This is a genomic window from Streptomyces sp. DH37 (assembly GCF_029813835.1).
Taxonomy (GTDB): domain Bacteria; phylum Actinomycetota; class Actinomycetes; order Streptomycetales; family Streptomycetaceae; genus Streptomyces.
In genome coordinates, this window is record NZ_JARVKV010000057.1 from 1 (window position 1) to 45,795 (window position 45,795).

A 45,795-nucleotide genomic window follows, 5' to 3' on the forward strand; every position below is an offset into this window, starting at 1 on the left:
CCCACCGCCCCGCGCGGGGCGGTGGGCGCCCTCACCCGTGTGGACCTGCCCGCGGGCACGTGGACAGACCGCGGGGTATGTGGGTATGTATCGCACAGGTCACGGCTTCACGTAGGCGATGCGCAAGCTCTTTCACGGTGAAGCCTTCCGTCCTAGGCTGACCACCCACTCGGTTGTTACTCGTGAGTCACCCAATACGCACAGGCCAGTACGTACAGCACGGAAGCGATCCACCCCTTCTCCACCCCTTCTCCACCCCCAGCACTCCCGGTAGACCGAGCCATGGAGCCACCCCCCTGCACCGTCGCGGGCCCCGGAGGATGTTGTGAGCGACCACCAGTCCCTGATCGAGAACCGTCCGCCCTCGGTGGCGAACCTCTTCCTGGAGCGCATCGAGGCGACACCGGAGGGCGAGGCGTACCGGTACCCCGTGCCCTCCGCCTCCGGTGAGGGACCCGATGAGTGGCGCTCCTACACCTGGGGGGAGGCGGCGCGGCGCGTCTTCTCGACCGCCGCGGGCCTGATGGACCTGGGGGTGAGGCCCGAGGAGCGGGTCGCCATCGCCTCCAACACCCGGGTCGACTGGATCCTGTGCGACCTGGGCGTGCTGTGCGCCGGGGCGGCCACCACGACCGTCTACCCCAGCACCAACGCCGAGGAGACCGCCTACATCCTCGCCGACTCCCAGAGCCGGGTGCTGATCGCCGAGGACGCCGAGCAGCTCGCCAAGGCGCGCGAGCGCCGTGCCGAACTGCCGGACCTCGCCCACGTCGTCGTCATCGAGGCGGAGGGCGCGGTGGCGGCCGAGGGCGACCCGGAGGGCTGGGTGCTCTCCCTGGACGAACTGCGCGAGCGCGGCGAGGCGTACCTGGAGCGGCACCCCGAGGTCGTCAAGGAGACCGTCGGGGCCCTGCGCTCGGACCAGCTCGCCACCCTGATCTACACCTCCGGCACCACCGGCCGCCCCAAGGGCGTACGGCTGCCGCACGACGCCTGGTCCTACATGGCCAAGGCCATCGCCGCGACCGAGCTGGTCCTGGCCGACGACGTGCAGTACCTGTGGCTGCCGCTGGCGCACGTCTTCGGCAAGGTGCTCACCGCGGCCCAGATCGAGGTGGGCCACGTCACGGCCGTGGACGGCCGGGTCGACAAGATCATCGAAAACCTCCCGGTCGTGCGGCCCACCTACATGGCCGCCGTGCCCCGGATCTTCGAGAAGGTCTACAACGGGGTCGCCGCCAAGGCGCGGGCCGGCGGCGGCGCCAAGTACAAGATCTTCAAGTGGGCCGCCGAGGTCGCGCGCGAGTACGCCAGGACCACCCAGGACAACTTCCGCCGCACCGGCACGGCCTCCGCGCCCACCGGCCTCAGGGTCAAGCACGCGATCGCCGACAAGCTCGTCTACGCCAAGCTGCGGGAGGCCTTCGGCGGCAGGCTGCGCGCCTGCGTCTCCGGCTCGGCGGCCCTGGCCCCGGAGATCGGCTACTTCTTCTCCGGCGCCGGCATCCACATCCTGGAGGGCTACGGCCTCACCGAGTCCAGCGCCGCCAGCTTCGTCAACCCCGGCGAGGCGTACCGCACCGGCACGGTCGGCAAGCCGCTGCCCGGCACCGAGGTGCGCATCGCCGAGGACGGCGAGATCCTGCTGCGCGGTCCCGGCATCATGCAGGGCTACCACAAGCTGCCGGAGAAGACCGAGGAGGTCCTGGAGTCCGACGGCTGGCTCCACACCGGCGACATCGGCGAGCTGTCGGAGGACGGCTACCTGCGGATCACCGACCGCAAGAAGGACCTGATCAAGACCTCGGGCGGCAAGTACATCGCCCCGGCCGAGGTGGAGGGCCAGTTCAAGGCGGTCTGCCCGTACGTCTCCAACATCCTGGTGCACGGCGCCGACCGCAACTACTGCACCGCGCTCATCGCGCTCGACGAGCCCACCATCATGGGCTGGGCCGAGGAGCACGGGCTGGGCGGGAGGAGCTACGCGGAGGTCGTCGGCTCCGACGAGGTGCACCGGCTCGTCGACGGCTACGTCCAGCGCCTCAACGCCGGCCTCCAGCGGTGGCAGACGATCAAGAAGTTCCGGATCCTGCCGCGCGACCTGGACATCGAGCACGGCGAGCTCACCCCGAGCCTGAAGCTGAAGCGGCCCGCGGTGGAGAGGGAGTTCGGCCACCTGATCGAGGAGATGTACGAGGGCGCCCGCGAGGTGTGAGGGCCGGGGCGGGGACGGCCCCGGCCCGCCCCCGCCCCGGCCGGCCCCCGCCGGGCACCACGGTGCGCGGCGGGGGCCGGCCGTCCGCGACGATGTGCCGGTGACCCGTCTCGTCGGCGTGCCGGTCCCGGCCTTCGGCGTCCCGGCCGCCCTGCCGATCCTCGCCGTGGCCGTCGGCGGTCGCCCTCCTCCTCGCGCCCCGCGCGGCGGGCGGGGCGGGGGCTGCGGCGGATCAGTCCACCAGGTCGCGGACCACCGCGTCGGCCAGCAGTCGGCCGCGCAGCGTCAGCGCCGCGCGCCCGCGCTCGTACGCCTCCGGACGCAGCAGCCCGTCCGCCAGCGCCCGCTCGGCGGCGCGCGCCCCGGCAGGGGCGAGGACGTCCAGCGGCACGCCGTCCACCAGCCGCAGCTCCAGCAGGATCCGCTCCACGCGCCGGTCCCCGGCGTCCAGCACCTCGCGGCCCACGCCCGGCGAGCGGCCCTCGGCGAGCGCCTGGGCGTACGCGCCGGGGTGCTTGGCGTTCCACCAGCGCACCCCGCCGACGTGGCTGTGCGCGCCCGGCCCGGCGCCCCACCAGTCGGCGCCGGTCCAGTACAGCTCGTTGTGGCGGCAGCGGGCGGCCTCCGAGACCGCCCAGTTCGACACCTCGTACCAGTCGAAGCCGGCGGCCGACAGCGTCTCCTCGGCGATCAGGTAGCGGTCGGCGTGCACGTCGTCGTCGGTCATCGGCACCTCGCCGCGCCGGATCCGGTGCGCGAGCCGCGTGCCGTCCTCCACGATCAGCGCGTACGCCGAGACGTGGTCGGGCCCGGCGCCGAGCGCGGCCTCCAGCGAGGCCCGCCAGTCGTCGTCGTCCTCGCCGGGCGTGCCGTAGATCAGGTCCAGGTTGACGTGCTCGAAGCCCGCCGCCCGGGCCTCGGCCACGCACGCCTCGGGCCGGCCGGGGGTGTGGGTGCGGTCCAGCACGGCCAGCACGTGCCGCCGGGCGCTCTGCATGCCGAAGGAGATCCGGTTGAAGCCCGCCTCGCGCAGCCGGGCCAGATAGGCCGGGTCGACGGACTCCGGGTTGGCCTCCGTGGTGATCTCCGCGCCGTCCGCCAGCCCGAACTCCTCGCGGACCGCGGCCAGCATCCGCCCCAGGTCGGCGGCGGGCAGCAGGGTCGGGGTGCCGCCGCCGACGAAGACCGTCTCCACCGGCCGCGGGTCGTCGCCGAGCACCTTGCGGGCCAGCCGCACCTCCTCGACCAGCGTCTCCGCGTAGTTCTCCCGCGAGGCGAGCGCACCGCCGGAGCCGCGCAGCTCGCTCGCGGTGTAGGTGTTGAAGTCGCAGTAGCCGCAGCGCGTCGCGCAGTACGGCACGTGCAGGTAGAAACCGAGCGGGCGCCGCGCCGCGTCCGCCAGGGCGTGCGCGGGCAGGGAACCGTCGGCGGGGACGGGCTCGCCGTCGGGCAGTGCGGAAGGCATGGGGTCCATTGTCCGGCATCGCGCCCCCGTCCGGCGGTGCACCCGGTGGCGCACCCAGCCGTGCACCCGGTGGCGCGCCCGGCGGCCCGTGCCCGGGCGGAGGGCTCACGGACCGGTGGGGCCGCCCACCGTGACGTGGTCGATCAGCCGCTCGACCGGACCGAGCAGTCCCGGTTCCAGATCCGTGTAGCTCCGCACGCTCCCCAGGATCCGCTTCCACGCCGCGCCGGTGTTCTCCGGCCAGCCCAGCGCCCGGCACACCCCCGTCTTCCAGTCCTGGCCGCGCGGCACCCGGGGCCATGCGCCGATGCCCAGCGCGGACGGCTTCACCGCCTCCCACACGTCGATGTACGGATGGCCGACCACCAGCACGTTCTCGTCGGTGACCCGGGCGGCGATCCGGGACTCCTTCGAACCGGGCACCAGGTGGTCCACCAGCACGCCCAGCCGGGCGTCCGGGGTGGGGCCGAAGGCCTCGACGACCGCCGGAAGGTCGTCCACGCCCTCCAGGTACTCCACGACCACGCCCTCGATCCGCAGGTCGTCGCCCCAGACCTTCTCCACCAGCTCCGCGTCGTGGCGTCCCTCCACGTAGATGCGCCCCGCCCGCGCCACCCGCGCGCGGGCGCCCGGCACGGCGACCGAGCCCGACGCCGTGCGCCGTGGCGCCCCGGGGGCGGGCGGCGCCACCGCCCGCGGCCGCACCAGGGTGACGACCTTCCCCTCCAGCAGGAAGCCGCGCGGCTCCATCGGGAAGACCCGGTGCCGGCCGAAGCGGTCCTCCAGGGTGACGGTGAAGCCCTGCGCCGTCTTCTCGCAGCGCACCACGGCCCCGCAGAAGCCGGTCGCGACCTCCTCCACCACCAGGTCCGGTTCGGCGGGCACCTCGGGCGCGGGCCTGTTCCGCTTCCAGGGAGGGGTCAGGTCGGGACCGTACTGTCTGCTGCGCATGCGGTCATTGTGTTACGCGAGCCCCGCCGCGAAACCCGCCGCGCCCCCCGCCGGGGAAGCCGCCGCGGCCGTCACACGACGCCGAAGCGCTCCGCCAGCGTGTCGCGCTGGGCGCGGACGAAGGCGGCGTCCACCACCGCGCCGTGGCCCGGCACGTACACCGCGTCCTCGCCGCCCAGGGCGAGCAGCCGGTCCAGCGCGGCGGGCCAGTGGACGGGATGGGAGTCCAGGCCCGCCTGCGGCTCGCCGGACTCCTCCACCAGATCGCCGCAGAAGACCACGTCCGGCCCGCCGGAGGCGCCGGGGACCACGACGGCCAGGTCGTGCGCGGTGTGCGCCGGGCCGACGTTGGCCAGGAGCACCTCCCGGCCGCCCAGCCGGACGGTCAGCTCGCCGGCCACCCGGTGGTGGGGGTGGACGAGCACGTCGACGGCCTCGGCCGCCTCGTCCGGGTCCATGCCGTGCCGTACGGCGTCCTCGCGCAGCCCGTCCCCGGAGTGCGCCAGCAGTTCCTCGATCCCCACCGCCCCGTAGACCTCCACCCCGGAGAAGGCCGCCGTCCCCAGGACGTGGTCGAAGTGCGGGTGGGTCAGCGCCACGTGGGTCACCGGCCGCCCGAAGCGCCCGAGCAGGTGCCGCCGGATCCGCGCGCCCTCGCCCAGCGTCGCTCCGGTGTCCACCACCAGCAGCCCCGTGTCGCCCGCGACGGCTCCGACCGTCTCGTCCCAGCCGGGCATGCGGCGGCGTACGACGCCAGGCGACAGCTCTTCCCAATCCGTCTCCATACCGCGACGCTAGCGCCATCGTGCGGGCGGTGCCCGCCGGGGATGTGGCGCGGATCGCCCCCCGGTCGGCCGCCGCCCTTGCCCTGGCCGTGGTCACCGGCCGTACACTGGCTCAGGGAAACTGGCACTCAAAGACCGAGAGTGCCAGGACAGAGGACCGGAGAGACGGCCGGACGGGAGGTGCGCCCAGGTGCTCAGCGAACGCAGACTCGAGGTCTTGCGCGCCATCGTCCAGGACTACGTCGGCACGCAGGAGCCCGTGGGCTCCAAGGCCCTGACCGAGAGGCACAACCTCCAGGTCTCCCCGGCCACCGTGCGCAACGACATGGCGGCCCTGGAGGACGAGGGGTACATCGCCCAGCCGCACACCAGCGCGGGCCGTATCCCCACCGACAAGGGGTACCGCCTGTTCGTCGACAAGCTGGCGGGCGTCAAGCCGCTCTCCAAGCCGGAGCGGCGGGCGATCCAGAACTTCCTGGAGGGCGCCGTCGACCTCGACGACGTCGTCAGCCGCACCGTGCGGCTGCTGGCCCAGCTCACCCGCCAGGTCGCCGTCGTCCAGTACCCCTCGCTGACCCGCTCGACCGTGCGCCACGTCGAGCTGCTCCTCCTCGCGCCCGCGCGTCTGATGCTCGTGCTGATCACGGACACCGGGCGGGTCGAGCAACGCGTGGTGGACTGCCCGGCCCCCATCTCCGAGTCGTCCCTGGCGGACCTGCGCGCCCGGCTCAACAGCCGGGTGGTGGGCGAGCGCTTCTCCGAGGTGCCCAAGCTGGTGCAGGACCTGCCGGAGTCCTTCGACCAGGACGACCGCGGCACGGTCTCGACCGTGCTCGCCACCCTCCTCGAGACACTGGTGGAGGAGACCGAGGAGCGGCTGATGATCGGCGGCACCGCCAATCTCACCCGCTTCGTGCACGACTTCCCGCTGACCATCCGGCCGGTGCTGGAGGCTCTGGAGGAGCAGGTCGTCCTGCTCAAGCTGCTGGGGGAGGCCAAGGACCCGGGCATGACGGTGCGAATCGGGCATGAGAATGTTCACGAAGGACTGACGTCCACATCGGTCGTCTCGGTCGGTTACGGTTCGGGCGACGAGGCGGTCGCCAAGCTCGGCGTGGTCGGGCCGACCCGCATGGACTACCCCGGAACGATGGGAGCGGTACGCGCAGTGGCACGTTACGTCGGACAGATCCTCGCGGAGTCGTAAGTGGCGACGGACTACTACGCGGTCCTGGGCGTGCAGCGCGATGCCTCGCAGGACGAGATCAAGAAGGCATTCCGCCGGCTCGCGCGCGAGCTGCACCCTGACGTCAATCCGGACCCGAAGACGCAGGAGCGGTTCAAGGAGATCAACACCGCCTACGAGGTGCTCTCCGATCCGCAGAAGAAGCAGATGTACGACCTCGGCGGCGACCCGATGGGCGGCGCGGGCCGGGGCGGCGGCTTCGGAGGGGGCTTCGGCAACTTCTCCGACATCATGGACGCCTTCTTCGGCACCGCCTCCCAGCGCGGGCCGAGGTCCCGCACGAGGCGCGGCCAGGACGCCATGATCCGGCTCGACATCGAGCTGAACGAGGCCGCCTTCGGCACCACCAAGGACATCCAGGTCGACACGGCGGTCGTCTGCACCACGTGCAGCGGCGAGGGAGCGGCCCCGGGCACCTCCGCGCAGACGTGCGACATGTGCCGCGGCCGGGGCGAGGTCTCGCAGGTCACCCGGTCCTTCCTGGGCCAGGTCATGACCTCGCGCCCCTGCCCGCAGTGCCAGGGCTTCGGCACGGTCGTGCCGACCCCGTGCCCGGAGTGCGCCGGGGACGGCCGGGTGCGGTCCCGGCGCAACCTGACGGTGAAGATCCCGGCCGGTGTCGACAACGGCACCCGCATCCAGCTCGCCGGCGAGGGCGAGGTCGGCCCGGGCGGCGGCCCGGCGGGCGACCTGTACGTCGAGATCCACGAGGTGCCGCACCCGGTCTTCCAGCGCCGCGGCGACGACCTGCACTGCACGGTCACCATCCCCATGACGGCGGCCGCGCTGGGCACCAAGGTCCCCCTGGAGACGCTGGACGGCCTGGAGGAGGTCGACATCCGGCCCGGCACCCAGTCCGGCCAGTCGGTCCCGCTCCACCAGCGCGGTGTGACGCACCTGCGCGGCGGCGGCCGGGGCGACCTGGTCGTCCACGTGGAGGTCCAGACGCCGAGCAAGCTGGACCCGGAGCAGGAGGAGCTGCTGCGCCGCCTGGCCAAGCTGCGGGGCGAGGAGCGGCCGCTGGGCCAGTTCCAGCCCGGGCAGCAGGGGCTGTTCTCGCGGCTGAAGGACGCGTTCAACGGGCGCTGAGGCGGGGCGGCCGGGGTCCGGAGGGCATGACAGGATGCCGTCATGTCCTCCGCGCTGACCACCCTGGCCTCCTGGTTGGAGCACCCCGTCGTACAGGCCCCCATGGCCGGGGGCGCGTCGTGCCCCGAGCTGGCCGCGGCCGTCTGCGAGTCCGGCGGGGTCGGCTTCCTCGCCGCCGGGCTCAACTCCCCCGCAGCGATGCGCCGGGAGATCGGGCGGCTGCGGGAGCTGACCGGCCGGCCCTTCGGCGTCAACCTCTTCGTGCCCCCGCCCGCCGGCGGCCCGGACACCGGGGCCGCCGTGGAGGCGTACCGCGAACGGCTCGCGGGCGAGGCCGCCCGGTACGGGACCGAACTCGGGGAGACGGAGACCGGCCGGAGCGGCCACGACGCGTACGAGGCCAAGCTGGCGGCCCTGCTGGACGATCCGGTGCCGCTCGTCTCCTTCACCTTCGGCTGCCCGCCGCGCGGGGTCCTGGCGGAGCTGGCCGGGGCGGGCACCCTCACCGCGGTCACCGTCACCTCCGCGGCCGAGGCGCGCGCCGCCGAGGAGGCGGGGGCCGGCGTCCTGTGCGTCCAGGGCGTCGAGGCCGGCGGCCACCAGGGCACGCACCGCGACGACCCCGCGGCCGACCGCCCGGGAGCCGGGACCGGCCTGCTGACGCTGCTGGCACAGGTCCGCGCCGGGGCGACCGCGCCGCTGATCGCCGCGGGCGGGCTGATGCGCGGTGAGCAGATCGCCGCCGTGCTGGCCGCCGGAGCGGTCGCCGCGCAGCTCGGCACGGCGTTCCTGGCGTGTCCGGAGTCCGGTGCGCACGAGCTGCACAAGCGGGCGCTCACCGACCCCGCGTTCACCCGCACCGAACTGACCCGCGCCTTCACCGGCCGCCCGGCGCGCGGTCTGGTCAACCGCTTCATGACCGAGCACGGGGCGCACGCCCCCGCCGCGTACCCCCAGGTGCAGCAGCTCACCGCGCCGCTGCGCCGGGCCGCCGCGGCGGCGGGCGATCCGCAGGCCCTGCCGCTGTGGGCCGGACAGGGCCACCGGCTGGCGCGCCCGCTGCCCGCCGCCGAACTGGTCGCCGCGCTGGCCGGGGAGCTGGCCGCGGCCCGCGCGGCGCTCACCGCCGGGAGGGCCCGGTGACCGCCCCCGTCTTCCTCGCCGAGACCGCCTCCCTCGCCTCGGCCGCGCCCGGCGCCGTGCTGACGCTGGAGGGGCCCGAGGGCCGGCACGCCGTGGCGGTACGGCGGCTGCGCGTGGGCGAGGAGATCGTCCTCACCGACGGCGCGGGCACCGGCGCCTTCGGCACCGTCGCGGCCGTCGGGGGCAGGGACCGGCTGAAGGTCTCCGTCCGGGAGGTGCGCACCGATCCGGAGCCGCGCCCGCGGATCACCGTCGTCCAGGCGCTGCCCAAGGGCGACCGCGGCGAGCTGGCCGTGGAGACGATGACCGAGACGGGCGTGGACGCGATCGTGCCCTGGTCGGCGGCGCGCTGCGTCACGCAGTGGCGGGGCGAGCGCGGCGAGAAGGCGCTGCGCAAGTGGCGCGCCACCGCGCGCGAGGCGGGCAAGCAGTCGCGCAGGCTGCGCTTCCCGGAGGTCGCCGGGCCGGCCACCACCCGGCAGCTCCTCCCGCTGCTGTCCTCGGCCGCCTTCGCCGCCGTCCTCCACGAGGAGGGCTCGGAGCCGCTGGCGACCGCCGACCTGCCCGCCGGGGGCGAACTGGTGCTCGTCGTCGGCCCGGAGGGCGGGGTGGCGCCGGAGGAGCTGGAGGCGTTCGCGGAGGCGGGCGCGCGCCCGTACCGGCTGGGCCCGAGCGTGCTGCGCACCTCCACGGCGGGTACGGCCGCGGCGGCACTGCTGCTGGGACGCACCGGCCGCTGGTCATGATCCCCGGCCCCCGGGCCGGGGTACGATCTGCGTCGCGTACCGACCGATCGAACCCATCCACAGCGGGAGGCGCCACCGTGGCGGAAGAACCGCAGGCGGACTGCCTGTTCTGCAAGATCGTCGCGGGGGACGTCCCGGCGACGGTCGTCCACGAGACCGACACCACGCTCGCCTTCCGGGACATCAACCCGCAGGCGCCCACTCATGTGCTGGTGATCCCCAAGGAGCACCACCCCGACGCCGCCGCGCTGGCCGCCGCCGCCCCCGAGCTGGCCGCCGACGTGCTGCGCGCGGCGGGCGAGGTCGCGGCACAGGAGAACATCGCCCCGCCCGGGGGCGCCACCGTCGGCTACCGGATCGTGTTCAACACCGGCGCGGGCGCCGGGCAGACCGTCTGGCACGCGCACGCCCACGTCCTGGGCGGACGCGGCCTCGACTGGCCTCCCGGATAAGTCCGTTGTCCGTACGCGAGCTGGTCGTGCTGGGCACCGCGAGCCAGGTGCCCACGCGCCGGCGCAACCACAACGGCTACGTCCTGCGCTGGGACGGCGAGGCGCTCCTGTTCGATCCCGGCGAGGGCACCCAGCGCCAGATGCTCCGCGCGGGCGTGGCCGCCCACGACCTCACCCGGCTGTGCGTCACCCACTTCCACGGCGACCACTGCCTGGGCCTGGCCGGGGTCGTCCAGCGCATCAACCTCGACCGGGTGCCGCACCCGGTCACGGCGCACTACCCGGGCAGCGGGCAGCGCTTCTTCGACCGCCTGCGGTACGCCACCGCCTACCGCGAGACGGTCGAGCTGCGCGAGGAGCCGGTCACCGGGGAGGGCACGCTGGCCGAGACCGGCGCGTACACCCTCCAGGCGCGGCGCCTGTCCCATCCGGTGGAGTCCTACGGCTACCGCCTGGTCGAGCCCGACGGGCGCCGGATGCTGCCCGAGCGGCTCGCCGCCCACGGCATCGCGGGCCCGGACGTCGGCCGCATCCAGCGCGAGGGCGGGCTGCGCGGCGTCACCCTCGACGAAGTGAGCGAGACCCGGCCCGGGCAGCGCTTCGCCTTCGTGATGGACACCCGGCTGTGCGACGGGGTGTACGCGCTCGCCGAGGGCTGCGACCTGCTGGTCATCGAGGCCACCTTCCTCGACGCGGAGGCGGCCCTGGCCGAGGAGTACGGCCACCTCACCGCCGGCCAGGCCGCCTCCGTCGCGGCGGAGGCGGGGGTGCGGCACCTGGTGCTGACGCACTTCTCGCAGCGCTACGACGACCCGGCCGAGTTCGCCCGGCAGGCCCGGGCGGCGGGGTTCGCCGGGGAGCTGACCGTGGCCGAGGACCTGATGCGGGTACCGGTGCCCCGGCGGCGCTGACCGCCGCCCTTCGCCCCCGCTCCGCAGCCCGCAGCACTCCCCGCCCTCGCGCGGGCGGGCCGGCGCGCGCCCTTCCGGAAACACGCGGGCACCCTTGACGCCCCTCCCCGCCGTACCTAGTCTCCGTCTCCGCACATGGACAGGGTTCACACACGAGAACGGACCGTCGGCGGGGCGGCATCGGCTCCCGCTCGCCCGCCGCCGTCGGCCCCGACCCGACAGGAGTCGCCCGATGAAGGACCTGACCGTCACCGAAGTGCGCCTGACCCCGATCCTCGTCGCCGACCCGCCCCTGCTCAACACCCAGGGCGTCCACCAGCCGTACACCCCGCGCCTGATCGTCGAGGTGGTCACGGCGGGCGGCGTCACCGGGCTGGGGGAGACCTACGGGGACACCGAGTACCTGGAGCCGGCGCGGTCCCTCGCCCGGCGGCTGCCCGGGCACCCGGTCAGCGACCTGAACGGGCTGTTCGCCCTCGCCGACGCCGTCCCCCTGGACGGCCACCGGACGGGCGGCTCGGTGGACGTCGGCGGGCTGCGCGGTGTCCGGACCGCCGACAAGCTGCGGCTGTCGGTCGTCTCCGGCTTCGAGGTGGCCTGCCTGGACGCCCTGGGCAAGGCGCTGGAGCTGCCCGTGCACGCCCTGCTCGGCGGGAAGGTGCGCGATCGGGTCGAGTACAGCGCCTACCTGTTCTACCGCTGGGCCGCGCACCCCGCCGGCGTGGCGGGCGAGGCGGACGACTGGGGCGCGGCCCTCGACCCGGACGGGATCGTCGCCCAGGCCCGCCGCTTCGTCCGCGACCACGGTTTCGGCTCCTTCAAGCTCAAGGGCGGCGTCCTGCCGCCCGAGGAGGAGGTCGCCGCCGTCCGGGCGCTCGCCGAGGCCTTCCCCGGCAGCCCCCTGCGCCTGGACCCCAACGGCGCCTGGTCGGTGGAGACCGCGCTGAGGGTCGCGGCCGAACTGCGCGACGTACTGGAGTACCTGGAGGACCCGGTCACCGGCACGCCCGCGATGGCCGAGGTCGCCGCGCGGGCCGGAGGTCTGCCGCTGGCCACCAACATGTGCGTGACCACCTTCCCGGAGATCGCCGAGGCGTTCACCGCCGGCGCCGTCCAGGTGCTGCTCAGCGACCACCACTACTGGGGAGGGCTGCGCAACACCCAGCAACTGGCCGCGGTCTGCCGCGCCTTCGGCGTCGGGGTGTCCATGCACTCCAACACCCACCTGGGCATCAGCCTCGCCGCCATGACCCACGTCGCCGCCACCGTCCCCGGCCTGGACCACGCGTGCGACACCCACTACCCCTGGCAGACCGAGGACGTGCTCACCGAGCGCATCGCGTTCTCCGAAGGCGCCGTCACCGTCCCCGACGCCCCCGGCCTGGGCGTCGCCCTGGACCGCGACCGCCTCGGCGCCCTCCACCGCCGCTGGCTGGAGGACGACGGCTCGATGCGCGACCGGGACGACGCCGCCGCCATGCGCCGGGCCGACCCGCACTGGACGGCCCCCTCCGTACCGCGCTGGTGACCCCGTCCGCAACCCGCCGGTGGCCTTCCGCGCCGATCGTGCACACTGGCCGCATGCTCGACCCGCTCGCCGCGCTCCGCACCCCCGACGACCCGCCCTGCGACGTCTACCTCACCGGGAACGTCTTCCTGGACATCATCTTCACGGGCCTGGACTCGGCGCCGGTGCGCGGCACCGAGTCCTGGGCGCGGGGCATGGGGTCGAGCCCCGGCGGCGTCGCCAACATGGCCACCGCCCTGGCCCGGCTCGGCCTGCGCACCTCGCTCGCCGCCGCCTTCGGGGACGACGTGTACGGCGAGTACTGCTGGGAGGCGCTGGAGCGCGGCGAGGGCATCGACCTGTCGCCGTCGCGCACCGTGCCCGGCTGGCACTCGCCCGTCACCGTCTCGATGGCCTACGAGGGAGAGCGGACGATGGTCTCCCACGGGCACGAGGCCCCGCCCTCCGGGGAGCCCGCGTCCGGCGACCCGCCCGCCGCCCGCGCCTGCGTCGCCTCCCTCCAGCCCGGCGCCCGCCAGGAGTGGATCGCCGGGGCGGCCCGGGCCGGCAGCCGGGTCTTCGCCGACGTCGGCTGGGACGAGACCGGCCGCTGGGACCCGGCCGACCTCGCCGACCTGGAGCACTGCGAGGCGTTCCTGCCCAACGCCGGGGAGGCGATGCGCTACACCCGCGCCGACTGCCCCCGCGCCGCGGCCCGCCGCCTCGCCGACCGCGTGCCGCTGGCCGTGGTCACCATGGGCGCGGAGGGGGCCGTCGCGGTGGACGGCTCCACCGGCGAGACCGCCGAGGTGCCGGCCATCGCCGTGGAGGCGCTGGACCCCACCGGCGCCGGGGACGTGTTCGTGGCGGGCTTCGTCACCGGCACCCTGGCGGGCTGGCCGCTGGCCGACCGGCTCGCCTTCGCCGGGCTGACCGCCGCCCTGTCGGTGCAGGAGTTCGGCGGCTCGCTGTCGGCGCCCGGCTGGGCCGAGATCGCCGCCTGGTGGCAGCACGTGCGCGACTTCGACGACCAGGACCCGGCCGCCCTGCGCCGCTACGCCTTCCTGGACGCCCTGCTGCCCGGCTGCGCCCGGCCCTGGCCGCTGCGCCGCGCCGTGCCGACCATCGGCTTCCGCCGCCCGTGAGCCCGCCGGGGCCCCGGCCGCAACCCCGCCGCACCCCCCGGCTGCAACCCCACCGCAACCCGGCTGCACCCCTGCCGTACCCCCCGCCGTACCCCCGGTGAGGCCCCCGGCGGCGATCCGGCGGACAAATCCCTACTGACCTGTCAGCGTCACGTCGTACCCTGGACGTCCAGGCGCACCGCAGCGACAGAGAGGGACGCGCAGGCCACAGAGCCGGCCCATGACTCAGACACAGACAGACCAGGCACGGTCCACCCCAGAGAGTGCCCGTTTCACCGTCCCGGCCAAGCACCCGATGGTGACGGTGCTGGGCTCCGGCGACTCCCTCCTCCGCGTTATCGAGAAGGCCTTCCCGGCCACGGACATCCACGTGCGCGGCAACGAGATCACCGCGACCGGCGAGGCGGCCGAGGTCGCCCTCGTCCAGCGGCTGTTCGACGAGATGATGCTGGTGCTGCGCACCGGCCAGCCACTGACGGAGGACGCGGTGGAACGATCGATCGCCATGCTCCGCGACGCCGAGGGCGGCGCCACGGAGACGCCGGCCGAGGTGCTCACGCAGAACATCCTGTCCAACCGAGGCCGCACGATCCGTCCCAAGACGCTCAACCAGAAGCGCTACGTGGACGCGATCGACCAGCACACCGTCGTCTTCGGCATCGGCCCGGCGGGCACCGGCAAGACCTACCTCGCCATGGCCAAGGCGGTGCAGGCCCTGCAGTCCAAGCAGGTCACCCGCATCATCCTGACCCGGCCCGCCGTCGAGGCGGGGGAGCGGCTGGGCTTCCTGCCCGGCACGCTCTACGAGAAGATCGACCCGTACCTGCGGCCGCTGTACGACGCGCTGCACGACATGCTCGACCCCGACTCGATCCCGCGCCTGATGGCCGCCGGGACGATCGAGGTCGCGCCGCTGGCGTACATGCGCGGCCGGACGCTCAACGACGCGTTCATCATCCTGGACGAGGCGCAGAACACGAACCCCGAGCAGATGAAGATGTTCCTCACCCGGCTCGGCTTCGACTCCAAGATCGTCATCACCGGTGACGTCACGCAGGTCGACCTGCCCGGCGGCACCAGGAGCGGTCTGCGCCAGGTGCAGGAGATCCTCGAGGGCGTGGAGGACGTCCACTTCTCGCGGCTCACCAGCACCGACGTCGTCCGGCACAAGCTGGTCGGCCGTATCGTCGACGCGTACGAGCGCTACGACGACCGCAACGGCACGACCAACGGCAGTGACCGCACGTAACGGAAAGCAACCGCCACCCACATGTCGATCGACGTCAACAACGAGTCCGGCCGCGAGATCGACGAGCGGGCGATCCTCGACATCGCCCGCTACGCCCTCGCCCGGATGCGCATCCACCCGCTGTCGGAGCTGTCGGTGATCGCCGTCGACACCGACGCCATGGAGCAGCTCCACCGGCAGTGGATGGACCTCCCCGGCCCGACCGATGTGATGTCCTTCCCCATGGACGAACTGCGGCCGCCCTCCAAGGACGACGACGAGCCGCCGCAGGGCCTCCTCGGCGACATCGTGCTCTGCCCCGAGGTCGCCGCGAAGCAGGGCGCCGAGGCCCCGACGGAGCACTCCATGGACGAGGAGCTGCAACTGCTCACCGTCCACGGAGTGCTCCACCTGCTCGGCTACGACCACGAGACGCCCGGCGAGCGGGCCGAGATGTTCGGCCTCCAGGCGGCGATCGTCGACGGCTGGCGCGCCGAGCGCGGCCTGACAGGGCCCTCCCCGGCCCCGACGATCACGTGAGCGCCCAGCTGATCGCCGCCGCGGTCCTGCTGGTCGGCCTCGCCTGGCTGGCCGCCTGCGCCGAGGCGGGCCTGGCCAGCACCACCAGCTACCGCGCCGAGGAGGCCGTGCGCTCCGGGCGGCGCGGCAGCGCCAGGCTGGCCGCCGTCGCCGCCGACCCCACCCGGTACCTCAACCTCGCCCTGCTGCTGCGCGTCACCGCCGAGATGTCGGCCGGGGTCCTGGTCACCTACGGTTTCCTGCACACCTTCGACACCACCTGGCAGGCGCTGGCCGCCGCCGGCGGCGTGATGGTGCTCGTCTCCTACGTCGCCGTCGGCGTCTCGCCGCGCACCATCGGCCGCCAGCACCCGCTGAACACCGCCACGGCCGCCGCGTACGTCCTGCTGCCGCTGGCCCGGGTGCTCGGCCCGCTGCCGCAGCTGCTGATCCTCCTGGGCAACGCGCTGACCCCGGGCAAGGGCTTCCGCAAGGGCCCGTTCGCCACCGAGGCCGAGCTGCGGGCCATGGTGGACCTGGCCGGGCAGGAGGCGCTGATCGAGGACGAGGAGCGCCGCATGGTGCACTCGGTCTTCGAGCTGGGCGACACCCTGGTGCGCGAGGTGATGGTGCCGCGCACCGAACTGGTCTCCATCGAGCGCTTCAAGACCGTCCGCCAGGCGCTCACCCTGGCCCTGCGCTCGGGCTTCTCCCGCATCCCGGTGACCGGGGAGAGCGAGGACGACGTCGTCGGCATCGTCTACCTCAAGGACCTCTCCCGGAAGGTCCACATCAACCGCGAGGCCGAGAACGACCTGGTCTCCACGGCCATGCGGCCGGCCGCCTTCGTCCCCGACACCAAGAACGCGGGCGACCTGCTGCGCGAGATGCAGAAGGACCGCAACCACGTCGCCGTCGTGATCGACGAGTACGGCGGCACCGCCGGGATCGTCACCATCGAGGACATCCTGGAGGAGATCGTCGGCGAGATCACCGACGAGTACGACCGGGAGCTGCCGCCCATCGAGGAGCTGGACGACGGCCGGCACCGGGTCACCGCCCGCCTCGACCTGGGCGACCTGGGGGAGCTGTACGACCTGGACCTGGAGGACGAGGACGTGGAGACGGTCGGCGGTCTGCTGGCCAAGCTCCTGGGCCGCGTCCCCATCGCGGGCGCCACGGCCGTGGTGGACGTCTCCGAGAGGCGCGGCGACCGCCCCGGCGGCCAGCACGGCGGCCACCACGGCGATCCCGCGCTGCGCGGCCTGCGCCTGACCGCCGAGTCCCCGGCGGGCCGCCGCAACCGCATCGTCACGGTCCTGGTCGAACCGGTCCGCGCCCCCGAGCCGGAGCCGGCGGACCGGGCGGCGGCCGAGACCGGCGGCTGACGGGCCCGTTCCGGCCGCGCGGACGGCGGGGCACGACGGGCGGCGGCGGGCAGCCCGTCACCGCCCCGGCACCAGGCGCCGGCGGCCTTCCGGAACCGCTCACTCCCGCCCCCTCCCGCGCTGCGAGCGCATATGCTCACCCATATGACCGAAGCCGCCGACCTGGCTCCCGAAGACCGCAAGATCGTCACCCTCGCGCGCAGCGCGCGGGCCCGCAACGCCGTGCCCGAGGGGGCGGCCGTACGCGACGAGACCGGCCGTACGTACGTGGCGGGGACGGTCGCGCTGAAGTCGCTCGGACTGAGCGCGCTGCAGACGGCCGTCGCCATGGCGGTGGCGTCCGGGGCCAAGTCCCTGGAGGCCGCGGCCGTGGTCTCCGAGGCGTCCGCCGTGCCCTCCGCCGACCTCGCCGCCGTCCACGACCTGGGCGGCCCGGCCACCCCCGTCCTGCTGGCGGGTCCCGACGGCACGGTGCGCTCCACCGTCACCGCGGGCTGAGAGGCGTCCGCCGGGGCGTTCACTCCGGGACCGGGGTGAACGCCCCCGCGGACTCCGCCGCATCCCGGCGCGGGCCGTCCGCGCGCCGGACGACCGCCGGCCCGGCACGGACCGGGCACGGGACGGCGCCGAGGCCCGCCCCTTCCCCGCCTCCCGCTCCTTCGGCGCGCTCGCGGTGACCGCCGAGCCGGGGCGCGCGGCCACGCCGGGCGGCCCCAGCGCGCCCCGGCCCGGGTGGGGGAGGCGCTGGAGGGCTTCGCCCCCGAGGGCGCGGGTCCGCTCCCCGCCCGAGGCCGCGGGCGGTGCGGGGGCACTCCGCCGATCGGGGAGAATGGCCACCATGAGCGACCGTTCCCCCTCCGCCCGACCCGAGACGCAGCCGGAGTCCGCGCCGCACCGCGCGGGTTTCGCCTGCTTCGTCGGCCGCCCCAACGCGGGCAAGTCGACCCTCACCAACGCCCTGGTGGGAACGAAGGTCGCGATCACCTCCAACCGCCCGCAGACCACCCGCCACACCGTGCGCGGCATCGTCCACCGGCCCGACGCGCAGCTCGTGCTCGTGGACACCCCCGGTCTGCACAAGCCGCGCACCCTGCTCGGCGAGCGCCTCAACGACGTGGTGCGCACCACCTGGGCCGAGGTCGACGTGATCGGCTTCTGCCTGCCGGCCGACCAGAAGATCGGCCCCGGCGACCGCTTCATCGCCAAGGAGCTGGCGACCCTGAAGCGCACCCCGAAGGTCGCGATCGTCACCAAGACCGACCTGGTGGACTCCAAGGCCCTGGCCGAGCAGCTCGTCGCCGTCGACCGGCTCGGCGGGGAACTGGGCGTCGAGTGGGCCGAGATCGTCCCCGTCTCGGCCACCGCGGGCGACCAGGTGGGCCTGCTGGCCGACCTGCTCGTCCCCCTCCTCCCCGAGGGACCGCAGCTCTACCCGGACGGCGACCTCACCGACGAGCCCGAGCAGGTCATGGTCGCCGAACTGATCCGCGAGGCCGCGCTGGAGGGCGTACGCGACGAGCTGCCGCACTCCATCGCCGTCGTGGTCGAGGAGATGGGCCCGCGCGAGGGCCGCCCGGCGGACCGGCCGCTGCTGGACATCCACGCCAACGTCTTCATCGAGCGGCCCAGCCAGAAGGGCATCGTCATCGGCCCCAAGGGCAGCCGGCTCAAGGAGGTCGGCACCAAGTCCCGCAAGCAGATCGAGGCGCTGCTGGGCACGCCCGTCTTCCTCGACCTGCACGTCAAGGTCGCCAAGGACTGGCAGCGCGACCCCAAGCAGCTGCGCAGGCTGGGCTTCTAGCACGAGGGCCGTACGGGGACGGGCGGGCCGGCGCGTGGGCGCCGGCCCGTGCTCACCCATGTGAGTTCTCGCATACTGATACACGCCGCCACGCACCGTCCGCCTCGGTTACGCTGACTCGCATCATGCGTTTTGGGCTGCTTCTCCTTAGCTGCCGCGGCGAGGGCCTGTAGTCATACGGCCGACCCCCTCCCCGCGGAGACCGGTGCTGCCGCCGTCGGCCCCTTCGGAAAGCTTCCGAAGCCCCTCGCCCTCCCCAGGAGCCCAGCCCACATGAGCAGTGATTCCTCCCGCGTCGGACGCCCCACGCCCATCACCGCCTCCACGGTGACCCAGAAGCCGTCCGGCATGCCGATCCACCGCTACCGCGGCTACGACGCCGTCGACCTGCCCGACCGCACCTGGCCCGAGAAGCGGATCACGAAGGCGCCCCGCTGGCTCTCCACCGACCTGCGCGACGGCAACCAGGCGCTGATCGACCCGATGTCGCCCGCCCGCAAGCGCGAGATGTTCGACCTGCTGGTACGCATGGGCTACAAGGAGATCGAGGTCGGCTTCCCCTCCTCCGGCCAGACCGACTTCGACTTCGTGCGCTCCATCATCGAGGAGGGCGCGATCCCCGAGGACGTGACGATCTCGGTGCTGACCCAGGCCCGCGAGGACCTGATCGAGCGCACCGTGCAGTCCCTGGTCGGCGCCCACCGCGCCACCGTCCACCTGTACAACGCCACCGCGCCGGTCTTCCGCCGCGTGGTCTTCCGCGGCTCCAGGGACGACGTCCGGCAGATCGCGGTGGACGGCACCCGGCTGGTGGTGGAGTACGCCGAGAAGCTGCTGGGCGACGAGACCGTCTTCGGCTACCAGTACAGCCCGGAGATCTTCACCGACACCGAGCTGGACTTCGCCCTGGAGGTCTGCGAGTCCGTCATGGACGTCTGGCAGCCCGAGGAGGGCCGCGAGATCATCCTGAACCTGCCGGCCACCGTCGAGCGTTCCACGCCCTCCACCCACGCCGACCGCTTCGAGTGGATGTCGCGGAACCTGTCGCGGCGGGAGTTCATCTGCCTGTCCACCCACCCGCACAACGACCGCGGCACCGCCGTCGCCGCCGCCGAGCTGGCCGTCATGGCCGGTGCGGACCGCGTGGAGGGCTGCCTGTTCGGGCAGGGCGAGCGCACCGGCAACGTCGACCTGGTCACCCTGGGCATGAACCTGTTCAGCCAGGGCATCGACCCGCAGATCGACTTCAGCCAGATCGACGAGATCCGCCGCACCGCCGAGTACTGCAACCAGATGGAGGTCCACCCGCGCCACCCGTACGCGGGCGACCTGGTCTACACCGCCTTCTCCGGCTCCCACCAGGACGCCATCAAGAAGGGCTTCGAGGCGATGGAGGCCGCCGCGGCCGAGCGGGGCAGGCCGGTGGACGAGATCGAGTGGGCCGTGCCGTACCTGCCCATCGACCCCAAGGACGTCGGCCGCTCCTACGAGGCGGTCATCCGCGTCAACTCCCAGTCCGGCAAGGGCGGCGTCGCCTACGTGCTGAAGAACGAGCACAAGCTGGACCTGCCGCGCCGGATGCAGATCGAGTTCTCGAGGATCATCCAGGCCAAGACCGACGCCGAGGGCGGCGAGGTCACCCCGCAGCAGATCTGGTCGGTCTTCCGCGACGAGTACCTGCCCAACCCCGAGGACCCCTGGGGCCGCATCCAGGTCCGGGAGGGCCAGACGACGACCGACAAGGACGGCGTGGACACCCTCACCGTCGAGGCGGCCGTCGACGGCGTGGAGACCGTGCTGACCGGCAGCGGCAACGGCCCGATCTCGGCCTTCTTCGCGGCGCTGGACGGCATCGGCATCGACGCCCGGCTGCTGGACTACCAGGAGCACACGATGAGCGAGGGCGCCTCCGCGCAGGCCGCCTCGTACATCGAGTGCGCCATCGACGGCAAGGTGCTGTGGGGCATCGGCATCGACCCCAACACCACCCGCGCCTCCCTGAAGGCGATCGTCTCCGCGGTCAACCGGGCCTTCCGCTGACGCTGACGGCCATGTGAGCGGAAGGCGCCCCCGCCGCCGCTCCCGCCGCCCCCGTACGCGCCGCCCCCGCCGGACCACCGTCCGGCGGGGGCGGAGCCGTTCCCGGCCGTGTACGCGTCCGTACGCGTTCCTGTACGCGGTGCGCGCCGTAACGGCACAGGAGGCGGCCGGGTTAGCCGGTGGAGAGCCTGCGAACGGGGTGGAGCCACATGAGTGAGCAGATCGACTACGGGGCGACGACGCTCAGGTACTTCGGCGGCCAGATGAAGCTGTTCCGCAACCGGGCGGGCCTGTCCCGCGCGGAACTCGGTGACCGGACCGGGTACTCGGAGGCGACGGTCGCCTCCATCGAGCAGGGGCGGCGGATGCCGCAACAGGAGTTCGTGGAGAAGACCGACCGGATCCTGGGCGCGGACGGGCTGCTGCGGGCCGGCCTGCCGTACCTGCTCCAGTCCCGGTACCCGACGTGGTTCCGGGACTTCGCCCTGCTGGAAGCGGACGCGGTGAGCCTGTATTCGTACGAGAACCACGCAGTGCCAGGGCTGTTGCAGACGGAGGAGCACGTACGCGCGGTGATCTCGGCCCGATGCCCGCCTTTGAACAGGGAGGAGATCGAGAACCGCATCGCCGCCCGAGTCGACCGGCAGAAACTCCTGGAACGCGAACCGTGCTGCGTCCTGGGCTTCGTGGTCGAGGAGGTCGTGCTGCGACGCCCCATCGGGGGGAGGGAGGTGCACAGAGGACAGCTTCGGCGACTGCTGGAGTGCGCGGAGATGCGCAACGTCTCGGTACAGATCATGCCGACCCGGCGTGAGACGCACATGGGCCTGGACGGCCCCTTCGCCCTGCTGGAAACTCCGGACGGCCGCAACGTGGCCTACTCCGAGGGACAGAGCGGGAGCTTCCTCGTCTCTGACCGGAAACGAGTGAGTGTGCTCGCACAGCGGTATGGAATCATCCGGGCGCAGGCTTTGCCTCCGGAAGAATCCGCACACCTCATCGAGCAGGCGGCAGGAGAGACATGAGCATCGAGCAGACTCCGTGCGCTACCGCAGAGCCGGGATGGTTCAAGAGCAGCTACAGCGGCAACGAGGGCGGCAACTGCGTCGAGGTCGCCACCGGCCCCGGCGCCGTCCACGTACGCGACTCCAAGGACAGGGAGGGCGGGACGCTCGCCTTCGCCCCGGCGGCGTGGAACGCGTTCACCGGCCTCGCCGCGGAGGCGGCCGTCACGGAGTGAGACCGGCCGGGCCGCCGCCCGTACGGAGAGCCCGCCGCAGCCGCTCCAGCAGGGTGCGCAGGATCTCCCCGGCGTGCGTCCACAGCACCGCGCCCCCGATGCCGGGGACGACGTGGCGCACGGCGCCGGGGACGCGGTCGGCCAGGCCCGCGCCGCGGTCGGGGGAGTGGCCGGTGTCCTCCTCGCCGTACCAGAGGTCCACCGGCACCGCGACGCGCGAGGGATCGAGCCCGTGGGCGCGCCAGCGGCCCATGGCCAGGGCGGTGTCGCGGGCGTACCCGCCCGCTCCCCGCGCGAAGCCCTCCTCCAGGGCGCGCCGGTAGGCGGCGGCGAAGGCGGGCTGCCGGTAGACCGCCAGATCGCACTCCGGGCTGCCCGCCATGACCATGTCCCACATTGCCCGCGGGGTGAAGGAGGCGAAGATCCTCTCGGCGGCGGCCGGATCGGCGACGGCGGTGCGGACCAGCCGCCGCAGTTCCTCCGGGAGCACGCCGTCGAACCGCGGCTCGGCGACCTCGTCCGCCCCGGAGACCACCGCGAGCGCCGCCACCACGCCCCGCTCGGCGCAGGCGAGGGCGAACGGAGCGCCCTGGGAGTTGCCCACCATGGCGGGCCGTCCCAGGCCCCGCCCGGCGGCGAACGCGCGGACGTCCTCGGCGAAGTCGGCGAAGGTGCGCCCGGGGAGCGGGCCGGAGGCGCCGAGGCCGGGCCGGTCGAGCGAGATCAGCCGCACCCCCAGCTCCCCGACCTCCCCGGCGCCGAACCCCAGCCGCCGGCTGGTGCCCGCGCCCGGGCAGAACAGCACGGGGACGCCGTCCTCGGGCCCCCACTCCGCCCAGCCCAGCGGTCTCCCGTCGGGAAGCCGCTCCTCCCCCGCGCGCTCCGGGTCGGCGACACCTGTGACGTCTGCTCCTACGGGCTCCACGGGCGCCATCCTGCTGGTCCGGGCCGCCCGCCCGCGACCCCTTTCCCCGGCCGCCGGGCATCCCGTCGGGCATCCCGTCGGGCACCCCGTCGTGTAGCCGTCGGCATCCCGTCGGCACTGTGCTTTCGCAGCGGTTTCCGCCCGGCCGACGGGCGCTCCGGGACCCCGCTGACCTGCGCGTACACCGCTCCACCCGGCCCGCAAGGGCCGTACGGGGAAGCCATGAGTGCCTTCCGGGGTACTGACGGCACCTCATGAATGTGGTTAACATCACGCCCACGCGGCAATGGCGCTGGAGCGTGACGGAGGTACGGCAGTGGTGCACTCCCGGAGCCGGGACGGCCGGAGACTGCGGGTGGCGGGTGTCCGTACGGCATGGCACACGGTCGACGACGGCGAGTTCTTCTGTCCCTCCTGCGGCGGCGACCGCAACTACAGGCGCCGCACCGGGCGCCGCCGCCTGGTCGTGCTCGGCGTCCCCGTGCTGCCGCGCGGCGAGGCCGGTCCCGTGCTGGAGTGCGCCGCCTGCGGCGGGCACTTCGGCACCGACGCCCTCGACCACCCCACCACCACCCGGCTGGGCGCCATGCTCCGCGACGCCGTGCACACCGTCGCGCTGGCCGTGCTCGCGGTGGGCGGTTCGGAGTCCCGGGCGGCCCGTGAGGCGGCCGTGGAGGGCATCCGGGCCGCCGGCTTCACCGGATGCTCCGAGGAGCAGCTGATCACCCTGCTGGCGGCGGTCGGCTCCGACAGCGTCACGATGGAGATCGAGCTGCACGAGGCCCTGGCACCGCTCGCCCCGCACCTCGCCGGTCCCGGCCGCGAGGGCCTGCTGCTCCAGGGCGCCCGCATCGCCCTCGCCGACGGCCCGTACACCCCCGGCGAGCGCAGGACGCTGACCTCTGTCGGGCGGACCCTGCAGCTGTGCGGCGAGGACACCGAGCGCCTGCTGGACGCCGCCCGCACCACCCCCTCCTGAGACCCCCTCCCGACCGACCTTCCCGACCTCCCCGGACCTCTCCCGACCGCTTCCCGACCCGTCTCCCCGCCGGGGTCCGGTGGGGGACAATGGGGGAATGAGTCTGTTCCGCGACGACGGCGTGGTCCTGCGCACCCAGAAGCTGGGCGAGGCCGACCGCATCATCACGCTGCTCACGCGCGGACACGGGCGGGTGCGGGCGGTGGCCCGGGGGGTGCGGCGCACCAAGTCGAAGTTCGGGGCGCGGCTGGAGCCGTTCTCCCACGTCGACATCCAGTTCTTCGCGCGCGGCAGCGACCTGGTCGGCCGCGGCCTGCCGCTGTGCACCCAGACCGAGACCATCGCGCCGTACGGCCGGAACATCGTGACCGACTACGCCCGCTACACCGCCGGGACGGCCATGCTGGAGACGGCCGAGCGGTTCACCGACCACGAGGGCGAGCCGAACGTCCAGCAGTACCTGCTGCTGATCGGCGGCCTGCGCACCCTCGCCGCGGGCGAGCACAGTCCGGCCCTGGTGCTGGACGCCTTCCTGCTGCGCTCCCTGGCCGTCGGCGGCTACGCGCCCAGCTTCGACGACTGCGCCCAGTGCGGGCTGCCGGGCCCCAACCGGTTCTTCTCCGTCGCCGCCGGCGGCGTGGTGTGCGCCGACTGCCGCAGGCCGGGCAGCGTCGTGCCCTCCCCCGAGGCGCTGCGGCTGCTGGGCGCGCTGCTGACGGGCGACTGGGCGACCGCCGACGCCGCCGAGGCCCGGCACGTGCGCGAGGGCGGCGGCCTGGTCTCGGCGTACCTGCACTGGCACCTGGAGCGCGGCCTGCGCTCGCTGCGCTACGTCGAGAAGACCTGAGGAGAGCCGACCGGCTACGCTCCCCGTAACCCTGCCCCGTCCTTACCCAGGCGCGGCCTTCCCCGGCCCCGCCCGACTGGAGATGAACCGCATGGCACGGCGCGGAATGCTGTCCCGGCAGCGTCGCGAGTACCTCACCCCCGAACCGCACCCCTCCGGCGCGCGCCCGCCGCGGATCCCCGCCGACCTGGTGCCGAACCACGTGGCGATCGTCATGGACGGCAACGGCCGCTGGGCCAAGCAGCGCGGGCTGCCGCGCACCGAGGGGCACAAGGTCGGCGAGGGCGTCGTCATGGACGTGCTCAAGGGCTGCCTGGAGATGGGCGTCAAGAACCTCTCCCTGTACGCCTTCTCCACCGAGAACTGGAAGCGCTCCCCCGAGGAGGTGCGCTTCCTGATGAACTTCAACCGCGACGTCATCCGCCGCCGGCGCGACGAGATGGACGCGCTCGGCATCCGCATCCGCTGGGTCGGCCGGATGCCCAAGCTGTGGAAGTCGGTCGTCCAGGAGCTCCAGGTGGCGCAGGAGCAGACCGTCGGCAACGACGCCATGACGCTGTACTTCTGCGTCAACTACGGCGGCCGGGCCGAGATCGCCGACGCGGCGGCGGCCATCGCGGCGGACGTGCGGGCCGGGCGGCTGGACCCGTCGAAGGTGAACGAGAAGACCGTCGCGAGGTACCTGTACTACCCGGACATGCCGGACGTGGACCTCTTCGTGCGGCCCTCGGGCGAGCAGCGCACGTCCAACTACCTGATCTGGCAGAGCGCCTACGCCGAGATGGTCTTCCAGGACGTGCTGTGGCCGGACTTCGACCGCCGCAACCTGTGGGACGCCTGCCTGGAGTACGCCCGCCGCGACCGCCGCTTCGGCGGGGCGGAGCCCGTCGCGCCCGGGGCCGCGCCCCGGGAGGAGACCGTGCCGCCGCAGGCCTGAGCACGCGCACGTGCCCGGTCGGAGCCGCGGCTCCGACCGGGCACGTGCGGCGGCCGGCGCGTACGGGCGCCGGCCGTCAGGCCTTGGCGCGGCCCGCGGCGGCGCACTCGCCGCAGGTGCCGAAGATCTCGATGGTGTGGGCCACGTCCACGAAGCCGTTCTCCGCGGCGATGGAGTCGGCCCACTTCTCCACCGCGGGACCCTCCACCTCCACGGCCTTGCCGCAGCTCCGGCAGACCAGGTGATGGTGGTGGTCGTCACTGCTGCACCGGCGGTAGACGGCCTCGCCCTCGTCGGTGCGCAGCACGTCCACCTCGCCCGCGTCGGCGAGCGACTGGAGGGTGCGGTAGACGGTGGTCAGGCCGACGGAGTCGCCGCGGTGCTTGAGCATGTCGTGCAGCTCCTGGGCGCTGCGGAACTCGTCGACCTCGCTGAGAGCCGCCGCCACAGCGGCGCGCTGCCGGGTCGACCGGCCGCGTACGGGGGGACCTGCGGTCGCCACCATTGCCTCCTAGAGTCGGCGCTACCTCGCGTAGCTGATCGGCCATTGTGCCAGGCGCGGCGGGCGCTGCCGGGGTGTACCCCCGACCGGCGGTGTCACCGGCCCCGCCGACGGCCGCCGGTCACCGGACGACGGTAGCGCCTCTCGCCGTCTCCCGGTCCCCCTCCCGCTCCTCCCGGCCGGACGCCGCCTCGTCCCGCGCCCGCGTCCTCAGCCGCGCGCGGTTCAGCAGCGGGGCGGCCGCCGAGAGGAGGGCGAACAGCACGATGGCCAGCAACACGATGGTGGCGCCGGGCGGTACGTCGGCGTAGTACGAGGTGACGGTGCCGGACACGGACACCAGCACGCCGATGCCCACCGCGAACCCCATGGTGGTCGCGAAGCCGCGCGTGACCTGCTGGGCCGCGGCCACCGGGATCACCATCAGGGCGCTCACCAGCAGCAGGCCCACCACCCGCATGGCCACGGTCACGGTGACGGCGGCGGTGACGGCCAGCAAGAGGTTGAGCAGCCGCACCGGCAGCCCGGTGACCCGGGCGAACTCCTCGTCCTGGCAGACGGCGAACAGCTGCCGCCGCAGTCCGAAGGAGACCGCCAGGGCGAGGACCGACAGCACCACGATGGCCGTGACGTCCTCGGGCGAGACGGTCATGACGGAGCCGAAGAGCGGGGAGAGGAGGTCGGCCGTGGTGCCGCCCGGCGCCAGGTTGATGATCAGGACGCCGCCCGCCATGCCGCCGTAGAAGAGCATCGCCAGGGCCACGTCGCCGCGCGTCCTGCCGTACCAGCGGATCAGCTCCATCGCGACCGAGCCGAGCGAGGCGACCACCACGGCCGTCCACACCGGGCTGGTGCTCAGCAGGAAGCCGAGCGCCACGCCGGTGAGGGCCACGTGCCCGATGCCGTCGCCCATGATCGCCTGGCGGCGCTGGACGAGGTAGATCCCGATGGCGGGGGCCGCGACGCCGACCAGCAGCGCGGCGAGGAGCGCGCGCTGCATGAAGGCGGGCTGGAGGATTTCGGTCATGTCAGCAGTCCGGTCCGGGTCGGTTCGGCGGAGGGGTCGGCGTGCGGGTGGCACGCCTGGTCGTGGAGGTGGGCGGTGCCGTCCACGCGCTCGACCCGGCCGTCGTGGAGGACGACCGTCCGGTCGATCAGCGGGGCCAGCGGGCCCAGCTCGTGCAGGACCAGCAGGACGGAGACGCCCCGGGCGGCCTGCTCGCGCAGCGCGTCGGCCAGGACGCGCTGGCTGAGCAGGTCCACCCCGGCGAGCGGCTCGTCCATGACCAGCAGCTCGGGCTCGCCGGCCAGCGCGCGGGCTATCAGCACGCGCTGGTGCTGGCCGCCGGAGAGCGCGCTCACCGAGTCCCCGGCCCGGTCGGCCAGCCCGACCAGCTCCAGGGCCCCGCGCACCGCCGCCCGGTCGCCGCGTCCCAGCGGCCCCAGCCGCCTGCGGGCCAGCCGCCCGGAGGCGACGACCTCGCGCACGGTCGCGGGCACGCCGGCGGCGGCGGTCGAACGCTGCGGCACGTACCCCACGCGGCGCCAGTCGCGGAAGCGCCGCAGCGGGGTGCCGAACAGCTCCAGCTCGCCGCCCGACGTCTGCACCTGGCCGACGGCGGCCCGCACGGTCGTGGACTTCCCCGAACCGTTCGCGCCGAGCAGGGCCACGACCTCCCCGCGCCCCACGGCCAGGTCGATGCCGCGCAGCACCGGACGCGCCCCGAGCGAGGCGGTCACGCCCCGCAGGGACAGCACCGGGGCCTTCGCCGTGGTGTGCTCGTCCGCCTCCGTCATGGGTGGCCTCCTCACCGGGCGCCGAGCGCCTTCCGCAGGGCTTGAAGATTGGCCCGCATGATCTCGATGTAGTCGTCGCCCCGGGAGGCGTCGGTGATCCCCTCGACCGGGTCGAGGACATCGGTCCGCAGCCCGAGGTCGTCGGCGAGGGTCTTCGCGGTGCGGTCGCCCGCCTCCGTCTCGAAGAAGACCGTGCTGACCCCGTCCTCCTTGGCGACCTGCTGCAGTTCCCTCATTCTCGCGCCGCTGGGCTCGGACTCGGGGTCGAGGCCGGCGATGGACTCCTCGTGGAGGCCGTAGCGCTTGGCGAGGTGGCCGAAGGCGGCGTGGGTGGTGACGAAGGTGTCGGTCGTGCGGTTCCGCAGGCCCTCGCGGAAGTCCGCGTCCAGGCCCCTCAGCTTCTTCGCCAGCGCGTCGGCGTTCTTCCGGTAGTCGGCGGCGTGGTCCGGGTCCGCCTTCGCCAGGGCCTCGCCGACCCCCTCGGCGATCCCGGCGTACTTCACCGGGTCGAGCCAGAGGTGCGGGTCGCCGGCGCCCCCGCCGCCGTGGTCGTGGTCATGGCCGTGGTCGTGGCCCTCGTGCCTGCCTTCGGGCTCGGAGGTGTGCTCCTCCCCGTGCTCGGAGGCGTGCTCCTCCCCGTGCTCAGAAGCGTGCTCCTCCTCGGGTTCGGAGGCGTGCTCGGAGGCGTGCTCCTCCTCGTGGCCCGAGCCCTGCTCCTCCACCTCGGTGTAGGAGGTGGCCTCGGCGACGTTCTCCACCCCGGACAGCTCGATCGCCTTGTCGACGGCCGGCTGGAACCCCTTGAGGTAGACGACGAGGTCGGCCTCGCCCAGCTCGGCGGTCTGCTTCGGGCTCAGCTCCAGGTCGTGCGGCTCGACGCCGGGCCCGACCAGGGAGCTGACCGACACGTGCTCCCCGCCGATCTCCTCGGCGAGGAACTGCATCGGGTAGAACGAGGCGACGACGTCGATCCCGTCGCTCGCGTCCTCACCCGCCCCGGTGCCGCAGGCCGTCAGGCCGAGCATGCTCAGGGCGGTGGCTCCGACGGCTCCGGCCAGCGCGGCGCGGGAGGCGGCGCGGGGGCCGGAGCGGGATATGAGAGGACGGCGTCGAGCGTTCATGACACCCATTTTCACCCTAGTTGGAAATGATTGTCAAAGGAGATGAAGGGATCCGGCGAGGGCGCCCCCCGTCCGCCGCCGGGTTTCCGGCGCCTCCGGTCCGAACCCCGAACCGATTTGATCCGGCCCCCGTCATCGCCGGTAACCTGAGGTATTCCGTCGTCTGTATCGAAGAGAGCACCGTGGCCGCCGACAAGATCGACACCATCGTCAGCCTCAGCAAGCGCCGTGGCTTCGTCTACCCCTGCAGCGAGATCTACGGCGGCCAGCGGGCCGCCTGGGACTACGGTCCGCTGGGCGTGGAGCTGAAGGAGAACATCAAGCGCCATTGGTGGCGCTACATGGTCACCTCGCGCGACGACGTGGTCGGAATCGACTCGTCGGTCATCCTCGCCTCCGAGGTGTGGGTCGCCTCCGGCCACGTCGCCACCTTCACCGACCCGCTGACCGAGTGCACCTCGTGCCACAAGCGGTTCCGCGCCGACCACCTGGAGGAGGCGTACGAGGCCAAGCACGGCCGCCTCCCCGCCGCCGGCCTGTCGGACGTCAACTGCCCCAACTGCGGCGTCAAGGGCCAGTTCACCGAGCCCAAGCAGTTCTCCGGCCTGCTGTCCACGCACCTCGGCCCGACCCAGGACTCCGGCTCGGTCGCGTACCTGCGGCCCGAGACCGCGCAGGGCATCTTCACCAACTTCGCCCAGGTGCAGCAGACCTCGCGCCGCAAGCCGCCGTTCGGCATCGCGCAGATGGGCAAGTCCTTCCGGAACGAGATCACTCCGGGCAACTTCATCTTCCGCACCCGCGAGTTCGAGCAGATGGAGATGGAGTTCTTCGTCAAGCCGGGCGAGGACGAGAAGTGGCACGAGTACTGGATGGAGCAGCGCTGGAACTGGTACACCGGCCTGGGTCTCCGTGAGGAGAACATGCGCTGGTACGAGCACCCGGCCGAGAAGCTCTCCCACTACTCCAAGCGCACCGCCGACATCGAGTACCGCTTCCAGTTCGGCGGCAGCGAGTGGGGCGAGCTGGAGGGCGTGGCCAACCGCACCGACTACGACCTCACCTCGCATTCCAAGGCCTCCGGCCAGGACCTGTCGTACTTCGACCAGGAGGCCGGCGAGCGCTGGACCCCGTACGTCATCGAGCCGGCCGCCGGTGTGGGCCGCACGATGCTGGCCTTCATGCTGGACGCCTACACCGAGGACGAGGCGCCCAACGCCAAGGGCAAGATGGAGAAGCGCGTCGTGATGCGCCTCGACCCGCGCCTGGCGCCGGTCAAGGTCGCCGTCCTGCCGCTGTCGCGCAACCCGCAGCTCTCCCCGAAGGCCAAGGGCCTGGCGGACACGCTGCGCCGGCACTGGAACATCGAGTTCGACGACGCCGGCGCCATCGGCCGCCGCTACCGCCGCCAGGACGAGATCGGCACGCCGTTCTGCGTCACCGTCGACTTCGACACCCTCGACGACAACGCCGTGACGGTGCGCGAGCGCGACACCATGAAGCAGGAGCGCGTCTCGCTCGACCAGATCGAGTCCTACCTCGCGGGCCGTCTGATCGGCTGCTGAGCCCCGTACGCGCGACCGGGGGCCTTCCGGATCCGGCACCACGGATCCGGAAGGCCCCCGTTGCGTTCCGCCCGCGGGCCCCCTCCCCGGCCCGCCTTGCCGGGATCCGGAAACCAGCCGGCTGCGAACGCTGCCCCACTCGGCCCTGGCGCCGGAGCGCGCCTCCCTCCAGAATCGGCCGGGCACGCCACGGGTGGGATCCGGACGGCAAAGGGGGACAGATGCTGACCACGGGCACGGTGACCACGAGCACGATCAGCGGCTACGGCGCGGACGGGCGCATCCACGAGGTGCGGATCACCCGGGACCTGTGCTTCCGCCGCGGCACGGGGGACGCGCGCCACCTCGTCTGCGGCACCTGCGACCACCGGTTCACGGCCCGCCGCCTCGCCCGCGCCGAGGCGGCCTCCGAGGCCGCCCACCACCTGGCCGAGCACGGGGCGCGCCGCGCCGGCGGGCAGCGGCTGAGCCCCGCGCCCTGGATCCTCGGGCTGATCGGGATGGCCGGTTTCCTCGCCGTCTTCACCACCGCGCTCCTGGGGCACTGACCGGGCGCGGGGGACCGGGCCGGATGGGGGACAATGGAGGATCGTCCCCCTCCGCCGAGCGACCACGAGGATGCCCACGCCCATGTCACAGCAGCTCGCCATCGGCCCGCACACGGTCCGGCCGCCCGTGGTCCTCGCGCCGATGGCCGGGATCACCAACGCGCCGTTCCGGACGCTGTGCCGTGAGTACAGCGGCGGCCGGGGCCTGTTCGTCAGCGAGATGATCACCACCCGGGCGCTGGTCGAGCGGGACGCCAAGACCATGCGGCTCATCCACTTCGCCGAGACCGAGAAGCCGCGCTCCATCCAGCTCTACGGCGTGGACCCGGCGACCGTCGGCAAGGCCGTCCGCATGATCGCCGACGAGGACCTGGCCGACCACATCGACCTCAACTTCGGCTGCCCGGTGCCCAAGGTGACCCGCAAGGGCGGCGGCTCGGCGCTGCCGTACAAGCGGAACCTGCTGCGCGCCATCCTGCGCGAGGCCGTCACCGGCGCCGGCGGGCTGCCGGTGACCATGAAGATGCGCAAGGGCATCGACGACGACCACCTGACCTACCTCGACGCCGGGCGCATCGCCGTCGAGGAGGGCGTCACCGCCGTCGCCCTGCACGGCCGCACCGCCGCCCAGCACTACGGCGGCACCGCCGACTGGGACGCCATCGCCGCCCTGAAGGAGGCCGTGCCCGAGATCCCGGTGCTGGGCAACGGCGACATCTGGTCGGCCGACGACGCGGTGCGGATGATGCGCGAGACCGGCTGCGACGGCGTCGTGGTCGGACGCGGCTGCCTGGGCCGGCCGTGGCTCTTCGGCGATCTGGTGGCCGCCTGCGAGGGCAGGCCCGAGCGCGCCGAGCCCACCCTGCGCGAGGTCGCCGCGGTGATGCTGCGGCACGCCCGGCTGCTGGGGGAGTGGCTGGAGGACGAGGCGCGCGGGGTGATCGACTTCCGCAAGCACGTCGCCTGGTACACCAAGGGCTTCCCGGTCGGCTCCGAGATGCGCCGCAGGCTGGCCGTGGCCTCCTCCCTCGCCGAGCTGGAGGACCTGCTGGGCGAGCTCGACCTGGACCAGCCGTGGCCGAAGGGCGCCGACGGCCCGCGCGGGCGCACCTCCGGCCGCAACCGGGTCGTCCTGCCCGACGGCTGGCTGGACGACCCCTACGACCGCGCGGGCGTCGCGGCCGACGCCGAGCTGGACACCTCCGGCGGCTGAGCCGCCGGCCGGGCGCGCCCCGCGCCCCCGGGCGCGGCCGGCTCAGCCGGCCGCGCCGTCGCGCACCAGCGCCCCGACGCGCATCCCGGTGCGCACCGCCGCGCGGTCCGCGGACCGGTCGGCGCTGCGGGAGAGCAGGTCCAGGGCGAGCGCCGCCGTCCAGCTGAACTCCCGTGCCCCGCGGCCCGCCCCGGTGTGCGGGTCCACGTACTCGGCGAAGCCGGACGCGGCGGCCGACGCCAGCACCGAGGCGCGCAGCGAGTCGGCCCGCGTGGTGTGCCCGTACTGCCTCAGGCCCCGCTCCACCAGCCAGTTGACGTTGAACCAGGCCGGCCCGCGCCAGTAGCGGCACGAGTCGAAGGCGTGGCCCTTCAGGTCGTAGCTGGGCACCAGCCGCACCGTGTCGCCCAGGCCGAAGTGCTCGCCGCCGATGGTGCCCAGCAGCGTGCGGACGACCTCGCGCGGCAGGCCCGGGACGACCAGCGGCACCAGCCCGGCGGCGCTGCGCTCCCGGATCGGCTCCCCGGCGCGCACGTCGCGGCAGAGGAACAGCCCGGTCTCCTCGTCCCACAGGCGGCTCACCAGGGCGGCGGTCAGCCGCGCGGCCCGTCTGCGGTGGCCGCCGGGATCACCTCCCGGTTCGGCCCCGACCTCGGCGGCGATCTCCGCGAGCGCGTGCTCGGAGGCGATCAGCAGGGCGTTGACGCCGGGGTCCTCCACCGCGAACGGGTGCGGGGCGTCGGCGTCCCGGTAGCCGTGGTCGCGGTAGTCGGCGGCCAGCCGCACGTACCGGCCGTAGTCCAGGTCGGTGGGGCGGTCGGCGGCCGAGCCGTGGTCGAGGTCGCAGCGGCGGAAGGAGCAGGGGTCGGCCGGCTCGACGCGCGAGAGCGGGCCGTCCCAGGCCGGACTGTTGTCCATGCCGGGCTCCCACGGGTGGACGACCGACACCAGCCCGTGCCCGCCCAGGTCGCGGTGCTCGGTGAGGTAGCGGTGCCAGGCGGCCAGCCGGGGGTAGAGGCGTCTGAGGAAGCCGCGTCGCCGCGAGGTCGCCGGGTCGGCGCGGTGCACCAGCCAGGCGGCGAGCGCGTGGACGGGCGGCTGCACGATCCCCGAGGTCTCGATGTGCTCCGGCGCCCCGGCGCCGGCTCCGGCGGCCGAGGAGCGCCAGAAGTCCGGGCTGGGGAAGTACGCGCCGAGCGGCACGGACGGGTTGAAGACGATGTGCGGGACGCGGCCGTCGCCCCACTGGGCGGCCAGCAGCGTCTCCAGCTCGCGCTGGGCGCGCGGCGCCGACAGATGGCGCAGGCCGATCGCGACGAACGCCGAGTCCCAGCTCCACTGGTGCGGGTACAGGCTCCGCGAGGGGACGGTCGAGGCGCCCGTCCAGTTGCGCAGCAGCACCTGGCACGCGGCCCGGCGCAGCTCCGGGGCGGTGACGCCGACCGGTGACCTCTGGGCGGGGACGAACGGACGGGCGGTGGAGAGGGGGGCCGGAAGGGGCCTCATCGGATCGCCCGGCCCGCGGCGGAGCGAGCGGCGGAGTGCGGTGCGCGGGGCCGTGGGTGCCCGGCCGGTGGCCGCGGCCCCTCCTTCGGGTCCTTCGGGTCCTCCGGGCCCTTCAGGTCCTTCGGGACGGCGTGCGAAGGGGGTGTTTCGGTGAACTGAGCGACGCGCTCCACGAGAACTCCGGTGTCTGTGCGACTCCTAGGTTACGCCTCTGTAAGCCTAGGGTTCTGTCTCGCCGAAAGGCAGAAGTGGTGCTGTGAGACCTGACACACGAGGGGCGCGCGAGCGAAGCACGGGGGAGCGCGGACGGAGGGCGCGGGAACGCGCGCACGCCCGCCGGCCGCGGCGTACGGCCGTCGCCGCGCTGGCCGCCGCGCTCGCCGCGGGCGCGCTGCCGGGCTGCGGGGGCGCGACCGGGGCCGCGCCCGACGGCAGGATCACGGTGTGGTCCCTGGAGAACCTCCCGCCGCGGATGGCCGCCACGCGGAAGGCCGTCGCCCGCTTCGAGGCGGAGAGCGGCATCGGGGTCGAGCTGGTCGGCGTCGCCGAGGACCAGCTCCCGCAACTGGTGATGTCGGCCGCGGCGGCGGGCGGGCTGCCCGATGTCATCGGCGCGGTGCCGCTGGGCCAGGTGTGGCAGATGCACGCCAACGACCTGCTCGACACCGCCGCCGCCGGCGACGTCGTGCGCGCCCTGGACGAGGACACCTTCGGCGCGGGCGCGCTGCGGCTGACCGCCGACGGCGGACGGCGGCTGGCGGTCCCCTCCGACGCCTGGCTGCACCTGCTCCTGTACCGGAAGGACCGGCTGGCGCAGAAGGGCCTGCCCGTCCCCGACACCTACCGCGACCTGCTGCGGGCGGCGGAGGAGCTGGACACGGGGGAGCGCGCCGGGATCTCCCTGGCCACCGACCCCGGCGACGCGGCCACCCAGCAGAGCTTCGAGGGCCTGGCCCTGGCGAACGGCTGCGAGCTGGTCCGCGCCGACGGGGAGGTGGTGCTGGACTCCCCGCCCTGCCGCCGGGCCTTCGCCGCGTACGGCACCCTCGCCCGCGAGTACGGCGCTCCCGGCGCCCAGACCGTGGACTCCACCCGCGCCACCTACTTCTCCGGCTCCTCCTCGCTCCTCCTCTGGTCCTCCTTCGTCCTCGACGAGCTGGCCGGGCTGCGCGAGGACGCCCTGCCCGGCTGCCCGGAGTGCGGGGAGGACCGCCGCTTCCTCGCGGAGAACAGCGGGATCGTCACCGCGCTGGAGGGACCGGACGGCGCCGGCCCGGCCCGGTTCGGCGAGATCACCTCCTGGGCCGTCACCAGGTCGGCCGAGACGGAGGCGTCGCGGGCCTTCATCGAGTACATGATGGGCGACGGCTACCGGGACTGGTTCGGCATGGCGCCCGAGGGCAAGATCCCGGTCCGCACCGGGACCCCCGGCGACCCGGACGCCTTCCTGCGCGCCTGGCGCTCCAGCGACCTCGGCGTGGACGAGCGCGTGCCGATGGACCGGGTGTACCCGCCCGAACTCCTCGACCGGCTCGTGGACGGGGTCGGGGGGATGAGGCGCTGGGGCATCGGACGGGGCCAGGGCGTGCTCGTCGGCGCCATGGGCGGCGAGCTGCCCGTGCCCCGGGCCGTCAGCGCCATGGCCGGCGGCGGGCTCGCCCCGGAGGAGGCCGCGCGCGCGGCCGACGAGGAGGTCACCGCCCTGCGCGAGTCCCTGGAGTAGCCCCGCCCGGCCCCGTCGCCCCCACCCACACGCCCGAGGTGCGCATCCCATGACCCCCGTGACCACACCGCGGAGCCCGGCGAGACCGCCGGACGGCGGCGGAGCGGGAGAGGCCCGTACCCGCCGCCGTACGCGCCGCGCCCGCCGCCCCCTCACCGCGGCCCGGCGCGAGAACCGCGCCGGACTGGCCTTCACCGCCCCCACCTTCCTGGTCGTCCTGTCCGTCGTCGTCCTGCCCATCGCGTGGACCGTGCTGCTGGCCTTCCAGGACGCCCGGCTGGCCGACATCCAGGGCATGGGCCTGCGGGGCCGCTGGACCCTGGACAACTTCGGCGCCGTCCTCGGCTCCCCCGGCTTCTGGAGCAGCCTGGGCACCACCCTGGTCTACGCCGCCGGAGGCACCGCCGGATCGATCGCGCTGGGCCTGGCCGCCGCCCTCGCGCTGCGCCGGCCGTTCCGGGGCCGTGGCCCGCTGCGCGCCGCGATGCTCCTGCCGTACGTCGCCCCCGTCGTCGCCGTGGCCTTCGTCTGGCAGGTGGCGCTCAGTCCGCAGTACGGCGTCGTGGGCGAGTGGGGCCGCGACCTCCTCGGCTGGGAGCGGGCTCCGGCCTTCCTCACCACCCGCGACCACCGGGTCTCCCTGCTGGGAGTGGGGTTCGACGTCCCGCTCGCCCTGCTGACCGTCATCGCCTTCGAGACCTGGCGCTACTTCCCCTTCGCCTTCCTCTTCCTGCTCGCCCGCCTCCAGGCCGTGCCCGCCGTCCTGGAGGAGGCCGCCACGGTGGACGGCGCCACCGTCGGCCAGCGCTTCCGGTACGTGCTGCTGCCGCAGCTGATGCCGGTCGTGGCGCTGCTGGCGGTGCTGCGCTTCGTCATGGCCTTCGGCAAGTTCGACGACGTGTACCTGCTGACCGGCGGGGGAGCGGGCACCGACGTCGTCGCCGTCCGCGTCTACGAGTTCCTCACCGCGCGCTACGACGTGGGCGCGGCGGCCGCGCAGGCGCTCGTCCTGGCCGCCGTCCTGGCCGTCCCGCTGGGCCTGTGCTCCGGGTACCTCGCCCGCCGGGCGCGGGAGGAGGCGGCGTGAGGAGCCGCGCGCGTGCCGAGGAGAGGATCTTCGGGATCCTGCGGTGGGCGGTGACCGCCTTCCTGGCGCTGGCCGCCGTCCTCCCCTTCGGCTACATGCTGCTGCTGTCGGTGAAGCCGGTCGACGCGCTGCTGCTGGACCCGGGGCGGCTGTGGGTCTCCGCGCGGGAGCTGACCGCCGCCACGTACGAGGAGGTGCTGCGGCCCACCGGGGAGGGCGGCCAGGGCTTCGTGCGGATGCTCGCCAACTCCGCCGCCGTCTCGCTGGGCACCGTCGCGCTCACCCTGCTCGCGGCCGTGCCCGGGGCCTACGCCGTCGGCAGGCTGCGCTTCTTCGGCGGCCGGCACGTCAGCGCCCTCTTCCTGGCCGTCTACCTCTTCCCGGCCACCCTGCTGGCGGTGCCGCTGTTCGTGGTGTTCGCCAGGATGGGGCTCCACGGCAGCCTGGCCGGGCTCGCGGTCGTCTACGTCGCCCAGACCGTGCCCGTGTCCGTGTACATGCTGCGGAACTACTTCCTCACCGTGCCGCGCGCCGTCGAGGAGGCCGCGGCGCTCGACGGCTGCTCCCGGCTGCGGACCGTCCGCACGGTGGTGCTGCCGCTCGCGCTGCCCTCGCTGACGGCCACGGGCCTGTACATCTTCATGATCGCCTGGAACGAGTTCCTGTTCGCCCTGCTCTTCCTCACCGCCGAGCCGGGGAAGTGGACGGTCTCGCTCGGCCTCCAGCAGCTCGCGGGCGGCGTCGAGGTCTCCAAGACGGTGCTGATGGCCGGCTCGGTGGTGCTCACCGTGCCGGTGGTCCTGCTCTTCCTCGCCGCCGAGCGGCTGCTCGCCGAGGGCCTGACCGGCGGGGCGGACAAGGCCTGAGAGGGGGCTGAGCAGGGCGTTCGGCGGGGGTGGGACGGCGGCGGCCGGAAGGTGCGGCGAAGATGACCGTATGACCGGGAACCAATCCAGCGCGGGGCACCTGCTGCGGCTGGTCCGCAGCGGGCAGGCCACCACCCGCGGCGAACTCCAGCGCGCCACCGGCCTGTCCCGCTCCACCGTCGGCCACCGCCTCGACCAGCTCTTCCGTGCGGGCTGGATCCGCGACGGCGCCACCGTGCCCGTGGGCGGCCCGGCGGGCGGACGCCCCTCGAACCGGCTGGAGTTCGACGGCTCGCACGCCGTGGTCCTCGCCGTGGACGTGGAGACCCGGCACGGGCTGGCCGCCGCGCTGGACCTGAACGGCCGGGTGCTGGCCGAGCACACCGGGCCCCTGAACATCGAGGACGGCCCGGAGAACGTGGTCGACCGGGTGGCGCGGTGGTTCCCGCCGCTGCTGGAGCGGGCCGGGGCCGCCCCGGAGGAGGTCTGCGGCATCGGGGTGTCGGTGCCCGGGCCGGTGGAGTGGGAGTCCGGGCAGGTGGTCCAGCCGCCGATCATGCCGGGCTGGGACCGCTACCCGATACCCGAGCGGATGCGGCGGGCGTACCTGAGGCACACCGGCGCGGACGGCGAGGGGCCGGTGGTGCTGGTCGAGAACGACGCCAACCTCATGGCGTACGCCGAGCAGCGCACCGGCTGGCGCGACTGCTCCGCCTTCCTGCTGGTCAAGGTCTCCACCGGCATCGGCGCGGGGCTCGTGGTGGGCGGCGAGATGTACCGCGGCATCGACGGCGGCGCCGGGGACATCGGGCACATCCGGCTGCACGACCGGCCGGACGCGCTGTGCATGTGCGGTTCGTACGGGTGCCTGGCCGCGGTCGCCAGCGGCCGGGCGCTGGCCGGCCGGCTCACCGCCGCCGGGATCCCGGCCGCCTCCGGGACCGGGGTGCGCGAGCTGCTCGCCGCCGGGCAGCCCGACGCGGTCCGGCTGGCCCGGGAGGCGGGCCGCAGGGTGGGGGAGGTGCTGGTCACGGTCGTCACCGTGCTCAACCCGGGGGTGCTGATGGTCGCGGGCGACCTGGCCGGCACGCCGTTCGTCACCGGCGTGCGCGAGCTGCTCTACCAGCGCGCCATGCCCCGCAGCACCGCCCATCTGACCGTGGTCACCTCCCGGCTGGGGGAGAGGGCGGGTCTGGTGGGGGCGGGGGCGATGGTCGTGGAGCACCTGTACGCGCCCGAGCGGGCGGACGCCCGGCTGGCGGCCATGGGGCTGTGAGGGGGCCGGGTGGGAGCACCGCCCGGTGGGCGCTCATCCGAGCGCCACGGCTCGCGTATGTGTCCAATGGCTGAGACATGGGGTCCGTCAAGGGCGTGATGCTCGCCACTCTGATAGACGGCTCGCTCATATGAGCATCAAGAGGGGCGCTGCACTTCTCCAAGGGATGGCACCGAGTGCCACCTCCCTTCCGTTCACGCGATCACGCCCGTGGTGGCCGAGAGTGACCGTGAAGCGCTCCATCGATCACCGGGGGTGTTCGGCGGTTCGACTAGTGAAGGGGGCGTCTCGCGGCACTTGAATCGGCCTTTACTTTCGATCCCTCGGCGGATGGGTGGTTACACCCCCATGGACTGCCGATGGCCGTACTCGAAATCCTTCGATCTGGGTACGCTCCCCGCCGTCAGGGCAGCCTTCCCCCGGCTTCCGCCGTGGGATCCAGCGAGGAGCGCGATTCTCGTGCCGGAAAACGAAGAGCCTCACGTAACCCAGAAGTTCGTCTACGACTTCACCGAGGGCAACAAGGACCTCAAGGACCTCCTCGGAGGCAAGGGAGCCAACCTCGCCGAGATGACGAACCTCGGTCTCCCGGTCCCTCCCGGGTTCACCATCACCACCGAGGCGTGCAAGGTCTATCTCGACTCCGGCTCCGAGCCCCCGGCCCTCCGCGACGAGGTGAGTGCGCACCTCGACGCGCTCGAGAAGAAGATGGGCAAGAAGCTCGGCCAGGCGGACGACCCCCTCCTGGTCTCCGTCCGGTCCGGCGCCAAGTTCTCCATGCCGGGGATGATGGACACCGTCCTGAACATCGGCCTGTCCGACGCCTCCGTGGCCGGTCTCGCCGCCCAGGCGGGGGATGAACGTTTCGCCTGGGACTCCTACCGGCGCCTCATCCAGATGTTCGGCAAGACCGTGCTGGGCGTCGACGGCGAGCTGTTCGAGGAGGCGCTGGAGGAGGCCAAGCGGGCCAAGGGCGCGGCCACCGACGTCGACCTGGACGCCGGCGACCTCAAGACGCTCGTCGAGACCTTCAAGGGCATCGTCTCCGGGCAGACCGGCCGCGACTTCCCGCAGGACCCGCGCGAGCAGATGGACCTCGCCATCCGCGCGGTCTTCGACTCCTGGAACGGCGACCGGGCCAGGCTCTACCGCCGCCAGGAGCGCATCCCGCACGACCTGGGCACGGCCGTCAACGTCTGCTCGATGGTCTTCGGCAACCTCGGCCCCGACTCCGGCACCGGCGTCGCCTTCACCCGCGACCCCGCCAGCGGCCAGCAGGGCGTCTACGGCGACTACCTCGCCAACGCCCAGGGCGAGGACGTCGTCGCCGGCATCCGCAACACCGTGCCGCTCGCCGAGCTGGAGAAGATCGACAAGACGTCGTACGACCAGCTCATGCGGATCATGGAGACCCTGGAGAACCACTACCGGGACCTGTGCGACATCGAGTTCACCATCGAGCGCGGCAAGCTGTGGATGCTCCAGACCCGGGTGGGCAAGCGCACGGCCGCCGCGGCCTTCCGCATCGCCACCCAGCTCGTGGACCAGGGCCTGATCGACGAGGCCGAGGCGCTGCGGCGCGTCAACGGCGCCCAGCTCGCCCAGCTGATGTTCCCGCGCTTCGACGAGTCGAGGATCGGCGCCGGCGGGGCCGAGCGGATCGGCTGGGGCATCGCCGCCTCGCCGGGCGCGGCCGTCGGCAAGGCCGTCTTCGACTCCTACACCGCCATCAAGTGGTCGCGCTCGGGCGAGAAGGTCATCCTCATCCGCCGCGAGACCAACCCCGACGACCTCGACGGCATGATCGCCGCCGAGGGCATCCTCACCAGCCGCGGCGGCAAGACCTCGCACGCCGCCGTCGTCGCCCGCGGCATGGGCAAGACCTGCGTCTGCGGCGCCGAGGAGCTGGAGGTGGACACCAAGAGGCGCTGCCTGAGCGCGCCGGGCGGGGTGGTCATCGAGGAGGGCGACGTCATCTCCATCGACGGCTCCACCGGCAAGGTCTACCGCGGCGAGGTCCCCGTCGTGCCCTCCCCGGTCGTGGAGTACTTCGAGGGCCGGATGCACGCCGGCGCCGAGGACGCCGACGAGCTGGTCAAGGCCGTGCACCGGATCATGGCGTACGCCGACCGGGTACGCCGGCTGCGGGTGCGCGCCAACGCCGACAACGCCGAGGACGCCTCCCGCGCCCGCCGCTTCGGCGCCCAGGGCATCGGCCTGTGCCGCACCGAGCACATGTTCCTCGGCGAGCGGCGCGAACTGGTCGAGCGCCTGATCCTGGCCGACACCGAAACCGAGCGCGAGCAGGCCCTGGCCGCCCTGATGCCGCTCCAGAAGGGCGACTTCGTCGAGCTCTTCGAGGCCATGGACGGCCTGCCGGTGACGGTGCGGCTGCTGGACCCGCCGCTGCACGAGTTCCTCCCCGACATCACCGAGCTGTCGGTGCGGGTGGCGCTGGCGGAGTCCCGCAGGGAGCCCCACGAGAACGAGCTGCGGCTGCTCCAGGCCGTCCACCGCCTCCACGAGCAGAACCCGATGCTGGGCCTGCGCGGCGTACGCCTGGGCCTGGTCATCCCCGGCCTGTTCACCATGCAGGTGCGGGCCATCGCGGAGGCGGCGGCCGACCGGATCGACGCCAAGGGCGACCCGCGCGCGGAGATCATGATCCCGCTGGTGGGCACCGTCCAGGAGCTGGAGATCGTCCGCGAGGAGGCCGAGAAGGTGATCGCCGAGGTCGAACAGGCCCGCGGCGTGGACCTGAAGCTCCTCCTCGGCACGATGATCGAGCTGCCGCGCGCCGCGGTGACGGCCGGCCAGATCGCCGAGTGCGCCGACTTCTTCTCCTTCGGCACCAACGACCTCACCCAGACGGTGTGGGGCTTCAGCCGGGACGACGTGGAGGCCAGCTTCTTCACGGCCTACCTGGAGAAGGGCATCTTCGGGGTCTCGCCGTTCGAGACCATAGACAGGGACGGCGTCGGCTCGCTGGTGCGCAACGCGGTCGCGGCCGGCCGGGGCACCCGCCCCGACCTCAAGCTCGGCGTCTGCGGCGAGCACGGCGGCGACCCGGAGTCGGTCCACTTCTTCCACGGCATCGGCCTGGACTACGTCTCCTGCTCCCCCTTCCGCATCCCGGTCGCCCGCCTGGAGGCGGGCCGGGCGGCGGCGGTGGAGACCGGGGAGGGCAGCGACAGCCGCTGACCCCACCGATCCGAACCGGTCCCGACCGATCCGAACCGGTCCCGACCGATCCGAACCGGTCCTGACCGGCCCGACGACCAACCGACACCGGAGCCACTCCCGTCGACCCCGACCCTCACCCGGCGGGCAACGGCTCCGGCGCCCGAAGGGAGGGGCGGCGCCTGTGCGGAGGCGTCGCCCCTCCCGCGTCGTACGGGGTGCGCGTGAGGTTGTGCGGGTCGGCCGCGGTGGGCGGCTCGCGTCCGAGCACGCCCGGTTCCTCGCGTGGACGGCGCGGGACCAGGGCCGGACGGCCGCCGCGCCGGTCGGTCCCGTACGCCTCCCCGGGAGTTCGGGTGACGGCCGTGCAGACGGCCGCTCGTGGGCGCGCGCCGGACGCGGACGCAGGCAACGCGCGTCGCCTGCCGGACAAGGCCCGGGAACTCATCGGCCGAGCGGCCGAGCACCCTGATGACGAGCCGCCGTGGACGTGCTTCCACGACGGGACCCGGTTCACGCTGCGACGTGGCACGTCCGAGCTGCACCTGCGGAAGTGGCGGACGGCCGTCGACCGACTCGCGAGCGGCCCGGGCGCCCTGCCGGACGACCACCGCAGGGACGAGAGCCGGTACCGGTCCTGCCCGGCGCACCCCTGACCGGAGCGGGGGAGGGACAGGCGGCGCTCGCGGCCGTACCGGATGCCTCCGCCGTCGGCCGTCCCCGTGCCCGGAACGAACCGCGCAGCACCGCGGCCGTGCTGCGGCGGCACGACCGGGAGGCGTGGCCGCCGGTGTGGCGCGCCGGGGCGCGTCCGGCGCCGGGCGGTAGACGAAAAGGACGATACGGCGTCAACTTTTGAACGAACAGCGGCTGTTGAAGATCGATTCTGTCGAACATCTTGACGCTTGTTTAGCTGAACTTTACGTTGCCGGAATCTGAGAGCGCTCTCACACACCCTCGAACCCCCACATCCCCCACCCCCACCCCCACCCCCACGAGGAGCCGTTCATGAGATTCCGCAGACGTCCCGCCGCGCTGCTGGCGGCGGTGGTGGCCACGGCCGCCGCCGCCACCGGCCTCGGCGTCGTCGGGGCGGGCAGCGCCACGGCCGCCACCGTCCCCGTCGGACAGGGCGGTTACAGCGACACCCGCCCCGCCGGAGCCGCAGGCCCGGAGAACAACACCGGCGCCCCCGTCAAGCCGAAGGTCACCTCCGCCGCCGCGGGCAAGCCGGTGCCCACCAACGACTGGTGGTCCTCCCTGGCCTTCCAGCGGTACCCCGACAACCCGTACTCCGAGAACATGTACGGCCACCCGCTCACCTACCGGGCCGTCTCCGGCGGTCTGGAGGTCGGCTACCCCACCTCCCCCGCGATCGTGGGCGACGGCCGCCAGTACGAGTTCCCGCACAAGCGCGACCTGACCGTCGGCCTGGAGGGGCTCAACGCGCCGGACGCCAGGGCCGACTCCTGGAGCGACTGGACCGTCACCCCCCAGTGGTCCGACGGCGCCCGCACCCTGCGCACCACCATCGGCCACGGCATGCCCTACGTGTACGCGCAGGGCACCGGCGGGGCGGCGCGGATCTCCGCCGCGAGCACCCCGAACGTCTTCGCCGACCAGGGCAACGTCCTGGGCGTCACCATCGGCGGCCACCACTACGCGCTGTTCGCCCCCACCGGCAGCGACTGGACCGTCTCGGGCACCGACATCCGCGCGAACCTGGGCGGCAGGGACTACTTCTCGCTGGCCGTCCTGCCGAGCACCGACGCGCTCGCCACCTACCGCAAGTACGCCTTCAGCTTCGTCACCGACTCCAGGGTGAGCTGGAACTACGACCGGGCCGCCGGGCGGATGAAGGCCACCTACACGCTGACCACGACGGCGAAGGAGGGCAGCGAGCGCGGAACCCTCCAGGCCCTCTACCGCCACCAGTGGCTGCACACCTCCGACGCGCTGACCCCCTACACCTACGTCTCGCCGCGCGGGACGATGAAGGTCCGCGAGGGCGCCTCCTTCACCACCTCCCAGAAGGTCACCGGCGTCCTGCCGGGCCTGCCCCGGGTGCCCGCCGTGGACAAGGCACGGCTCACCGGGTACCTCAACGAGGTGGCGAACGCCGCCGACCCGTTCCAGGGGGCCACGGACACCTACTGGACGGGCAAGCAGCTCGGCAAGCTCGCCCAGCTGGTGCCGATCGCCGACCAGATCGGTGAGACGGCCGTCCGCGACAAGCTGCTCGGGCTGATCAAGGGACGGCTCCAGGAGTGGTTCACCGTGGGCGGGCCCTCGGAGTTCTCCTACGACCGGGACTGGCGCACGCTCATCGGCTACCCCGCCTCCTACGGCAGCGACAAGGAGCTCAACGACCACCACTTCCACTACTCGTACTACGTGATGGCCGCGGCGATCGTGGCCCAGTACGACCGGGCCTGGGCGGCGGACTCCGCCTGGGGCGGCATGGTGAAGACGCTGGTCCGGGACGCCGCCAACCCCAGCCGCACCGACCAGCTCTTCCCCTTCCTGCGCGGCTTCGACGTCTACGCCGGGCACAGCTGGGCCGCCGGGCACGCGGGCTTCGCCGCGGGCAACAACCAGGAGTCGTCCTCGGAGTCGATCAACCTCAGCGCCGGCCTCGTCCTGTGGGGCGCGGCCACCGGGGACACCTCCCTGCGGGACCTGGGCGTCTACCTGCTGACCACCGAGTCCGAGGCCATCGCCCAGTACTGGTTCGACGCCGACCAGGCCGTCTACCCGCAGAACTTCAACCATGACGTCGTCGGCATGGTGTGGGGCAGCGGCGGCGCCTACTCCACCTGGTGGACCGCCAACCCCGAGGAGATCCACGGCATCAACGTCCTCCCGGTGACCGGGGGTTCGCTCCACCTGGCCCGGAAGAAGGACATGATCCGGCGCAGCATCTCCGAGATGGAGCGGAACAACGGCGGCCCGGCCGTCGAGTGGCGCGACATCCTCTGGGAGTTCCAGGCCCTGGCCGACCCCGCGAAGGCCAAGGCCCTCTGGGACGCGCAGAACGGCGGCTACGGTCCGGAGGCGGGCGAGACGAAGGCCCACACCTACCACTGGATCACCACCCTGGACGCGCTCGGCGCCCCCGACACCGACGTCACCGCCGACAGCCCCACCGCCGCGGTCCTCACGAAGAACGGCACCCGCACCTACGTGGCCCACAACCACTCCGACTCGGCGGTGACCGTGACGTTCTCCGACGGCGGGAAGCTGAGCGTCCCGGCCCGCTCCACGGCCACCGGCACCGGTACGGCGGACCCGGGCGACCCCGGCGACCCGCCCGCCACCGGCAACACCTTCCACCCGCGCTCCGGCGGGACGCTGAGCACCACCGCGGCCGCCACCCCGACCGGCGACACCATCCCCTCGGCGGACGGCGTCAACCGGGACGGCACCCCGTACCGGCCGCTCGTCTACGAGATCCGCAACGTCAACGGCAGCCACCGGTCCGGCGGGACCACCGACTTCCGGCTGAAGGTGGACGCGGGGACGGCGGTCGGACTCGGCCAGCAGGCCCGGGTCTCCTACGACCTGACCGGTGACGGCACCTTCGACCGGGTGGAGACCTACCGCTACTTCGCCACCGACCCGGTGCCCGGCTGGGAGGAGTACGCGTCCGCCCGCGCCGGACTGAGGTCGGCCTCGGGAAGCCTCGGCGACCTCAGGGGCGGAACCGTCCGGCTGGAGGTGTGGAGCGCCATCGGCAACGCCCCGTCGCAGCTCCAGGTGGGCTCCGGCTCGGTGCTCACCATCCCCTTCGGGTGACCGGCCCCGCCGTGCGCGCGCCCCCGGACCGCGTCACCACATCAGTTCCCCGGGGGT

The 45,795-nt window shown here is 73.5% G+C and carries 39 protein-coding genes; 30 read left to right on the forward strand and 9 right to left on the reverse strand.

The window, feature by feature from the left end; genetic code table 11:
• Nucleotides 1–325: 325 nt before the first annotated feature.
• The gene (locus QC029_RS23405; protein WP_279557738.1) at nucleotides 326–2,215 is read left to right on the forward strand and encodes a long-chain fatty acid--CoA ligase; all 1,890 of its coding nucleotides are present in this window, start codon (nucleotides 326–328) and stop codon (nucleotides 2,213–2,215) included.
• A gap of 232 nt (nucleotides 2,216–2,447) precedes the next feature.
• Here the strand turns inward: QC029_RS23405 and hemW are convergent, their stop codons facing one another.
• The 3 genes from hemW to QC029_RS23420 form a co-directional block, all read right to left on the reverse strand.
• A complete protein-coding gene (gene hemW / locus QC029_RS23410; RefSeq protein ID WP_279557739.1) occupies nucleotides 2,448–3,680 on the reverse strand; it encodes a radical SAM family heme chaperone HemW in 1,233 nt (410 codons plus the stop codon).
• 105 nt (nucleotides 3,681–3,785) lie between these two features.
• Nucleotides 3,786–4,631, reverse strand: coding sequence for a DUF3097 domain-containing protein (locus QC029_RS23415; protein ID WP_279557740.1), 846 nt, complete (start codon nucleotides 4,629–4,631; stop codon nucleotides 3,786–3,788).
• A gap of 71 nt (nucleotides 4,632–4,702) precedes the next feature.
• Nucleotides 4,703–5,416, reverse strand: coding sequence for an MBL fold metallo-hydrolase (locus QC029_RS23420; protein ID WP_279557741.1), 714 nt, complete (start codon nucleotides 5,414–5,416; stop codon nucleotides 4,703–4,705).
• A 190-nt stretch (nucleotides 5,417–5,606) separates the two neighbouring features.
• Here QC029_RS23420 and hrcA point away from each other — a divergent pair, with 190 nt between their 5' ends.
• The 16 genes from hrcA to QC029_RS23500 all read left to right on the forward strand — a co-directional run bounded on the left by hrcA (nucleotide 5,607) and on the right by QC029_RS23500 (nucleotide 21,871).
• Nucleotides 5,607–6,623, forward strand: coding sequence for a heat-inducible transcriptional repressor HrcA (gene hrcA / locus QC029_RS23425; RefSeq protein WP_279557742.1), 1,017 nt, complete (start codon nucleotides 5,607–5,609; stop codon nucleotides 6,621–6,623).
• Nucleotides 6,624–7,751 carry a molecular chaperone DnaJ gene (gene dnaJ / locus QC029_RS23430; RefSeq protein ID WP_279557743.1) on the forward strand — a complete coding sequence of 376 codons (1,128 nt, stop codon included), beginning with the start codon at nucleotides 6,624–6,626 and terminating at the stop codon, nucleotides 7,749–7,751.
• Between the two features lie 42 nt (nucleotides 7,752–7,793).
• Complete coding sequence (locus tag QC029_RS23435) at nucleotides 7,794–8,894, forward strand: nitronate monooxygenase (RefSeq protein ID WP_279557744.1); 1,101 nt, start codon at nucleotides 7,794–7,796, stop codon at nucleotides 8,892–8,894.
• Entirely contained in the window at nucleotides 8,891–9,640 is a 750-nt protein-coding gene (locus QC029_RS23440; protein WP_279557745.1) for a 16S rRNA (uracil(1498)-N(3))-methyltransferase, read from the forward strand. The genes QC029_RS23435 and QC029_RS23440 overlap by 4 nt, the downstream gene beginning before the upstream one ends.
• Before the next feature lie 77 nt (nucleotides 9,641–9,717).
• Nucleotides 9,718–10,092: a histidine triad nucleotide-binding protein gene (locus QC029_RS23445; RefSeq protein WP_279557746.1), complete on the forward strand. Its 375-nt coding sequence runs from the start codon at nucleotides 9,718–9,720 to the stop codon at nucleotides 10,090–10,092.
• Between the two features lie 5 nt (nucleotides 10,093–10,097).
• On the forward strand, nucleotides 10,098–11,003 hold the full coding sequence (locus QC029_RS23450; protein ID WP_279557747.1) for a ribonuclease Z: 906 nt from the start codon (nucleotides 10,098–10,100) through the stop codon (nucleotides 11,001–11,003).
• Between the two features lie 232 nt (nucleotides 11,004–11,235).
• Nucleotides 11,236–12,531: a glucarate dehydratase family protein gene (locus QC029_RS23455; protein WP_279557748.1), complete on the forward strand. Its 1,296-nt coding sequence runs from the start codon at nucleotides 11,236–11,238 to the stop codon at nucleotides 12,529–12,531.
• Between the two features lie 53 nt (nucleotides 12,532–12,584).
• The gene (locus QC029_RS23460; protein WP_279557749.1) at nucleotides 12,585–13,655 is read left to right on the forward strand and encodes a PfkB family carbohydrate kinase; all 1,071 of its coding nucleotides are present in this window, start codon (nucleotides 12,585–12,587) and stop codon (nucleotides 13,653–13,655) included.
• A gap of 220 nt (nucleotides 13,656–13,875) precedes the next feature.
• Nucleotides 13,876–14,904, forward strand: a complete 1,029-nt coding sequence (locus tag QC029_RS23465; RefSeq protein WP_279557750.1) for a PhoH family protein — start codon at nucleotides 13,876–13,878, stop codon at nucleotides 14,902–14,904.
• A 21-nt stretch (nucleotides 14,905–14,925) separates the two neighbouring features.
• A complete protein-coding gene (ybeY, locus tag QC029_RS23470) occupies nucleotides 14,926–15,423 on the forward strand; it encodes an rRNA maturation RNase YbeY (protein WP_279557751.1) in 498 nt (165 codons plus the stop codon).
• The gene (locus QC029_RS23475) at nucleotides 15,420–16,790 is read left to right on the forward strand and encodes a hemolysin family protein (protein WP_279557752.1); all 1,371 of its coding nucleotides are present in this window, start codon (nucleotides 15,420–15,422) and stop codon (nucleotides 16,788–16,790) included. The genes ybeY and QC029_RS23475 overlap by 4 nt, the downstream gene beginning before the upstream one ends.
• 144 nt (nucleotides 16,791–16,934) lie before the next feature.
• Complete coding sequence (locus QC029_RS23480) at nucleotides 16,935–17,288, forward strand: cytidine deaminase (protein ID WP_279557753.1); 354 nt, start codon at nucleotides 16,935–16,937, stop codon at nucleotides 17,286–17,288.
• Between the two features lie 331 nt (nucleotides 17,289–17,619).
• Complete coding sequence (era, locus tag QC029_RS23485) at nucleotides 17,620–18,591, forward strand: GTPase Era (RefSeq protein ID WP_279557754.1); 972 nt, start codon at nucleotides 17,620–17,622, stop codon at nucleotides 18,589–18,591.
• Between the two features lie 273 nt (nucleotides 18,592–18,864).
• On the forward strand, nucleotides 18,865–20,631 hold the full coding sequence (gene leuA / locus QC029_RS23490; protein ID WP_279557755.1) for a 2-isopropylmalate synthase: 1,767 nt from the start codon (nucleotides 18,865–18,867) through the stop codon (nucleotides 20,629–20,631).
• 209 nt (nucleotides 20,632–20,840) lie between these two features.
• Nucleotides 20,841–21,656, forward strand: coding sequence for a helix-turn-helix transcriptional regulator (locus QC029_RS23495; protein ID WP_279557756.1), 816 nt, complete (start codon nucleotides 20,841–20,843; stop codon nucleotides 21,654–21,656).
• The gene (locus tag QC029_RS23500) at nucleotides 21,653–21,871 is read left to right on the forward strand and encodes a DUF397 domain-containing protein (protein WP_279557757.1); all 219 of its coding nucleotides are present in this window, start codon (nucleotides 21,653–21,655) and stop codon (nucleotides 21,869–21,871) included. Before QC029_RS23495 ends, QC029_RS23500 begins: the two co-directional genes overlap by 4 nt.
• Here QC029_RS23500 and QC029_RS23505 read toward each other — a convergent pair.
• Nucleotides 21,861–22,796, reverse strand: coding sequence for an alpha/beta fold hydrolase (locus QC029_RS23505; RefSeq protein WP_279557758.1), 936 nt, complete (start codon nucleotides 22,794–22,796; stop codon nucleotides 21,861–21,863). The two genes, QC029_RS23500 and QC029_RS23505, sit on opposite strands and share 11 nt — an antisense overlap.
• A 286-nt stretch (nucleotides 22,797–23,082) precedes the next feature.
• On the opposite strand from QC029_RS23505, the gene QC029_RS23510 reads away from it, so the two are divergent.
• The 3 genes from QC029_RS23510 to QC029_RS23520 all read left to right on the forward strand — a co-directional run bounded on the left by QC029_RS23510 (nucleotide 23,083) and on the right by QC029_RS23520 (nucleotide 25,559).
• Nucleotides 23,083–23,775 carry a TerB family tellurite resistance protein gene (locus QC029_RS23510; RefSeq protein WP_279557759.1) on the forward strand — a complete coding sequence of 231 codons (693 nt, stop codon included), beginning with the start codon at nucleotides 23,083–23,085 and terminating at the stop codon, nucleotides 23,773–23,775.
• 97 nt (nucleotides 23,776–23,872) lie between these two features.
• Nucleotides 23,873–24,622, forward strand: coding sequence for a DNA repair protein RecO (gene recO / locus QC029_RS23515; protein WP_279557760.1), 750 nt, complete (start codon nucleotides 23,873–23,875; stop codon nucleotides 24,620–24,622).
• A gap of 91 nt (nucleotides 24,623–24,713) precedes the next feature.
• A complete protein-coding gene (locus tag QC029_RS23520) occupies nucleotides 24,714–25,559 on the forward strand; it encodes an isoprenyl transferase (protein WP_279557761.1) in 846 nt (281 codons plus the stop codon).
• Between the two features lie 76 nt (nucleotides 25,560–25,635).
• On the opposite strand, the gene QC029_RS23525 is transcribed toward QC029_RS23520, so the two are convergent.
• The 4 genes from QC029_RS23525 to QC029_RS23540 all read right to left on the reverse strand — a co-directional run bounded on the left by QC029_RS23525 (nucleotide 25,636) and on the right by QC029_RS23540 (nucleotide 28,883).
• Complete coding sequence (locus tag QC029_RS23525; protein ID WP_279557774.1) at nucleotides 25,636–26,061, reverse strand: Fur family transcriptional regulator; 426 nt, start codon at nucleotides 26,059–26,061, stop codon at nucleotides 25,636–25,638.
• Between the two features lie 121 nt (nucleotides 26,062–26,182).
• The gene (locus tag QC029_RS23530; protein ID WP_279557762.1) at nucleotides 26,183–27,088 is read right to left on the reverse strand and encodes a metal ABC transporter permease; all 906 of its coding nucleotides are present in this window, start codon (nucleotides 27,086–27,088) and stop codon (nucleotides 26,183–26,185) included.
• Complete coding sequence (locus tag QC029_RS23535) at nucleotides 27,085–27,858, reverse strand: metal ABC transporter ATP-binding protein (RefSeq protein WP_279557763.1); 774 nt, start codon at nucleotides 27,856–27,858, stop codon at nucleotides 27,085–27,087. Before QC029_RS23535 ends, QC029_RS23530 begins: the two co-directional genes overlap by 4 nt.
• Nucleotides 27,859–27,869: 11 nt before the next feature.
• Nucleotides 27,870–28,883 (reverse strand): metal ABC transporter substrate-binding protein, encoded by a 1,014-nt coding sequence (locus tag QC029_RS23540; protein ID WP_279557775.1) that lies wholly within the window; start codon nucleotides 28,881–28,883, stop codon nucleotides 27,870–27,872.
• A gap of 278 nt (nucleotides 28,884–29,161) precedes the next feature.
• Here QC029_RS23540 and QC029_RS23545 point away from each other — a divergent pair, with 278 nt between their 5' ends.
• From QC029_RS23545 to dusB, 3 genes are all read left to right on the forward strand, one after another.
• Complete coding sequence (locus QC029_RS23545; protein ID WP_279557764.1) at nucleotides 29,162–30,544, forward strand: glycine--tRNA ligase; 1,383 nt, start codon at nucleotides 29,162–29,164, stop codon at nucleotides 30,542–30,544.
• A 221-nt stretch (nucleotides 30,545–30,765) separates the two neighbouring features.
• Nucleotides 30,766–31,092, forward strand: coding sequence for a hypothetical protein (locus QC029_RS23550; RefSeq protein ID WP_279557765.1), 327 nt, complete (start codon nucleotides 30,766–30,768; stop codon nucleotides 31,090–31,092).
• 82 nt (nucleotides 31,093–31,174) lie between these two features.
• On the forward strand, nucleotides 31,175–32,305 hold the full coding sequence (dusB, locus tag QC029_RS23555; protein WP_279557766.1) for a tRNA dihydrouridine synthase DusB: 1,131 nt from the start codon (nucleotides 31,175–31,177) through the stop codon (nucleotides 32,303–32,305).
• A gap of 42 nt (nucleotides 32,306–32,347) precedes the next feature.
• On the opposite strand, the gene QC029_RS23560 is transcribed toward dusB, so the two are convergent.
• The gene (locus QC029_RS23560; protein ID WP_279557767.1) at nucleotides 32,348–33,811 is read right to left on the reverse strand and encodes a trehalase family glycosidase; all 1,464 of its coding nucleotides are present in this window, start codon (nucleotides 33,809–33,811) and stop codon (nucleotides 32,348–32,350) included.
• 364 nt (nucleotides 33,812–34,175) lie between these two features.
• Here QC029_RS23560 and QC029_RS23565 point away from each other — a divergent pair, with 364 nt between their 5' ends.
• The 7 genes from QC029_RS23565 (at nucleotide 34,176) to QC029_RS23595 (ending at nucleotide 45,738) form a co-directional block, all read left to right on the forward strand.
• The gene (locus QC029_RS23565) at nucleotides 34,176–35,534 is read left to right on the forward strand and encodes an ABC transporter substrate-binding protein (RefSeq protein WP_279557776.1); all 1,359 of its coding nucleotides are present in this window, start codon (nucleotides 34,176–34,178) and stop codon (nucleotides 35,532–35,534) included.
• A gap of 58 nt (nucleotides 35,535–35,592) precedes the next feature.
• On the forward strand, nucleotides 35,593–36,621 hold the full coding sequence (locus QC029_RS23570) for a carbohydrate ABC transporter permease (RefSeq protein WP_279557768.1): 1,029 nt from the start codon (nucleotides 35,593–35,595) through the stop codon (nucleotides 36,619–36,621).
• A complete protein-coding gene (locus tag QC029_RS23575) occupies nucleotides 36,618–37,487 on the forward strand; it encodes a carbohydrate ABC transporter permease (RefSeq protein ID WP_279557769.1) in 870 nt (289 codons plus the stop codon). Before QC029_RS23570 ends, QC029_RS23575 begins: the two co-directional genes overlap by 4 nt.
• Nucleotides 37,488–37,557: 70 nt before the next feature.
• Nucleotides 37,558–38,763: an ROK family transcriptional regulator gene (locus tag QC029_RS23580; RefSeq protein ID WP_279557770.1), complete on the forward strand. Its 1,206-nt coding sequence runs from the start codon at nucleotides 37,558–37,560 to the stop codon at nucleotides 38,761–38,763.
• A 459-nt stretch (nucleotides 38,764–39,222) separates the two neighbouring features.
• Entirely contained in the window at nucleotides 39,223–41,964 is a 2,742-nt protein-coding gene (ppdK, locus tag QC029_RS23585) for a pyruvate, phosphate dikinase (protein ID WP_279557771.1), read from the forward strand.
• 335 nt (nucleotides 41,965–42,299) lie between these two features.
• On the forward strand, nucleotides 42,300–42,599 hold the full coding sequence (locus tag QC029_RS23590) for a hypothetical protein (protein WP_279557772.1): 300 nt from the start codon (nucleotides 42,300–42,302) through the stop codon (nucleotides 42,597–42,599).
• 352 nt (nucleotides 42,600–42,951) lie between these two features.
• Nucleotides 42,952–45,738 (forward strand): glycosyl hydrolase, encoded by a 2,787-nt coding sequence (locus QC029_RS23595; protein WP_279557773.1) that lies wholly within the window; start codon nucleotides 42,952–42,954, stop codon nucleotides 45,736–45,738.
• Nucleotides 45,739–45,795 lie beyond the last annotated feature (57 nt).

Coding starts and splice junctions, on each gene's coding strand:
- hemW (WP_279557739.1), bottom strand. CDS start 3,680: ATGCCTTCCGCACTGCCCGACGGCGAGCCCGTCCCCGCCGACGGTTCC.
- QC029_RS23415 (WP_279557740.1), bottom strand. CDS start 4,631: ATGCGCAGCAGACAGTACGGTCCCGACCTGACCCCTCCCTGGAAGCGG.
- QC029_RS23420 (WP_279557741.1), bottom strand. CDS start 5,416: ATGGAGACGGATTGGGAAGAGCTGTCGCCTGGCGTCGTACGCCGCCGC.
- QC029_RS23435 (WP_279557744.1), top strand. CDS start 7,794: ATGTCCTCCGCGCTGACCACCCTGGCCTCCTGGTTGGAGCACCCCGTC.
- QC029_RS23455 (WP_279557748.1), top strand. CDS start 11,236: ATGAAGGACCTGACCGTCACCGAAGTGCGCCTGACCCCGATCCTCGTC.
- QC029_RS23460 (WP_279557749.1), top strand. CDS start 12,585: ATGCTCGACCCGCTCGCCGCGCTCCGCACCCCCGACGACCCGCCCTGC.
- QC029_RS23465 (WP_279557750.1), top strand. CDS start 13,876: ATGACTCAGACACAGACAGACCAGGCACGGTCCACCCCAGAGAGTGCC.
- ybeY (WP_279557751.1), top strand. CDS start 14,926: ATGTCGATCGACGTCAACAACGAGTCCGGCCGCGAGATCGACGAGCGG.
- QC029_RS23480 (WP_279557753.1), top strand. CDS start 16,935: ATGACCGAAGCCGCCGACCTGGCTCCCGAAGACCGCAAGATCGTCACC.
- era (WP_279557754.1), top strand. CDS start 17,620: ATGGCCACCATGAGCGACCGTTCCCCCTCCGCCCGACCCGAGACGCAG.
- leuA (WP_279557755.1), top strand. CDS start 18,865: ATGAGCAGTGATTCCTCCCGCGTCGGACGCCCCACGCCCATCACCGCC.
- QC029_RS23495 (WP_279557756.1), top strand. CDS start 20,841: ATGAGTGAGCAGATCGACTACGGGGCGACGACGCTCAGGTACTTCGGC.
- QC029_RS23500 (WP_279557757.1), top strand. CDS start 21,653: ATGAGCATCGAGCAGACTCCGTGCGCTACCGCAGAGCCGGGATGGTTC.
- QC029_RS23510 (WP_279557759.1), top strand. CDS start 23,083: ATGGCGCTGGAGCGTGACGGAGGTACGGCAGTGGTGCACTCCCGGAGC.
- recO (WP_279557760.1), top strand. CDS start 23,873: ATGAGTCTGTTCCGCGACGACGGCGTGGTCCTGCGCACCCAGAAGCTG.
- QC029_RS23520 (WP_279557761.1), top strand. CDS start 24,714: ATGGCACGGCGCGGAATGCTGTCCCGGCAGCGTCGCGAGTACCTCACC.
- QC029_RS23530 (WP_279557762.1), bottom strand. CDS start 27,088: ATGACCGAAATCCTCCAGCCCGCCTTCATGCAGCGCGCGCTCCTCGCC.
- QC029_RS23535 (WP_279557763.1), bottom strand. CDS start 27,858: ATGACGGAGGCGGACGAGCACACCACGGCGAAGGCCCCGGTGCTGTCC.
- QC029_RS23540 (WP_279557775.1), bottom strand. CDS start 28,883: ATGCTCGGCCTGACGGCCTGCGGCACCGGGGCGGGTGAGGACGCGAGC.
- QC029_RS23550 (WP_279557765.1), top strand. CDS start 30,766: ATGCTGACCACGGGCACGGTGACCACGAGCACGATCAGCGGCTACGGC.
- dusB (WP_279557766.1), top strand. CDS start 31,175: ATGTCACAGCAGCTCGCCATCGGCCCGCACACGGTCCGGCCGCCCGTG.
- QC029_RS23560 (WP_279557767.1), bottom strand. CDS start 33,811: ATGAGGCCCCTTCCGGCCCCCCTCTCCACCGCCCGTCCGTTCGTCCCC.
- QC029_RS23580 (WP_279557770.1), top strand. CDS start 37,558: ATGACCGGGAACCAATCCAGCGCGGGGCACCTGCTGCGGCTGGTCCGC.
- QC029_RS23595 (WP_279557773.1), top strand. CDS start 42,952: ATGAGATTCCGCAGACGTCCCGCCGCGCTGCTGGCGGCGGTGGTGGCC.